General features: G+C 61.8%; 54 protein-coding genes (1 of these 54 running past the window's edge). 34 read left to right on the top strand and 20 right to left on the bottom strand.

Annotated features, from left to right (window positions below; genetic code table 11):
* The 5 genes from fadA to BLS60_RS10225 all read left to right on the top strand — a co-directional run.
* Positions 1-958 carry the 3' portion of an acetyl-CoA C-acyltransferase FadA gene (gene fadA, locus BLS60_RS10245; protein ID WP_092367570.1) on the top strand. Its footprint begins 218 nt before the window's first position, so only the last 958 of its 1,176 coding nucleotides appear in the window; the start codon falls outside the window, past its left edge; its stop codon occupies positions 956-958.
* A gap of 146 nt (positions 959-1,104) precedes the next feature.
* The gene (locus tag BLS60_RS10240) at positions 1,105-1,341 is read left to right on the top strand and encodes a DUF1653 domain-containing protein (protein WP_070882057.1); all 237 of its coding nucleotides are present in this window, start codon (positions 1,105-1,107) and stop codon (positions 1,339-1,341) included.
* A gap of 262 nt (positions 1,342-1,603) precedes the next feature.
* Complete coding sequence (topA, locus tag BLS60_RS10235; RefSeq protein ID WP_092367567.1) at positions 1,604-4,210, top strand: type I DNA topoisomerase; 2,607 nt, start codon at positions 1,604-1,606, stop codon at positions 4,208-4,210.
* 50 nt (positions 4,211-4,260) lie between these two features.
* Positions 4,261-4,782: a DUF6586 family protein gene (locus tag BLS60_RS10230; protein WP_092367564.1), complete on the top strand. Its 522-nt coding sequence runs from the start codon at positions 4,261-4,263 to the stop codon at positions 4,780-4,782.
* Positions 4,783-4,894: 112 nt separating this feature from the next.
* Positions 4,895-5,128 (top strand): hypothetical protein, encoded by a 234-nt coding sequence (locus BLS60_RS10225; RefSeq protein ID WP_070882007.1) that lies wholly within the window; start codon positions 4,895-4,897, stop codon positions 5,126-5,128.
* A 94-nt stretch (positions 5,129-5,222) separates the two neighbouring features.
* Here the strand turns inward: BLS60_RS10225 and sulA are convergent, their stop codons facing one another.
* Both sulA and lexA read right to left on the bottom strand, forming a co-directional pair.
* Positions 5,223-5,681 (bottom strand): SOS-induced cell division inhibitor SulA, encoded by a 459-nt coding sequence (gene sulA / locus BLS60_RS10220; protein ID WP_092367560.1) that lies wholly within the window; start codon positions 5,679-5,681, stop codon positions 5,223-5,225.
* A 10-nt stretch (positions 5,682-5,691) separates the two neighbouring features.
* Positions 5,692-6,303: a transcriptional repressor LexA gene (gene lexA / locus BLS60_RS10215; RefSeq protein ID WP_092367557.1), complete on the bottom strand. Its 612-nt coding sequence runs from the start codon at positions 6,301-6,303 to the stop codon at positions 5,692-5,694.
* 264 nt (positions 6,304-6,567) lie between these two features.
* Between lexA and BLS60_RS10210 the strand changes: the two genes are divergently transcribed.
* On the top strand, positions 6,568-7,272 hold the full coding sequence (locus BLS60_RS10210; RefSeq protein WP_092367554.1) for a TetR/AcrR family transcriptional regulator: 705 nt from the start codon (positions 6,568-6,570) through the stop codon (positions 7,270-7,272).
* Positions 7,273-7,564: 292 nt separating this feature from the next.
* Entirely contained in the window at positions 7,565-8,548 is a 984-nt protein-coding gene (gene nagZ, locus BLS60_RS10205) for a beta-N-acetylhexosaminidase (RefSeq protein WP_476742261.1), read from the top strand.
* 251 nt (positions 8,549-8,799) lie between these two features.
* Here the strand turns inward: nagZ and mfd are convergent, their stop codons facing one another.
* On the bottom strand, positions 8,800-12,243 hold the full coding sequence (gene mfd / locus BLS60_RS10200) for a transcription-repair coupling factor (RefSeq protein WP_092367548.1): 3,444 nt from the start codon (positions 12,241-12,243) through the stop codon (positions 8,800-8,802).
* A gap of 151 nt (positions 12,244-12,394) precedes the next feature.
* Here mfd and BLS60_RS10195 point away from each other — a divergent pair, with 151 nt between their 5' ends.
* From BLS60_RS10195 to sthA, 10 genes are all read left to right on the top strand, one after another.
* The gene (locus BLS60_RS10195; protein ID WP_070882013.1) at positions 12,395-13,843 is read left to right on the top strand and encodes a glyceraldehyde-3-phosphate dehydrogenase; all 1,449 of its coding nucleotides are present in this window, start codon (positions 12,395-12,397) and stop codon (positions 13,841-13,843) included.
* 337 nt (positions 13,844-14,180) lie between these two features.
* On the top strand, positions 14,181-15,518 hold the full coding sequence (locus BLS60_RS10190) for a Na(+)-translocating NADH-quinone reductase subunit A (protein WP_092367542.1): 1,338 nt from the start codon (positions 14,181-14,183) through the stop codon (positions 15,516-15,518).
* Between the two features lie 2 nt (positions 15,519-15,520).
* The gene (locus tag BLS60_RS10185; RefSeq protein WP_092367539.1) at positions 15,521-16,732 is read left to right on the top strand and encodes an NADH:ubiquinone reductase (Na(+)-transporting) subunit B; all 1,212 of its coding nucleotides are present in this window, start codon (positions 15,521-15,523) and stop codon (positions 16,730-16,732) included.
* Positions 16,725-17,513 (top strand): Na(+)-translocating NADH-quinone reductase subunit C, encoded by a 789-nt coding sequence (locus tag BLS60_RS10180; protein ID WP_070882016.1) that lies wholly within the window; start codon positions 16,725-16,727, stop codon positions 17,511-17,513. The genes BLS60_RS10185 and BLS60_RS10180 overlap by 8 nt, the downstream gene beginning before the upstream one ends.
* Before the next feature lies 1 nt (position 17,514).
* Complete coding sequence (locus BLS60_RS10175; RefSeq protein WP_070882017.1) at positions 17,515-18,183, top strand: NADH:ubiquinone reductase (Na(+)-transporting) subunit D; 669 nt, start codon at positions 17,515-17,517, stop codon at positions 18,181-18,183.
* Positions 18,183-18,791, top strand: a complete 609-nt coding sequence (gene nqrE / locus BLS60_RS10170; RefSeq protein ID WP_092367536.1) for an NADH:ubiquinone reductase (Na(+)-transporting) subunit E — start codon at positions 18,183-18,185, stop codon at positions 18,789-18,791. The genes BLS60_RS10175 and nqrE overlap by 1 nt, the downstream gene beginning before the upstream one ends.
* 15 nt (positions 18,792-18,806) lie before the next feature.
* Positions 18,807-20,030 carry an NADH:ubiquinone reductase (Na(+)-transporting) subunit F gene (gene nqrF, locus BLS60_RS10165; RefSeq protein WP_070882019.1) on the top strand — a complete coding sequence of 408 codons (1,224 nt, stop codon included), beginning with the start codon at positions 18,807-18,809 and terminating at the stop codon, positions 20,028-20,030.
* A complete protein-coding gene (locus BLS60_RS10160; protein WP_070882020.1) occupies positions 20,027-21,058 on the top strand; it encodes an FAD:protein FMN transferase in 1,032 nt (343 codons plus the stop codon). Before nqrF ends, BLS60_RS10160 begins: the two co-directional genes overlap by 4 nt.
* On the top strand, positions 21,055-21,285 hold the full coding sequence (gene nqrM, locus BLS60_RS10155; RefSeq protein ID WP_070882021.1) for a (Na+)-NQR maturation NqrM: 231 nt from the start codon (positions 21,055-21,057) through the stop codon (positions 21,283-21,285). The genes BLS60_RS10160 and nqrM overlap by 4 nt, the downstream gene beginning before the upstream one ends.
* Positions 21,286-21,393: 108 nt before the next feature.
* Positions 21,394-22,788 (top strand): Si-specific NAD(P)(+) transhydrogenase, encoded by a 1,395-nt coding sequence (gene sthA / locus BLS60_RS10150; protein ID WP_070882022.1) that lies wholly within the window; start codon positions 21,394-21,396, stop codon positions 22,786-22,788.
* 167 nt (positions 22,789-22,955) lie between these two features.
* On the opposite strand, the gene BLS60_RS10145 is transcribed toward sthA, so the two are convergent.
* From BLS60_RS10145 to BLS60_RS10130, 4 genes are read right to left on the bottom strand one after another with little or no spacing between them, the layout of a single operon-like run.
* Positions 22,956-23,489 (bottom strand): P-loop nucleotide/nucleoside kinase family protein, encoded by a 534-nt coding sequence (locus BLS60_RS10145; RefSeq protein WP_092367533.1) that lies wholly within the window; start codon positions 23,487-23,489, stop codon positions 22,956-22,958.
* Positions 23,490-23,547: 58 nt separating this feature from the next.
* Positions 23,548-24,267, bottom strand: coding sequence for a glycerophosphodiester phosphodiesterase (locus tag BLS60_RS10140; RefSeq protein WP_092367530.1), 720 nt, complete (start codon positions 24,265-24,267; stop codon positions 23,548-23,550).
* Positions 24,268-24,276: 9 nt separating this feature from the next.
* Entirely contained in the window at positions 24,277-24,573 is a 297-nt protein-coding gene (locus BLS60_RS10135) for a phosphodiesterase (protein WP_070882030.1), read from the bottom strand.
* On the bottom strand, positions 24,570-25,142 hold the full coding sequence (locus BLS60_RS10130) for a PilZ domain-containing protein (RefSeq protein ID WP_070882031.1): 573 nt from the start codon (positions 25,140-25,142) through the stop codon (positions 24,570-24,572). Before BLS60_RS10130 ends, BLS60_RS10135 begins: the two co-directional genes overlap by 4 nt.
* Before the next feature lie 95 nt (positions 25,143-25,237).
* Here BLS60_RS10130 and BLS60_RS10125 point away from each other — a divergent pair, with 95 nt between their 5' ends.
* The 11 genes from BLS60_RS10125 (at position 25,238) to murB (ending at position 35,399) form a co-directional block, all read left to right on the top strand.
* The gene (locus tag BLS60_RS10125) at positions 25,238-26,488 is read left to right on the top strand and encodes a lipoprotein-releasing ABC transporter permease subunit (RefSeq protein WP_070882032.1); all 1,251 of its coding nucleotides are present in this window, start codon (positions 25,238-25,240) and stop codon (positions 26,486-26,488) included.
* Positions 26,481-27,185 carry a lipoprotein-releasing ABC transporter ATP-binding protein LolD gene (lolD, locus tag BLS60_RS10120; protein WP_070882033.1) on the top strand — a complete coding sequence of 235 codons (705 nt, stop codon included), beginning with the start codon at positions 26,481-26,483 and terminating at the stop codon, positions 27,183-27,185. The genes BLS60_RS10125 and lolD overlap by 8 nt, the downstream gene beginning before the upstream one ends.
* A complete protein-coding gene (locus BLS60_RS10115; protein WP_092367527.1) occupies positions 27,185-28,429 on the top strand; it encodes a lipoprotein-releasing ABC transporter permease subunit in 1,245 nt (414 codons plus the stop codon). The genes lolD and BLS60_RS10115 overlap by 1 nt, the downstream gene beginning before the upstream one ends.
* A 92-nt stretch (positions 28,430-28,521) precedes the next feature.
* Complete coding sequence (locus tag BLS60_RS10110; protein ID WP_092367524.1) at positions 28,522-30,768, top strand: DNA internalization-related competence protein ComEC/Rec2; 2,247 nt, start codon at positions 28,522-28,524, stop codon at positions 30,766-30,768.
* A gap of 72 nt (positions 30,769-30,840) precedes the next feature.
* The gene (locus tag BLS60_RS10105) at positions 30,841-31,497 is read left to right on the top strand and encodes a MotA/TolQ/ExbB proton channel family protein (RefSeq protein WP_070882035.1); all 657 of its coding nucleotides are present in this window, start codon (positions 30,841-30,843) and stop codon (positions 31,495-31,497) included.
* Positions 31,494-31,922, top strand: coding sequence for an ExbD/TolR family protein (locus BLS60_RS10100; RefSeq protein ID WP_070882036.1), 429 nt, complete (start codon positions 31,494-31,496; stop codon positions 31,920-31,922). The genes BLS60_RS10105 and BLS60_RS10100 overlap by 4 nt, the downstream gene beginning before the upstream one ends.
* Positions 31,922-32,926 (top strand): tetraacyldisaccharide 4'-kinase, encoded by a 1,005-nt coding sequence (gene lpxK, locus BLS60_RS10095; RefSeq protein WP_092367521.1) that lies wholly within the window; start codon positions 31,922-31,924, stop codon positions 32,924-32,926. Before BLS60_RS10100 ends, lpxK begins: the two co-directional genes overlap by 1 nt.
* A gap of 41 nt (positions 32,927-32,967) precedes the next feature.
* Positions 32,968-33,153, top strand: coding sequence for a Trm112 family protein (locus tag BLS60_RS10090; protein WP_013791977.1), 186 nt, complete (start codon positions 32,968-32,970; stop codon positions 33,151-33,153).
* Position 33,154: 1 nt separating this feature from the next.
* Positions 33,155-33,919, top strand: coding sequence for a 3-deoxy-manno-octulosonate cytidylyltransferase (gene kdsB / locus BLS60_RS10085; protein ID WP_092367518.1), 765 nt, complete (start codon positions 33,155-33,157; stop codon positions 33,917-33,919).
* Positions 33,919-34,383, top strand: a complete 465-nt coding sequence (locus BLS60_RS10080; RefSeq protein WP_092367515.1) for a low molecular weight protein-tyrosine-phosphatase — start codon at positions 33,919-33,921, stop codon at positions 34,381-34,383. The genes kdsB and BLS60_RS10080 overlap by 1 nt, the downstream gene beginning before the upstream one ends.
* Positions 34,380-35,399, top strand: coding sequence for a UDP-N-acetylmuramate dehydrogenase (murB, locus tag BLS60_RS10075; protein WP_092367512.1), 1,020 nt, complete (start codon positions 34,380-34,382; stop codon positions 35,397-35,399). The genes BLS60_RS10080 and murB overlap by 4 nt, the downstream gene beginning before the upstream one ends.
* Before the next feature lie 177 nt (positions 35,400-35,576).
* Here murB and rne read toward each other — a convergent pair whose 3' ends face one another.
* Positions 35,577-38,771 (bottom strand): ribonuclease E, encoded by a 3,195-nt coding sequence (gene rne / locus BLS60_RS10070; RefSeq protein WP_092367509.1) that lies wholly within the window; start codon positions 38,769-38,771, stop codon positions 35,577-35,579.
* Positions 38,772-39,517: 746 nt separating this feature from the next.
* Here rne and rluC point away from each other — a divergent pair.
* Genes rluC through sppA form a run of 3 tightly spaced genes read left to right on the top strand, consistent with a single transcriptional unit; the run spans position 39,518 to position 42,126 of the window.
* Positions 39,518-40,471 carry a 23S rRNA pseudouridine(955/2504/2580) synthase RluC gene (gene rluC / locus BLS60_RS10065; protein WP_070883983.1) on the top strand — a complete coding sequence of 318 codons (954 nt, stop codon included), beginning with the start codon at positions 39,518-39,520 and terminating at the stop codon, positions 40,469-40,471.
* Complete coding sequence (locus BLS60_RS10060) at positions 40,464-41,159, top strand: HAD-IA family hydrolase (protein WP_070883982.1); 696 nt, start codon at positions 40,464-40,466, stop codon at positions 41,157-41,159. Before rluC ends, BLS60_RS10060 begins: the two co-directional genes overlap by 8 nt.
* Entirely contained in the window at positions 41,149-42,126 is a 978-nt protein-coding gene (sppA, locus tag BLS60_RS10055; RefSeq protein WP_092367506.1) for a signal peptide peptidase SppA, read from the top strand. Before BLS60_RS10060 ends, sppA begins: the two co-directional genes overlap by 11 nt.
* 112 nt (positions 42,127-42,238) lie before the next feature.
* Here sppA and BLS60_RS10050 read toward each other — a convergent pair whose 3' ends face one another.
* Positions 42,239-42,787 carry an adenine phosphoribosyltransferase gene (locus BLS60_RS10050; protein WP_092367503.1) on the bottom strand — a complete coding sequence of 183 codons (549 nt, stop codon included), beginning with the start codon at positions 42,785-42,787 and terminating at the stop codon, positions 42,239-42,241.
* 39 nt (positions 42,788-42,826) lie between these two features.
* On the bottom strand, positions 42,827-43,561 hold the full coding sequence (gene fnr, locus BLS60_RS10045; protein ID WP_070883979.1) for a fumarate/nitrate reduction transcriptional regulator Fnr: 735 nt from the start codon (positions 43,559-43,561) through the stop codon (positions 42,827-42,829).
* A 145-nt stretch (positions 43,562-43,706) separates the two neighbouring features.
* On the opposite strand from fnr, the gene BLS60_RS10040 reads away from it, so the two are divergent.
* Positions 43,707-44,189, top strand: a complete 483-nt coding sequence (locus BLS60_RS10040) for a hypothetical protein (RefSeq protein ID WP_092367500.1) — start codon at positions 43,707-43,709, stop codon at positions 44,187-44,189.
* 28 nt (positions 44,190-44,217) lie between these two features.
* Here the strand turns inward: BLS60_RS10040 and hemN are convergent, their stop codons facing one another.
* From hemN to ccoN, 10 genes are all read right to left on the bottom strand, one after another.
* Positions 44,218-45,600, bottom strand: coding sequence for an oxygen-independent coproporphyrinogen III oxidase (hemN, locus tag BLS60_RS10035; RefSeq protein ID WP_092368215.1), 1,383 nt, complete (start codon positions 45,598-45,600; stop codon positions 44,218-44,220).
* A 195-nt stretch (positions 45,601-45,795) separates the two neighbouring features.
* Positions 45,796-46,479 carry a sulfite exporter TauE/SafE family protein gene (locus BLS60_RS10030; RefSeq protein WP_092367498.1) on the bottom strand — a complete coding sequence of 228 codons (684 nt, stop codon included), beginning with the start codon at positions 46,477-46,479 and terminating at the stop codon, positions 45,796-45,798.
* Positions 46,472-46,672, bottom strand: a complete 201-nt coding sequence (gene ccoS / locus BLS60_RS10025; protein WP_092367495.1) for a cbb3-type cytochrome oxidase assembly protein CcoS — start codon at positions 46,670-46,672, stop codon at positions 46,472-46,474. Before ccoS ends, BLS60_RS10030 begins: the two co-directional genes overlap by 8 nt.
* Complete coding sequence (locus tag BLS60_RS10020; RefSeq protein WP_276325649.1) at positions 46,669-49,077, bottom strand: heavy metal translocating P-type ATPase; 2,409 nt, start codon at positions 49,075-49,077, stop codon at positions 46,669-46,671. Before BLS60_RS10020 ends, ccoS begins: the two co-directional genes overlap by 4 nt.
* A gap of 29 nt (positions 49,078-49,106) precedes the next feature.
* A complete protein-coding gene (locus BLS60_RS10015) occupies positions 49,107-49,613 on the bottom strand; it encodes a FixH family protein (protein WP_092367489.1) in 507 nt (168 codons plus the stop codon).
* A gap of 111 nt (positions 49,614-49,724) precedes the next feature.
* Positions 49,725-51,131: a cytochrome c oxidase accessory protein CcoG gene (gene ccoG, locus BLS60_RS10010; RefSeq protein ID WP_092367486.1), complete on the bottom strand. Its 1,407-nt coding sequence runs from the start codon at positions 51,129-51,131 to the stop codon at positions 49,725-49,727.
* A 356-nt stretch (positions 51,132-51,487) separates the two neighbouring features.
* Complete coding sequence (gene ccoP, locus BLS60_RS10005) at positions 51,488-52,426, bottom strand: cytochrome-c oxidase, cbb3-type subunit III (RefSeq protein ID WP_092367483.1); 939 nt, start codon at positions 52,424-52,426, stop codon at positions 51,488-51,490.
* Positions 52,423-52,608: a cbb3-type cytochrome oxidase subunit 3 gene (locus BLS60_RS10000; RefSeq protein ID WP_172139336.1), complete on the bottom strand. Its 186-nt coding sequence runs from the start codon at positions 52,606-52,608 to the stop codon at positions 52,423-52,425. The genes ccoP and BLS60_RS10000 overlap by 4 nt, the downstream gene beginning before the upstream one ends.
* Before the next feature lie 4 nt (positions 52,609-52,612).
* Positions 52,613-53,221 (bottom strand): cytochrome-c oxidase, cbb3-type subunit II, encoded by a 609-nt coding sequence (gene ccoO / locus BLS60_RS09995; protein ID WP_092367480.1) that lies wholly within the window; start codon positions 53,219-53,221, stop codon positions 52,613-52,615.
* On the bottom strand, positions 53,221-54,660 hold the full coding sequence (ccoN, locus tag BLS60_RS09990) for a cytochrome-c oxidase, cbb3-type subunit I (RefSeq protein WP_092367477.1): 1,440 nt from the start codon (positions 54,658-54,660) through the stop codon (positions 53,221-53,223). Before ccoN ends, ccoO begins: the two co-directional genes overlap by 1 nt.
* Before the next feature lie 99 nt (positions 54,661-54,759).
* On the opposite strand from ccoN, the gene BLS60_RS09985 reads away from it, so the two are divergent.
* A complete protein-coding gene (locus tag BLS60_RS09985) occupies positions 54,760-55,455 on the top strand; it encodes an alpha/beta family hydrolase (protein ID WP_092368209.1) in 696 nt (231 codons plus the stop codon).
* A 75-nt stretch (positions 55,456-55,530) separates the two neighbouring features.
* Complete coding sequence (locus BLS60_RS09980) at positions 55,531-55,902, top strand: hypothetical protein (RefSeq protein WP_092367474.1); 372 nt, start codon at positions 55,531-55,533, stop codon at positions 55,900-55,902.
* Positions 55,903-56,339: the final 437 nt, after the last annotated feature.

Raw genomic sequence — 56,339 nt, 5'->3', positions numbered from 1 at the left:
GCGCATGGCGTCGTTGATGACCCAGATCCCGCACACCAGTGCCGGGCAAACCGTCAGCCGCCTGTGTGGCTCGTCGATGAGCGCGCTGCACACCGCTGTGCAGGCGATCCAGACCGGCAACGGTGATGTGTTCGTGGTTGGTGGCGTCGAGCACATGGGCCACGTCGGCATGATGCACGGTGTCGACCCGAACCCGCACCTGTCGCTGTACGCTGCCAAAGCGTCCGGCATGATGGGCCTGACCGCCGAGATGCTGGGCAAGATGCACGGCATCACCCGCGAAGCCCAGGACAAGTTCGGTGTGCGTTCGCACCAGCTGGCCCACAAGGCCACCGTCGAAGGCAAGTTCAAGGACGAGATCATCCCGCTGCAGGGTTACGACGAGAACGGCTTCCTCAAGGTCTTCGACTACGACGAAACCATTCGCCCCGAGACCACCCTGGAAAGCCTGGCCAACCTCAAGCCGGCGTTCAACCCAAAGGGCGGCACCGTTACCGCGGGTACTTCGTCGCAGATCACCGATGGCGCGTCCTGCATGATCGTGATGTCCGCGCAGCGGGCTCAGGATCTCGGCATCCAGCCAATGGCCGTGGTTCGCGCCATGGCAGTGGCCGGTGTGGATCCGGCAATCATGGGCTATGGCCCGGTGCCGTCCACCCAGAAGGCGCTCAAACGCGCTGGCCTGACTATCGATGACATCGATTTTGTCGAGCTCAACGAAGCCTTTGCTGCCCAGGCCCTGCCCGTGCTGAAAGACCTCAAACTGCTCGACAAGATGGAAGAGAAGGTCAACCTGCACGGCGGCGCCATCGCCCTGGGTCACCCGTTCGGTTGTTCCGGAGCGCGTATCTCCGGTACCCTGCTGAACGTGATGAAGCAGAACAACGGCACCTTCGGCGTGGCGACCATGTGCGTCGGCCTGGGTCAAGGCATCACCACGGTGTTCGAGCGCATCTGACGTTTTGGTGATGACACAACCGGGGCTTCTGCCCCGGTTTTTGTTTTTTGCATCGCCCTCCGCAATACGCTGGATGGTGCAGTCGAGTTGCAAAAAATGCAGCCGACTATTTTTATCGATGAAAAATATTTTCAGGAAATTGAATGATGTCGCTGCAGCCCGGTCTCTACCGTCATTACAAAGGCCCCGAGTACCGAGTGCTGGGCGTCGCCAAACATTCCGAGACTGAGGAAGAAGTCGTCGTCTACCAGGCGTTGTACGGCGAGTTCGGTCTCTGGGTGCGGCCGCTGGAGATGTTTCAGAGTGAGGTCGAGGTGGACGGCGAGCGTGTTGCGCGCTTTGCTTTTGTCGAGGCCGAGGCAAGTGTTTTGCGGCGTCCCTGAGGCTGCTGGAAAACATACTCGCCCTTGACCTTGGCTTGACCGCCACTATATATAGCGGGGCCAAAGCAGGTCGCAGCACATTGCGGGTCGTTGTATGACCGCCCTAACGATGTGATACAAGCGGCAGCGCCACGTTCTTTGGCGCTCGCTCTATCGAGCGGGCGCTTTCATCGCCGATGCCGCATGCGTCGAGCCGATACACCAACAGTTTTTCAGGCATTCGCTGCCTTTCAATTACCGAATTTCAGGAATTTTCCAATCCATGGGTAAATCGCTGGTCATCGTGGAATCCCCGGCCAAGGCCAAGACCATCAACAAGTACCTGGGCAGCCAGTACGTGGTGAAGTCGAGCATCGGCCATATCCGCGACCTCCCCACCAGTGGCTCGACGGCCGCGAAGGAACCCGTGAAGCGCGGCAAGGCAGCTGCCGGCGAAGGGCCTGCACTGTCGCCCAAGGAAAAGGCCAAGCGCCAGTTGATCAACCGTATGGGGGTCGATCCCGAGCATGGCTGGAAGGCCAAGTACGAGATCCTGCCCGGCAAGGAAAAGGTGGTCGAGGAACTGCGCCGCCTGGCCAAGGAAGCCGACACCATCTATCTCGCGACCGACTTGGATAGAGAGGGGGAGGCGATTGCCTGGCACCTGCGCGAATCCATTGGTGGCGATGACAGCCGCTACAAGCGCGTGGTGTTCAACGAAATTACCAAGAAGGCCATCCAAGAGGCGTTTTCCGCCCCAGGCGAGCTGGATATCAATCGGGTCAATGCGCAGCAGGCGCGTCGCTTCCTTGACCGCGTGGTGGGTTACATGGTCTCGCCACTGCTGTGGTCGAAGATCGCCCGCGGTTTGTCGGCCGGCCGGGTGCAATCGGTTGCCGTGAAGCTGGTGGTCGAGCGCGAGAAGGAAATCCGCGCGTTCGTACCGGAAGAATACTGGGAAGTGCACGCCGATCTGGGCACCGCCAAAGGTGCCGACGTGCGTTTCGAAGTGGCGCGTGAGAACGGCGCTGCCTTCAAGCCGTTGAACGAAGCCCAGGCCATGGCGGCGCTGACGACCCTCAAGGCGTCCAGCTACAGCATCGCCAAGCGTGAGGACAAACCGACCAGCAGTAAGCCGTCGGCGCCGTTCATCACCTCCACGCTGCAGCAGGCCGCCAGCACGCGCCTGGGTTTCGGCGTGAAAAAGACCATGATGATGGCCCAGCGTTTGTACGAAGCGGGTTACATCACCTATATGCGTACCGACTCCACCAACCTGTCGGCCGATGCCGTTGAGATGGTGCGCAACTTTATCGATGGCGAATACGGCGCGAAGTACCTGCCGGAGAAGGCCAATGTCTACTCCAGCAAGGAGGGTGCTCAGGAAGCTCACGAAGCGATTCGTCCCTCCGACGTCAACCTCCGTCCGACCCAGCTCTCCAGCATGGAGCGTGACGCCGAGCGGCTGTACGAGCTGATCTGGCGTCAGTTCGTGGCCTGTCAGATGCCGCCTGCGCAATACCTGTCGACTACCGTGACAGTCACCGCTGCGCAATTCGAGCTGCGTGCCAAAGGCCGCATCCTCAAGTTCGACGGTTACACCCGTGCGCAACCTCAGCTGAGCAAGCCGGGCGATGACGCCGTGCTGCCGGAAATGAAAGAAGGTGAGGCGCTCAAGCTGATCAAGCTCGACCCGAGCCAGCACTTCACCAAGCCGCCAGCCCGTTACTCGGAAGCCAGCCTGGTCAAGGAAATGGAAAAGCGCGGAATTGGTCGTCCGTCCACCTACGCGGCGATCATTTCCACTATCCAGGACCGTGGCTATGTGGCGTTGCACAACCGCCGCTTCTATTCCGAAAAAATGGGCGACATCGTTACCGAGCGCCTCTCCGAGAGCTTCTCCGACTTGATGGACTACGGTTTTACCGCCGGTATGGAAGAGAATCTCGATGACGTGGCACAAGGCGAGCGCGAGTGGAAGCACCTGCTCGACGAGTTCTACGGCGACTTCAAGAAGAAGCTGGAAGTGGCCGCCGACGGCGACAATGGTATGCGTGCCAACACGCCGACCCTGACCGATATTCCGTGCCGTGATTGCGGCCGGCCGATGATGATCCGTACCGCCTCGACCGGCGTTTTCCTCGGTTGCTCGGGCTATGCCCTGCCGCCGAAAGAGCGCTGCAAGGCTACGGTCAACCTGGTGCCCGGTGACGAGATTGCTGCGGATGACGAGGGCGAGTCGGAGTCGCGCGTACTGCTCGGCAAGCACCGTTGTCCGATCTGCGCCACGGCGATGGATGCTTATCTGCTGGATGAAACGCGCAAGCTGCACATCTGCGGCAACAATCCGGATTGTGCGGGCTACGAGATCGAGCAAGGCCAATTCCGTATCAAGGGCTACGAAGGGCCGAGCCTGGAGTGCGACAAGTGCGGCAGCCAGATGCAGCTCAAGACTGGCCGCTTCGGCAAGTTCTTCGGTTGCACCAACAGCGAATGCAAGAACACCCGCAAATTGCTGCGCAGCGGCGAGCCCGCGCCACCCAAGATGGATGCGGTGAAGATGCCGGAGCTCAAGTGCGAAAAGGTCGATGACACCTATGTGCTGCGTGATGGCGCCTCGGGGTTGTTCCTGGCTGCCAGCCAATTCCCGAAGAACCGCGAAACCCGTGCACCGCTGGTGCTCGAACTGATTCCGCACAAGGACGAGATCGATCCGAAGTACCACTTCCTGATTGATGCACCGGCCAAGGACCCGGAAGGCCGCGCCGCTGTGATCCGTTACAGCCGCAAGACCAAGGAGCAGTACGTGCAGACCGAAGTGGACGGCAAGCCCACCGGTTGGAAAGCGTTCTTTGACGGTGGCAAGTGGAAGGTCGAAGACAAGCGTTGATCTGCGCCGGGCATGCTCCGTTGGGGCATGCCTGAGCATCAGGAGTGCCTATGGCTGGCGAACTGTATACCCGCACCAACCAGAAAATTTTCTACGCCGGGCTTGCTTTGGAGTCCTGGCAAAAGGCCGAAGAAAGCCGCGTGATGAACGCCCAGGCGCTGATCCAGGCTGAGCGTGAGGCGACACTCTTTCACCTGTATGGCGCGCTGCTCGGGCTGTGCCATGAAATTGCCGGTTATTACCGTCTGCCCAACAGCACCGCGTCGCGCGCAGAGGTATTGCTCGATCGCCAGAGTCTGGCGTCGGCGCCAAGCCCGGAGTTGGCCGAGCTGGTTGAGCTTTCCGAAAGCGCACACACCTGGCTTGGCCAGCTGCTAGCTGCACACGCAGGGCTGTATCAGCCGCCGCGTCAGGCAAAGGAAGCCAAGGCCACTGCCGAAACGGCATCCTTGATCCAAGCCGTGAGCCTGGACCGGGAGCAGCCTGCGCTAGCTCGGGAAACATTAGAAAGCTGGCGACAGGAATTGAAGGCGCTGGCGCAGCGCTTTCGCGTCGGTCTGAGCGAATGGTGAGCATGCACGCCACCGCCAATTGAACAGTCCGTTCGGCGCCTAGCGGCTTTTCGCCAGGCAGTTGACCGGAGCGGCTGCTACAATGCGCAGCCTTTCGTGGAGAATCCGAGTTATGTCTACTGCCTTCCTTGAGATCGTCGAATTGCCCGATGGGCGTATTGCCCTGCGTCGAGCCGACGACGAGGAATCGTTGGTAGTGCTGGATTTTTCCGAGGACGCCAAAGCCTTTCTTCAAGGCCAGCATGTGGAGGTCGCCAAGGCGATGCTCAACGTCGGTGTGCAAATGGCCGGCCGGATGGCGGAAGGTGATTTCGAGCAAGAAGACGAACCGCGCGTCCTGCACTGATTCGGTTCTTCTTTACCTGCCCGAAGCCGAGCTAGGCGGAAAGCGGGTCTCGACAAGTGCTCTTTGCGCTTCTGCTGTAAACCTGTCGGGCGTTTCAGCCCAGGCTGATATTCAGACTTTGCGCCTGGCCCAGTTGTGCCGCGGCTTCCAGCTGTTGGCGTGCGTATTGGGGCAAAGGGTGCAGCCAGCTGACGACCGTATGGCTGCGGCCTAGCTTCAGCGCTTCCTGAGCCAGCTGCAGCGCACTCTGGCTGTTGCGCGGGTGCAGCAGCAGGATGCGTTCGCGGTTCAGGCCGGCTTCGCGCAACCAGCTTTGCGTAAGACTAGCGGGTGGTGCGATCAGGGTGAGCCAGCGCTCATCTTCCTTCTCGCTCAGTTCTCGCAGCATCGGCGCCAGTAGCGTCAGGCAATGACTCGCGGCTCCCCTCAGCGACACTTCACTGAAGGTTGTCTGTTGGCCTACTGGTTCAGGTTCTGCCACTGCCACGGTAGAGCCCAGAAAGGCATCGAACAGTGGCAACTGGTTACGGCTCAGCGACTGCGGGAATTGCATAAAGCCTCCATTAGCGGCGTATGACGCCGACACTCAAGCCTTCGATAATCAAATCCTGCTCTTCGAGGTTCACTTCAATTGGGGCGAACTCGGGATTTTCCGCCAGCAACCAGACGGTATTGCCTTCACGCTTGAAGCGTTTGACCGTGACTTCGTCGTCGATCCGCGCGACCACTACCTGGCCGTTGCGCGCTTCGCTGGTGGTATGCACGGCGAGCAAGTCGCCGTCGACGATACCGATGTCCTTCATGCTCATGCCGCGTACGCGTAACAGGTAGTCGGCTCTAGGGCGGAAGAAGTCCGGATTGATCCGGCACGCTTCTTCAATGTGTTGCTGAGCCAGGATAGGTGCGCCTGCAGCGACCCGGCCAATGACTGGAAGGCCTTCTTCCTCGACCTGGTTAGGTTCGAAGCCTGGAATGCGAATGCCGCGAGAGGCGCCTGGCGTCATCTCGATGGCCCCTTTGCGGGCCAGGGCCTTGAGATGTTCTTCGGCGGCGTTGGGCGACTTGAAGCCGAGCGCCTGAGCGATCTCTGCCCGTGTCGGCGGGTAGCCGTTGTCTTCCAGGCACTGCTTGATGAAGGCGAGGATTTCGGCTTGGCGGGGCGTCAGTTTGATCATGTGGGCGGCTCTGTCTTTATATACAGTGCCTGGGATTATATACAGTAAGTGGCGCCTGGCAATCCATTGCTGTGCGTTGGCCACTTGGATTTGCCGACGGCCACTGATAAAGCTTACGCAACGGGCTATGCTCGGGTTGCTACGCAAAGCGGTGCTGACGCTCTCGCCAAATAATGACCAGGCATCCAGAATACGGCTCGCGCGACTTGACAGGTAAGTCCGCTGAAACGTATGTTTCAAACACTTGTTTGTCGGATGGATGTCATGGCGCAATCGGAAACCGTTGAACGCATTCTTGATGCCGCAGAACAGTTGTTCGCGGAGAAGGGGTTCGCCGAGACGTCGCTGCGCCTGATCACCAGCAAAGCGGGTGTCAACCTAGCGGCAGTTAACTACCATTTCGGCTCCAAAAAGGCCTTGATCCAAGCAGTTTTCTCGCGATTTCTAGGGCCGTTCTGCGTGAGCCTTGAGCGTGAGCTCGACAAGCGTCAGAGCAAACCCGGCATCACCTTCAGCCTTGAAGAATTGCTCGAGCTGTTGGTCGAGCAGGCGTTGGCAGTAAAGCCGCGCAGTGGTAACGATCTGTCCATTTTCATGCGCCTGCTCGGGCTGGCGTTCAGCCAAAGCCAGGGGCACCTGCGCAAGTACCTCGAAGAAGTTTACGGCAAGGTGTTCCGTCGTTACATGCTGCTGGTTCACGAGGCAGCGCCGGGCATTCCGCCGCTTGAGCTGTTTTGGCGTGTGCACTTTATGCTGGGCGCTGCCGCCTTCAGCATGTCGGGCATCAAGGCGCTGCGTGCCATGGCCGAGAGCGATTTTGGCGTGGATACCTCTATCGAGCAGGTCATGCGCTTAATGGTGCCGTTCCTGGCTGCCGGCATGCGTTCCGAAAGCGGCGTGACCGAGTCGCGTTTGGCCGCTGCGCAACTCATCCCGCGTAGCAAAACTGCGCCCATCACCAAGGCTTGAGCGTCTGCGTCCTGCTTGCGGCGCGATTGTCACAACCCATAAGCTTGCGTCTGCAACGGCGCTCTGATCTGGCAGCCCGCTGCCAGTCAGGCCGACTGACGCCAGTGCGGTGCGTTGGCCGCGTGTCTCGGTTGGGCGCAGCGGAACCTGTATGCATCTCGCTGTCCGATGTTGAGCCTGCCCAATTGCACACTATTTCCCGGCGCCCTTTATAGAGGCTGACTCGTTGTAGGCGGTGCCGCCATTGAATTAAGGAATACCCGTTGTGAGTACACCTCTGTATGGCTCTCTGATGGTGGATATCGCCGGTACCTGGTTGACTGCCGAGGACCGGCAGCTGCTGCGTCAGCCTGAAGTCGGCGGTTTGATCATCTTCGCCCGCAATATCGAGAATCCGCAGCAGGTGCGTGAGCTGTGCCAGGCCATTCGTACCGTGCGTCCAGATCTGTTGCTGGCGGTTGATCAGGAGGGTGGTCGGGTACAGCGGTTGCGTGAAGGCTTTGTGCGTTTGCCCGCGATGCGCGCCATTGCAGGCTGTGCGGATGCCGACAACCTGGCGAGGCAGTGTGGTTGGGTGATGGCAACCGAGGTGCTGGCCGCAGGGCTGGACCTGAGTTTCGCCCCGGTGCTGGACCTCGACCACGAGCGCAGTGCCGTGGTGGGTCATCGCGCCTTCGAGGGCGATCCGCTGCGCGCCACGCAATTGGCCGGCGCCTTTATCCGCGGCATGGCGGAGGCGGGTATGGCAGCGACCGGCAAGCATTTCCCTGGCCATGGTTGGGCCGAGGCCGATTCCCACGTGGCGATTCCAACCGACGAGCGCAGCCTGGATGAAATACGCCAGAACGACCTGCAACCCTTCGCGGCGCTGAGCCGTGACCTGGCGGCCGTGATGCCGGCCCATGTCATTTACCCGCAGGTCGATAGCCAGCCGGCCGGCTTCTCGCGCCGCTGGCTGCGGGACATCCTGCGTGGCGAGCTGGGCTTTGCCGGGGTGATTTTCAGCGATGACCTGTCGATGGCCGGTGCCCATGTGGTCGGCGATGCGGCCAGTCGCATCGAGGCGGCGCTGACCGCCGGCTGCGACATGGGTCTGGTGTGCAATGATCGGGCGGCGGCAGAGCTGGCGCTGTCGGCGGCGCAGCGCCTCAAGGTCGTGGCGCCAAAGGGGCTGGCGCGTATGCGCCGTCGCGCTTTCCCTGGTGTCGACTACCGCCAGGATCCGCGCTGGGCTCAGGCGCTGTCGGCGTTGCGGGCAGCGCAGTTGGTGCAGTAAGGCGAGAGGAGAGCGGTTGTCTGGTCTTACCGGGCTGACTGCAAAGTGGCGCAAGCAGACGTAGGGTGGATGACGCTCTTTTCATCCACCATGCGATCGCAGAGCGGTGGACGGATGAGGCGTCGTCCACCCTACGACAGGCCGCTTTTGCCTTGTAGCGGCCGATATAGGGCAGCAAGCAGGCTCGGCGTATCGGTCCGCCAGGGCCACGCTATAAACGATCAGGGCCGCATAAGCGGCCCTGATCGTTTTCAGCTCTTGACCGTCGCCAACAATCGCTCGAGTAGCGCTTCCAAGGTGTTGAAGCGCTCTTCGGGGCGTTCCATCGGCACCGAGAAGCGGAACAGCGTGGCGCCTTCGAACTTGTAGCGGCTCGGTGCGCTCTGGATCAGCTTGATCAGCGTCAGTGGATCGACCGGTGTTTCCGCCGCGAACTCGATGCGCCCGCCTTGTGGGCCGGCATCGATCTTCTTGATGCCCAGCCGCTCGGCCTGCAGCTTGAGCAAGGTGATGCGCACCAGGTGCTTGGCCGGCTCGGGCAGCAGGCCGAAGCGGTCGATCATTTCCACTTGCAGCTCTTTCAAGCCATCCTCGTCGACCGCGTTGGCGATGCGCTTGTAGAGGATCAGGCGCGCATGCACGTCGGGCAGATAGTCCTCGGGAATCAGTGCCGGGACGCGCAGGTTGATTTCCGGGCCGCCGCCCAGCGGCTGGTCGAGGTTCGGCTGCTCGCCCTTGCGGATCGATTTGACCGCGCGCTCGAGCATCTCCATATAGAGAGTGAAACCGACCGCTTGAATCTGCCCGCTCTGGCCGTCGCCGAGCAGCTCGCCAGCGCCGCGGATTTCCAGGTCGTGGGTGGCGAGTACGAAGCCGGCACCCAGATCCTGGGCGTTGGCGATGGCTTCGAGGCGTTTCTGCGCGTCGTCGGTCATTTGCTTGCGCGGTGGTGTCAGCAGGTAGGCGTAGGCCTGGTGGTGGCTGCGTCCGACACGGCCGCGCAGCTGGTGCAGCTGGGCGAGGCCGAATTTGTCGGCGCGCTCAATGATGATGGTATTGGCGCTCGGAACGTCGATACCGGTCTCGATGATGGTCGAGGCGATCAGCACGTTGAAGCGCTTGTGGTAGAAGTCGCCCATCACCTGTTCCAGCTCGCGCTCATGCATCTGCCCGTGGCCGATGCCGATACGTGCTTCGGGCACCAGTTCAGCGAGGTCCGCCGCGCACTTCTCGATGCTCTTCACGTCGTTGTGCAGGTAATAGACCTGGCCACCGCGCAGCAGCTCGCGCAGCAGCGCCTCCTTGATGGTCGGCTTGTTCTGCTCCATGACAAAGGTGCGCACCGACAGGCGGCGCGCGGGCGGTGTGGCGATGATCGACAGGTCGCGCATACCGGCGACAGCCATGTTCAGCGTGCGCGGAATCGGCGTGGCGGTGAGGGTGAGAATGTCCACCTCGCTGCGCAGTGCCTTGAGCGCTTCCTTCTGGCGTACGCCGAAGCGGTGTTCTTCGTCGATGATAACCAGGCCCAGGTTCTTGATCTTGACGTCATCCTGCAGCAGCTTGTGGGTGCCGATGATGATGTCGATCTTGCCTTCGGCCAGTTGCTCGATGGCGGCGCTGACTTCCTTGGCGCTCTTGAAGCGGCTCATCACTTCCACCGTTACCGGCCAGTCGGCGAAGCGGTCTCGGAAGCTGTTGTAGTGCTGCTGGGCGAGCAGCGTGGTGGGCACCAGGATCGCGACCTGGCGACCGCCATGTACGGCGATGAAGGCTGCGCGCATGGCCACCTCGGTCTTGCCGAAGCCGACGTCGCCGCACACCAGGCGATCCATCGGCTTGGGCGCGAGCATGTCGTCGCGCACTGCCTCGATGGCGCTCTGCTGATCGGGGGTTTCTTCGAACGGGAAGCCGGCGCTGAAGGTTTCGTAATCGGCTTTCGGGTCGTTGAAGGCATAGCCTTCGCGCGCGGCGCGGCGCGCATAGATGTCGAGCAGCTCGGCGGCAACATCGCGCACCTGTTCGGCCGCCTTGCGTTTGGCCTTCTGCCAGACTTCCGAGCCGAGGCGGTGCAGCGGGGCGAGAGCGTCGTCGCTGCCGGTGTAGCGGGCAATCAGGTGCAGGCTGGCGACAGGTACATACAGCTTGGCTTCCTCGGCATACATCAGCGCGAGGAACTCGGCAGCCTGGCCATCGAACTCCATCGTCACCAGGCCCAGGTAGCGTCCCACGCCATGATCTATATGCACCACCGGCGCGCCTTCGCGCAGCTCGGTGAGGTTCTTGATCACATTGTCACCGCCATCACGGGTTTTCTCGCGACGACGGCGCTGCATCACGCGCTGGCCGAACAGCGGGCTTTCCGCGATCAGCGCTATGTTTTCCAGCTGCAAGCCTTCATCGAGCGGCGCAATGGTAATGCCCAGGCGCTCCTTGCTGGCGCAGAACTGTGGCCAGCCGTCGACTTCCTTCGGCTTGAGCTTGAGGCGCGCAAGCAGCTCCAGGAGCACTTCACGACGCCCAGCGGATTCGGCGCAGAACAGCACACGGCCCGGGTATTCTTCGATGAAGCGGCGCAGCGCGGCCAGCGGCTCGCTGGTTTTCGCCTGGATGGCCAGGTCGGGCAGGGCGCTGGCCTCGAAACGGGTGCGGCCAACGCCTGGCTCGACATCGTCAGCGCTCACTACAACGCGCGGCCAATCTTTCAGGCGGGCGAAGCAGTCCTCGACCGGCAGGAAGATGTCGGTCGGTGGCAGCAGCGGGCGCTCGGGATCGACGCGGCGTTCTTCATAGCGATTTCGCGCATCCGTCCAGAACTGCTCGGCGGCCTTTTCGATCCCGGGCAGCGAGAACACCTGAGTGTCCTGGGGCAGGTAATCGAAAAGCGTGGCAGTTTCTTCGAAAAACAGCGGCAGGTAGTACTCGATGCCAGCCGGAGTGATGCCGGTGGAGAGGTCCTGATAGATCGGGCAGCGACGGAAATCGACATCGAAGCGCTCGCGAAAGCGGCCGCGGAAATCGGTGACGGCTTTCTTCTCCAGCGGGAACTCGCGTGCCGGCAGCAGCTTGATCGACTCGACCTTGTCGATCGAGCGTTGGGTCTCGGGGTCGAAGGTGCGCAGCGTTTCGATCTCGTCATCGAACAGGTCGATGCGAAACGGCTGCTTGCTACCCATCGGAAACAGGTCGATCAGCGCGCCACGAACGGTGAATTCGCCGTGCTCGTAGACCGTGTCGACATAGCGATAGCCGGAAGCTTCCAGGCGCGAACGCATGTCGTTGACGTCGATGCGCTGACCAATGTCCAGCACCAGGCTGCCACCCAGCAGAAAGCGCTTGGGTGCCAGGCGATGGAGCGCCGTGGTGATGGGCACTACCAATACGCCGTGCTTGAGCTCGGGCAGGCGATACAGTGCGGAAATGCGCTGGGAAATGATGTCCTGATGCGGCGAGAACAGGTCGTACGGCAGGGTTTCCCAGTCTGGGAAATGCAGCACTGGCAGATCCGGCGCGAAGAAGCTCAGCTCCTGCTCCAGGCGCTCGGCGCTCTGGCTGTCAGCGGTGAGCAGCAGGGTGAAACGTTTGGCGTTGCTGGCGGCCTCGGCTACAGCCAGGCTCAGCGCGGCACCGGGCAGATTGCCCCAGTGTTGTTTGCCGGCGGTGGCCGGCAAGGACGGCAGACGCAGTACAGGCACAGGTGGCTCGCGATTGGTAACGTTTGGCCCTTGATTGTAACTATCCGCAAGGATGGCTGTCAGTGTTTCGACCGCTGCAGATTGCCGACTAATCCCTGTGTCGTCATAATGTAGCCCCTTTTTTCAGCCCCTACATGTGGAAGGTATTGCCGTGACTCAGAAGCCCGACCAGTGTCTTGGTGAATGGATTGACCGTGAAGCCCTCGCCGAGGCGATGATTCCGCTGATTGGTCAGCTGTACCGCAACAACAATGTGGTGCTGTCGATCCACGGCCGCAGCCTGATCAACCGCTCGGTCATCGAGATCCTCAAGGCGCACCGCTTCGCCCGTCACCGTCAGGCTGACGAGAATGGCCTGGCCGTTCACGATTCTTACGCCGTGCTCAAGGCCATGAGCGAGCTCAAGCTGGGTGCAGCGTCCGTCGACCTCGGCAAGATGGTCGGCAAGTTCAAGGCCGAAGGGCAGGGCCGCAGCATCGAGCAGTTCGTCAAGGACGAGCTGGCCGATGTTGCTGGTCAGCAGAACGCCTCGCCGCGCAAAGGCACCGATGTCGTCCTTTATGGCTTCGGTCGCATTGGCCGTCTGCTGGCGCGTATCCTGATCGAGCACACCGGTGGTGGCGACGGCCTGCGCCTGCGTGCCATTGTGGTGCGCAAAGGCGCCGAGAATGATCTGGTCAAGCGTGCCAGCCTGCTGCGCCGTGACTCGGTGCATGGCAAGTTTGATGGCACCATCACCATCGACGAAGAAAACAGCACCCTGACCGCCAACGGCAACCTGATCCAGGTGATCTATGCCAAGGACCCGTCGGCTATCGACTACACCCAGTACGGCATCAAGGATGCGCTGCTGGTCGACAACACCGGCGTATGGCGCGACGCCGAAGGCCTCGGTCAGCACCTCAAGTGCCCGGGCATCGACCGCGTTGTGCTGACTGCGCCGGGCAAGGGCGCCTTGAAGAACATCGTGCATGGCATCAACCACGGCGAAATCACTGCCGAGGACAAGATCGTTTCAGCCGCGTCGTGCACCACCAACGCCATCGTGCCGGTGCTCAAGGCGGTCAACGACAAGTACGGCATCGTCAATGGTCACGTCGAAACGGTTCACTCGTACACCAACGACCAGAATCTGATCGATAACTTCCATAAAGGCAGCCGTCGTGGCCGTAGCGCCGCGCTGAACATGGTCATCACTGAAACTGGTGCGGCCACTGCAGCTGCCAAGGCGCTGCCGGTTCTCAAGGGCAAGCTGACCGGCAATGCGATCCGTGTTCCGACGCCGAACGTGTCCATGGCCATTCTCAACCTGAACCTGGAGAAGGCCTGCAGCCGCGAAGAAATCAACGAGTACCTGCGCCAGATGGCCATGCATTCGGATCTGCAGAAGCAGATCGATTTCGTCAGTTCCCAGGAAGTGGTTTCCACAGACTTCGTCGGCTCGCGCCATGCCGGTGTGGTCGATGCTGAAGCCACCATCGCCAACGACAACCGCGTCGTACTGTATGTCTGGTACGACAACGAGTTCGGCTACAGCTGCCAGGTGGTTCGCGTGATGGAAGACATGGCTGGGGTCAACCCGCCGGCGTTTCCACGTTGATCGTAGCGCTGCATAAAAATGGGAGCCTCAGGGCTCCCATTTTTTTTGCGTGGTGTCCGTGCTGCGGAGAGCGCGCGACGCTTAGCGCTACAGGCCTGCCATTAGCGCGGCTTTACGGCACTCGGCATCAGGCATTTGTTGCGGTCTGTAACCTAAAGGCCAAAAAAACAAGCGCTTGGGTGGCGCCATGTTGTCGCACGTCTTTATAATCACGGCGATTTCTTACCCGCGTTCGGTATCAGCCACGCCATAAAACTTATCGGTGTGCGCTGGCTATTTGGCCGCAAGGTCACGAGCGCATTCTAATAAAGTTTATAAATCAGTGGTTAGGCAACCTATGATCAAGATAAAACGTGGGCTCGACCTGCCCATAGACGGGGCGCCGACGCAGCATGTCGAGCCTGCCCGGTCCGTGAGAAGCGTTGCTGTCATAGGCTTCGATTATCACGGCATGAAGCCGACCATGTCTGTTCAGGTCGGTGACCGTGTCAAACTGGGACAAATCCTCTTCTCTGACAAACGGCTCGAGGGCGTCAATTACACCGCGCCCGGTGCCGGCATCGTCAGTGCCATTCATCGAGGCGAGAAGCGTGTCCTGCAGTCCGTGGTCATCGACCTGGATGGCGACGAGCAGGAGACCTTCGAGCAGTATGCCGTCGAGCAGCTGGAAAGCCTGAGCGACGCTCAGGTGCGTGGCAATCTTCAGCAGTCCGGGTTGTGGACGGCGTTGCGCACACGCCCATTCAGCCAGGTTCCGGCTGTCGATGCCGTGCCTGCCTCGATCTTCGTGACCGCGATCGACACTCATCCGCTGGCGGCGGACCCGGCAGTGATCATCGCCGAGCAGGCAAACGACTTCGAAAATGGCCTCAAGGTGCTGTCCAACCTGGCCAATCTGTTCCTGTGCAAGGCCGCCGGTGTCAGCCTGCCGGGCGAGACACTGGCCAAGGTCCGCACCGAATCCTTCGCAGGCCCGCATCCGGCAGGCCTGGCCGGTACGCATATCCATTTCCTCGATCCGGTCAGTGCGACCAAGAGCGTGTGGACCATCGGTTACCAGGATGTCATTGCCGTCGGCAAGCTATTCACTACTGGCCAACTCTGGGTCGAGCGTATTGTCTCCCTGGCCGGTCCGGTGGTGGAGAAGCCTCGTCTGCTGCGTACCCGCCTTGGCGCCAACCTTCAGGAATTGACGGCGGGTGAGCTGCAGCCGGGTGATAACCGCGTGGTCTCGGGTTCGCTGCTGGGCGGCCGTACTGCCCATGGCGCAGTGGCCTATCTGGGTCGCTATCACCAACAGGTGTCGTGCCTGGCCGAAGGCCGCGAGCGGGAAATCATGCATTACCTGCGCGCCGGCGTTAACAAGCATTCGATAATGAATATCTTCGTGTCGAAGCTCAACGCAGCGAAGCGCCTGGCGCTCTCGACCTCCACCAATGGCAGCCCTCGCGCCATGGTGCCGGTTGGCAACTATGAGGAAGTCATGCCACTCGACATCCTCGCCACGCACCTGCTCCGTTACCTGATCGTCGGCGATACCGAGATGGCCCAGAAACTGGGCTGCCTGGAACTCGATGAAGAGGATCTGGCGCTGTGCACCTACGTGTGCGCGGGCAAATATGAGTACGGCCCCATATTGCGGGACAACCTGGCTCGTATCGAGAAGGAAGGTTAATCATGGGTATCCGAGCGTTTCTCGACAAGATCGAGCATAACTTCGAGAAGGGCGGCAAACACGAAAAGTGGTACGCCCTGTACGAAGCCGTCGACACGTTTTTCTATCGTCCTGCCAGCGTGACCAAAACCACCGCTCACGTGCGCGACGGTCTCGACCTCAAGCGCATGATGATCACGGTGTGGATGTGCACCTTCCCGGCGATGTTCTTCGGTATGTGGAACACCGGCTATCAGGCCAACCTGATTTTCGCGCAAAGCCCCGACCTGCTGGCTAGCCAGGAAGGCTGGCGGTTTTCCCTGATCGGCGCGATGGCGGGTTTCGATCCGAACAGCCTGTGGGACAACTTTATTCAGGGTGCTTCGTACTTCCTGCCGATTTACCTGACGGCTTTCATCGTTGGCGGCTTCTGGGAAGTGCTGTTCGCTTCCATCCGTCGCCATGAAGTGAACGAAGGCTTCTTCGTCACCTCTGTGCTGTTCGCCCTGATTTTGCCGCCCAGCATTCCGCTGTGGCAGGTTGCCCTGGGCATCAGCTTCGGCGTGGTGATCGGCAAGGAAGTGTTCGGCGGCACCGGCAAGAACTTCCTCAATCCGGCACTGACCGGACGGGCATTCCTGTTTTTCGCCTATCCCGCCCAGCTCTCCGGTGACGGCGTGTGGACGGCAGTGGACGGCTATGCTGGCGCTACTTCGCTGAGCCTTGCCGCGTCGGGTGGTATAGAAAGCGTCGTCGGTCAGGGCATCACCTGGATGGATGCGTTCGTCGGTACCATTCATGGTTCCATCGGTGAAACCAGTACCCTGGCCATTCTGATCGGCGGCCTGATTCTGGTCGGCAGCAAGATCGCCTCCTGGCGAATCGTGGCTGGCACCATGGCGGGCATGATCGCTCTGTCGCTGCTGTTCAACATGATCGGCTCCGAAACCAACGCCATGTTTGCCGTGCCCTGGTACTGGCACCTGGTGATGGGCGGTTTCGCATTTGGCTTGATCTTCATGGTCACCGATCCTGTTTCGGCATCGATGACCAATACCGGCAAATGGCTGTACGGCATTCTCATCGGTGTGATGGTCGTGCTGATTCGTGTCGTCAACCCGGCTTTCCCGGAAGGCATGATGCTGGCGATTCTGTTTGCCAACCTGTTTGCACCGCTGATTGACCACTTCGTCATTCAGGCCAACATCAAGCGGAGGCTGGCGCGCAATGTCTAGTCAAAAAGAATCCACCGCTCGCACGCTGCTCGTCGCGTTGCTGGTGTGCCTGGTCTGTTCGGTTTTCGTCGCGGGGGCTGCGGTCGCGCTTAAACCCACGCAGCTGGATAACCGCCTGCTCGACAAGCAGCGCAGCATTCTCGCGATTGCCGGGCTCGGCAATCCGGGTATGCCGAGCGCCGAGGTCAAGGCGATGTTCGATGACACCATCAAGGCTCGCCTGGTCGATCTGGAAACGGGCAAGTTCTCCGATGAGTACGACCCGGTGACCTTCGATCCGCTGGCTGCCGCCAAGGATCCGCAACTGTCCAAGCGACTGCCTGCCGCTCAGGACATCGCGTCGATCCGCCGCCTGGAGCGTTACACCACCGTTTATGTGGTGGAAAAGGACGGTCAGGTCGATACCGTGATATTGCCAGTGCGTGGCTACGGCCTGTGGTCGACCCTGTATGGGTTCATTGCACTGCAAGGCGATCTCAATACCGTGGTCGGCATGGGCTTCTATCAGCATGCCGAGACGCCGGGGCTGGGTGGCGAAGTCGACAATCCCAAGTGGACGGGGCAATGGCCTGGCAAGCAGATATACGACGAAGACGGTGACCTCGCAGTACAGGTCGTCAAAGGTGGGGTAAACCCGCAAAGCCCGGATGCCGTGCATCAGGTTGACGGCTTGGCAGGCGCTACCCTTACCGGCAACGGCGTCGATCATTTGCTCAAGTTCTGGCTCGGCCAGAATGGTCTCGGTCCGTTTATCGCTAACCTGCGTGCAGGGGAGGCTTGATATGGCACAGCCATCTGTTAAAGACGTATTGCTCAACCCTATCTTCAACAACAACCCGATTGGTTTGCAGATCCTCGGGATCTGTTCGGCCTTGGCGGTAACGTCCAACCTCAAGACTGCGCTGGTGATGTCCGCGGCGCTGACGTTGGTGACGGGGTTTTCCAACTTCTTCATCTCCATGATCCGCAGCCAGATCCCAGGCTCCATCCGCATGATCGTGCAGATGGTGATCATCGCCTCGCTGGTGATCGTGGTCGATCAGTTGCTCAAGGCTTACGCGTTCAGCCTGTCCAAGCAGCTGTCGGTGTTTGTCGGTCTGATCATCACCAACTGTATCGTGATGGGTCGTGCCGAAGCCTTTGCCATGCAGAACCCGCCAGTGCTGTCGTTCTTCGACGGTATTGGTAACGGCCTCGGCTACAGCGCCATGCTGGTTGCGCTGGGCATCATTCGTGAGCTGTTCGGTGCTGGCAAGTTGATGGGTTACACGATCATTCCGGTGGTCAACGACGGTGGTTGGTACCAGCCTAACGGCATGCTGCTGCTGCCGCCTTCGGCGTTCTTCCTGATCGGCCTGTTCATCTGGGCGATCCGTGTCTGGAAAACCGAACAGATCGAGAAGCCTAGCTTCAAGATGGCGCCTCAGGTTTCCAGCAAGGAGGCCTACTGATGGAACACTACATCAGCCTGTTCGTCCGTGCGGTGTTCGTCGAGAACATGGCGCTGGCGTTCTTTCTGGGCATGTGTACCTTTATCGCCATCTCGAAAAAGGTGGAAACCGCCATCGGCCTGGGTGTCGCGGTGGTGGTGGTGCTCGGCATCACCATGCCGGTCAATAATCTGATTTACGCCAACCTGCTGAAAGAAGGCGCGCTGGCGTGGGCGGGCTTGCCGGAGGTGGACCTCAGCTTCCTTGGCCTGCTGACGTTCATCGGCGTGATCGCGGCCATCGTGCAGATTCTCGAGATGACGCTGGATAAATACGTACCCGCGCTCTACAACGCGCTGGGCGTCTTTCTCCCGCTGATCACCGTGAACTGCGCGATCATGGGCGGCTCCCTGTTCATGGTCGAACGCGACTACAACCTGGCCGAAAGTACCGTTTACGGTGTTGGCGCCGGTGTGTCGTGGGCGCTTGCCATTGCAGCGTTGGCCGGTATCCGCGAGAAGCTCAAATACAGTGACGTACCAGCCGGCTTGCAGGGCCTGGGTATCACTTTTATCACCATCGGTCTCATGTCGCTGGGCTTCATGTCCTTCTCCGGCGTGCAGCTTTAAGGGTGGGATGAACGGATGAATTACGAAGTTTTCATTGCGATTGGCATGTTCACCGGCATCGTGCTGGCGTTGGTGCTGATCATCATGGCTGCGCGTGCCAAGCTGGTGTCCAGCGGTGACGTGAACATAGAAATCAACGGCGAAAAGACCATCACCGTTCCGGCCGGCGGCAAGCTTCTGCAAACCCTGGCTGCCAACAACATCTTCCTGTCTTCGGCTTGCGGTGGCGGCGGTACCTGCGCCCAGTGCAAGTGCATCATCGAAGAGGGCGGTGGCGAGATGCTCTCCACCGAAGAGTCGCACTTCACCAAGCGCGAGGCCCGCGAGGGCTGGCGTTTGTCCTGCCAGGCTTCGGTCAAGCAGGACATGAAGATCGAAGTGCCGGAAGAGGTTTTCGGCGTCAAGAAGTGGGAGTGCACGGTCGAGTCCAACCCGAACGTTGCCACTTTCATCAAGGAGCTGACGCTCAAGCTGCCAGAAGGCGAGAACGTCGACTTCCGTGCCGGTGGTTACGTACAGTTGGAATGCCCGCCGCACGAAGTGCATTACAAGGACTTCGATATTCAAGAGGAATATCGCGGCGACTGGGACAAGTTCAACCAGTGGAAGTACGTGTCTAAAGTCGACGAGACGGTGATTCGTGCCTACTCGATGGCCAACTATCCCGAAGAAGTCGGCCTGGTGAAGTTCAACATCCGTATCGCCTCGCCGCCACCGGGCAAGGATCATCTGCCGCCGGGTCAGATGTCGTCCTGGGTGTTCAGTCTCAAGCCAGGCGACAAGGTCACGGTCTACGGTCCCTTCGGTGAATTCTTCGCCAAGGATACCGACGCCGAGATGATCTTCATCGGCGGTGGTGCCGGCATGGCGCCGATGCGCTCGCACATCTTCGATCAGCTCAAGCGTCTCAAATCAACCCGCAAGATCAGCTTCTGGTATGGCGCGCGCTCCATGCGTGAGGCGTTCTACGTGGAAGAGTACGATCAGCTGCAGGCGGAGAACCCCAACTTCCAGTGGCACCTGGCGTTGTCCGATCCTCAGCCGGAAGACAACTGGACAGGCCTGAAGGGTTTCATTCACAACGTGTTGTATGAAAACTACCTGAAGGACCACCCGGCGCCGGAAGATTGCGAGTTCTACATGTGCGGTCCGCCCATGATGAACGCAGCCGTCATCAAGATGCTGACCGACCTGGGTGTTGAGCAGGAGAACATCCTCCTCGATGACTTCGGCGGATGAGTAAAGTTGTCACCCTGTCGCGCCTCGCATGCATCGGTTTCATCGCCGTGCTCGCGGGGTGTGACGCTTCAGAAAGTATCGAAGGGTTTGGTGGCCCTGCCCAGGGCAGTACCTACTCCGTGAAATACGTGCACAAGCAGGGCGGCCCGGATATGGGGACGCTGAAGCTGGAAGCCGAGGCGATTTTCGCCGAGGTGGACAGGCAAGTGTCCACTTATCGCAGTGACTCGCTCGTCGAGCAATTCAACGACTCGCCAGCCGGCACCTGCATGACCATGCCTGAGGGTGTATTCACGCTGTTAAACGCTGGCCAGCAGTTGAACCGCGACAGCGGCGGTGCGTTCGACCTGACCCTTGAACCGTTGCTCGATCTGTGGGGCTTTGGCCCCAAAGGTCATGGGCAGCGTCAGGTGCCGGATGCCGGCGCAGTGCAGCAAACGCTGCAGCGTGTTGGCATGCAGTACCTGCGTGTAGAAGGCGATCAGCTTTGCAAGGACCGCGACGTTCAGTTGGACTTCAACAGCATCGCGGCCGGCTACACGGTTGATCGTGTCATCGATCGCTTCATCGAATTGGGGGTCGACAGTTATCTGGTTGAGGTAACCGGAGAGCTGAAGGCGGCGGGTATCAAGCCTGATGGCCAGCCATGGCGCATCGCATTGGAAATACCTCGCTCCGGTCCGCGCGCTATTCAACGGATTCTGCAGCTCGACGGTTACGGTATTTCCACGTCCGGCGATTACCGCAACTATTTCGAAGAGCAGGGCGTTCGCTATTCCCATACACTGGACCCACTGACTGCTGCACCTATCCAGCACAAGCTGGCGGCAGTAACGGTCGCATCTACATCGACCTTGATGGCAGATGGGTTGTCTACATTGCTGATGGTGCTCGGCCCCGAAAAGGGCTTCGAATACGCGACCCGCGCTAATATCGCGGCGTTTTTCGTGACCCGAGAGGGCGACGGCTTCGTCACGCGTAACACCGAAATGTTCGATCGGCTATTCGCCGAAGGAGACAAACCATGATGTGGCTGATCATTTTTCTGACCATGCTGACTGTCGTAGGCCTTATGGCCGTCGGCGTCATCATGGGCCGCAAGCCCATTGCCGGCTCGTGCGGTGGCATCGCTGCGCTGGGCATCGAAAAGGAATGCTCGATCTGTGGTGGCAGCCGCGAGAAGTGCGAGGAGGTCAACCGTGACGCGGCTGACACGGGCACAAGCGTGCAGACCTACGATCCCGGCAAGGCTTGATCCTTATCCGCGGCTCATTGCCCGGTTACTAGAATGTTGCATGCCAGGCCGCTGGCCTGGCCCTGCCGGTGTGACGACGCGCGCTCCGGTACGATCTGAGGAGAGAACATGGCGGTCTACAGCTACGATGTCGTGGTATTGGGTTCCGGCCCGGCGGGTGAAGGGGCGGCGATGAATGCGGCCAAGGCGGGTCGCAAGGTGGCGGTGGTCGATGACCGTCGTGAGGTCGGCGGCAACTGTACTCACCTGGGCACCATACCGTCGAAAGCGCTGCGCCACTCGGTGCGGCAGATCATGCAGTTCAACACCAACCCCATGTTCCGCCAGATCGGTGAGCCGCGCTGGTTCTCCTTCCCTGACGTGCTGAAAAGCGCCGAGCGGGTGATCGCCAAACAGGTCACCTCGCGCACCGGCTACTACGCGCGCAACCGTATCGACGTGTTCTTCGGCACCGGCAGCTTCGCCGACGAGCAGACCATCGAAGTGGTCTGCCCCAACGGCGTGGTAGAAACCCTGTCGGCCAAGCAGGTGATCATCGCCACTGGTTCGCGCCCCTATCGCCCGGTGGATGTCGATTTCAGTCATCCGCGCGTGTACGACAGCGATACCATCCTGACCCTCAGCCACACACCGCGCCGCCTGATTATCTACGGTGCCGGGGTTATCGGTAGCGAGTATGCGTCGATCTTCAGCGGCCTGGGCGTATTGGTCGACCTGATCGACAACCGCGACCAGCTGCTCAGCTTCCTCGATTCGGAAATCTCCGATGCGTTGAGTTACCACCTGCGGACCAACAACGTACTCATTCGCCATAACGAAGAATACGAGCGCATCGAGGGGCTGGATAACGGTGTGATCCTGCACCTCAAGTCCGGCAAGAAGATCAAGGCGGATGCGCTGCTGTGGTGTAACGGGCGTACGGGTAACACCGACAAGCTGGGCCTGGAAAACATCGGCATCAACGTCAACAGCCGTGGTCAGGTGCATGTCGATGAGCATTATCGTACCGAAGTGGCCAACGTCTACGCCGCCGGTGATGTTATCGGCTGGCCAAGTCTGGCCAGTGCGGCAGCCGACCAGGGTCGCTCTGCAGCGGGTAGCATCGTCGACAACGGCAGTTGGCGGATCGTCGATGATATCCCGACGGGTATCTACACCATTCCGGAGATTAGCTCGATCGGCAAGAACGAGCATGAACTGACCAAGGCGCAAATCCCCTACGAAGTGGGCAAGGCATTCTTCAAGAGCATGGCGCGCGCGCAGATTTCCCACGAGCCGGTGGGCATGCTGAAGATTCTTTTCCATCGTGAAACGCTGGAAGTGCTGGGTGTGCACTGCTTCGGCTATCAGGCCTCGGAGATCGTGCACATTGGTCAGGCGATCATGAACCAGAAGGGTGAGGCGAATACCCTGAAGTATTTCGTCAACACCACCTTCAACTACCCGACCATGGCCGAAGCCTACCGGGTGGCAGCGTTCGACGGGCTCAACCGGCTTTTTTGAGCGGCTCCGGCCGGCGGCCTGAGCCGGTCGGGGATCCGTTTGCCGACTCCCGCGACTGGTGCTGGCCAAATCGCGAGAGCGTCTGAACAGGCCCGAAAACCGATCCCTTGTGGATCGGTTTTTTTATGGGCGCGAGCGCTCAATGCTTCCTCTCTCCACCGCGTTCTTTAACGCTCAACACGTTCCCAATGCGTGGCTGCATAAGCCGAAACGCGCTCAAGTATCAATTTCTGCGCGGTTTCCGGCGACGTGAAGGCAGTATCAATTGTGAACGTTGGCTCGCCCCAGGCTTCGTATTCATGGGCCTGTACCGACTGCCAGCTGGGGGCGACGAGGCCGGGCACATCGACAACCCTCGACTCCACTCGCTGTTGGTGCTGGCGTTTGTCAGAACAGAGGATTTCAATATTCAGCAGCGGGCAACCGGCAGTCCGTGCGGTGTCAGCCCAGGCCGTGCGGCTTTCGAGTACCGGATTCACGCAGTCGGCTACCACCGTCCGCGCTATCTTGAGGTTATCCAGGGCGACGATGTTGGCCACCTCATAACCGCTGCTTCCTACATCCCCGCGCAGGGCTCCGCTAGTGCGCAGTGCCTGTTCAATACTGTCGATACGCAGATACACGGCGTTCAAGCTGTCCGCCAGCGTTTTCGCCAGCGTGGTTTTCCCAGTGCCCGGAAGGCCGCTGAAGACGATGAGCATCGCCCAGTCCTTGTCTGTTCACGCGGCGGCTGCCATTGCGCCGCCGCTTCGCTGCTGTTCAACCGCGCAGCGTACTGACCGCGATACCCGGGAAGTCGGTGATGATGCTGTCTGCGCCGAAGTCGGCGAGGCGGCGCATCAGCGCGGGTTCGTTGACTGTCCACACCGATACGTGCAGACCGGCTTTCTGCGCCTTCAGCAGGCGCTCCGGGGTGCACAGCGTCCAGTTCAGGGCCAGCAGGTCGCAGCCGTAGTTACGCGCCACCTTGATCGGGTCCAGCCAGGCGTATTCGGCGACCAGGCCACGGGCCAGGTGCGGCGTCAGGCGTTGGGCGGCGCTGAGCACTTCGCGGGAGCTGGAGGTGATGGTGATCTTGTCGTCCAGGCCAAAACGCCGGCTGAGCAGGGCGATGGCTTCGACGGTGCGGGCGGCGCGTACCTTGGAGGCGCTCTTGACCTCGAGTTGCCAGTGGTCGAAATCGCACTGTTCGAACAACTCGCTCAGGCGTGGAATCGGGCAGGGGTGACGCCAGCCGGGACCGCCGCGGCGCGCGTCGTAATGCACCAGGTCGGCAGCATCGTGTTCGACCACTTTGCCGCGCTGGCCGGTGGTGCGCTTGAGCGTCGGGTCGTGGATGACCATCAGCTCACTGTCGCGGGACAGGTGCAGGTCCAGCTCGCAGCGACGTACGCCGTGTTCGAGGCACTGCTGGAAGCTGGTCAGGGTATTTTCCGGGGCTTCGCCCTTGGCGCCGCGATGGCCGTAGATCAGGGTCACGGTTGCTCCTTACTCGGTTCGTATCGTGCGTGGCTGTTGGTGCCGCACGCTATTGATCACGTGGTCGTATTCGAAATAGACGCTGAATTCGCGGTAATCCCAGCGGGTGATCGGCGGCTTGCCAATGGGCGCATGCTCCTCATCCGCCAAGCCGAAGCGCTCCAGCACCGAGCGCTTGGATTGGCCGAGTTGTGGCAGGTCGGTGAGGTCGGCGCCTTGCTGGCCGATGGGAATCGTCAGCGTATCGGCCTGGGCGGCCATTGGCAGCAGCAACGCCAGTGCCAGTAACAAGGGAGAAGGGATCATGCAGAATCCTCGCGAGCCTGACGGCGCTCCTGCGCCTGGCGCTGCAGGATATGCCGGGCGAGCAACTGGCGCTGTGCGTCAGTCATCGCTTCGAATTCGGTGCCGATCTCGAATTGCCCTTCGTGTTCTCGGCAGTGCATGACTCTGGCGCGCAGCAGCAGCCCCAGCGCTTGCGGCATCAACACCATCTTTAGCGCCATGTGGCTGTCGACCGCCACTGGCTGGGCGTTGAGGAAGCTGATGCCACCTTCGGACAGGGTGACGCGTTTCGGTGGGCCGATGTCGCGCAGCAGGCTCTGGGCCATCGCCTGGCCGAGTAGGTCGATGCGCTTGTTGACCACCTTCAGGTAACTGGCCAGGGTGCGATCGCGCTCGCTTATATTGCGCAGCAGATGCTGGGATTCGAAGTCCATGACGTGTAGCTCGCTGAGCACATTGAACAGCGGCGAGGCATCGTGAAGCTCGTCACTGGCCAGGGCTTCGGCGCCCGCCAGTAGGGTGAAATCCAGTGCGATCGTGTCCTCGATACGGTAGTATTCTCGGCGATCATTTTCGTCTTGAGTCGACATGGCGAACCCATGGCAGCGGTGGTGGTCAGAGTGTAAGGCCGCTTGCCAGGCCCCGCCACAAGGACGTTTCTCTTTCCCTCGAACAAGCGCCCCACATGTTCAGACCCCTGTCCGTTTTTCTCGGCACGCGCTACACGCGGGCCAAGCGTCGCAATCACTTCGTTTCGTTTATTTCCCTGACCTCGATGATCGGGCTGGCACTCGGTGTGCTGGTGATGATTCTGGTGCTGTCAGTAATGAACGGCTTCGACCATGAAATGCGCACCCGCGTGCTTGGCATGGTGCCGCACGCTACGGTCGAGAGCTCCACGCCGATCAGCGATTGGCGGCAGCTCGCCGACCGTGCCATGCAGAACCCGCAGGTCCTTGCTGTCGCGCCGTTCAGCCAGATGCAAGGGCTGCTGACCAATGACGGCAAGGTGCAGAAGGTGCTGATCAACGCTGTCGATCCGGTCGAAGAGCCCAAGGTGTCGATCATTGGCGACTTCTTCCGCGAGGGGCGTCTGCAGGACCTGCAGCCCGGCACCTTCGGCATCGTCATTGGCGACAAGGCTGCAGAAAAGCTCGGCGTTGGCGTGGGTGACAAAGTGACCTTCGTGGCGCCGGAAGTCACCGTTACACCTGGTGGTATGTTTCCGCGCCTCAAGCGTTTCACGGTGGTTGGCATCTTTCACGTTGGCGCGGGTGAAATCGACGGTTTCGTGGCCATGACCCACATCCAGGATCTGGCCCGTCTGCAGCGTCACAAGCCGGATCAGGTGCAGGGTATCCGCCTCAAGTTCGCCGACCTGTTCCAGGCGCCGCGCACTGCCTGGCAGCTGGCGCAGAGCTTCGGCGAGCAGGACTACCTGGCGCGTGACTGGACCCGCACTCACGGCAACCTGTATCAGGCCATCCGCATGGAAAAAGCCATGATCGGTCTGTTGCTGCTGCTGATCGTCGCGGTGGCGGCGTTCAACATCATTTCCACGCTGGTAATGGTCGTCACCGACAAGAAAGGTGACATCGCGATCCTGCGCACCCTCGGCGCGACGCCGATGCAGATCATGGCCACTTTCATGGTGCAAGGCACGGTGATCGGCGTGATCGGTACGCTGATCGGCGCGCTGCTGGGCATTCTCGCTGCGCTCAATATCAGTTCGATCATCGCTGGCGTCGAGCGTTTGCTCGGCTTCAAGTTTCTCAATGCCGATGTGTACTTCATCGACTACCTGCCGTCGCAGCTGATGCTTGCCGACGTGTTGCAGGTGTGCGGTGCGGCATTGGTCCTGAGTTTCCTCGCTACTCTTTATCCGGCCTGGCGCGCGGCGCGCACCCAGCCCGCGGAGGCATTACGTTATGAGTGATCCGGTCGTGCAGGCGCAGGCGAGCGCCGTGCTCAGCTGCCGCAACCTGAGCAAGCGCTACGAAGAAGGCCCGCAGTCGGTGGTGGTCCTCGACGATTTGCAACTGGAACTGCTGCCCGGTGAGCGCGTGGCCATCGTGGGCAGCTCCGGCTCAGGGAAAAGCACCTTGCTGAACATGCTCGGCGGCCTCGACACACCCAGCAGTGGCAGCGTCTGGCTGGCTGGCGAAGAACTGTCGGCCCTCAACGAGAAACAGCGCGGGCTGCTACGTAACCGCGCGCTGGGTTTCGTCTATCAGTTCCACCACCTGCTCGCCGAGTTCACCGCGTTGGAGAACGTGTGCATGCCGCTGCTGATCGGCAAGACTTCGATCAGCGAGTCGCGTCAGCGCGCCACCGAGCTGCTCGAGCGCGTCGGTCTCGGCCATCGCCTGAGCCACAAGCCTGCCGAGCTCTCTGGCGGCGAACGCCAGCGTGTGGCGATTGCCCGAGCGCTGGTCAATCGTCCGGGGCTGGTGCTGCTCGATGAGCCCACCGGTAACCTCGACAATCATACCGCTCAGGGTATTCAGGACATGATTCGCGAGCTGAGCACACAGTCGCAGACTGCCTTTCTGGTGGTGACCCATGACCTGCAACTGGCGCGGCAGATGGACCGGGTGTTGAGCCTGGAAGACGGCAAGCTGGTGCACGCCTGATGTTTCGCCCGCTGAGTGTGTTCATCGGCCTGCGTTACACCCGTGCCAAGCGCCGCAACCATTTCATCTCGTTCATTTCCCTGACCTCGATGATCGGCCTGGCCCTCGGCGTGCTGGCGATGATCGTGGTGTTGTCGGTAATGAACGGCTTTCACCGGGAAATGAGCTCGCGAATTCTCGGCATGGTGCCCCACGCGACCATCGCTGGCTCACCGGCCCTGGCCGACTGGCAAGCGCCCGCCAAGGTCGCGCTGCAGAACCCGCAAGTGGAGGCCGCAGTGCCGTTCGCCGAGTTGGAGGGCATGCTCTCCTATCGCGGTGTGATGCAGCCGATCCAGCTGCACGGCATTGACCCAGCGCTCGAGCCCAAGGTCTCGATCATTGGCGATCACATGGTGCAAGGGCGCTTGAGCGACTTGCGCGAGGGTGAGTATGGCGTGGTGATTGGCGAAATCACCGCGCGCCGCTTCCAGCTGCAGGTCGGTGACCGGCTGGCATTGATCGTCCCGGAAATCAGCTCGGTGCCCGGCGGCATCTCGCCGCGCATGCAGCGTCTGAACGTGGTCGGAGTCTTCAAGGTCGGCGCTGATCTGGACAGCTCGCTGGCACTGATCAACGTCGCCGATGCGGCGCAGATTCAGCGCCTGGACCCCGGTTCGGTGCAGAGTATCCGTCTCAAGCTCAAGGACCTCTACCAATCGCCACAAGTGGCCGGCGCGATTGCCACGCAGTTAGGCGAGGGCTACCACGCCAGTGATTGGACGCAGACCCAGGGCAGCCTGTTCAGCGCCATGAAAATGGAGAAGACCATGATCGGGCTGCTGCTGCTGCTGATCGTTGCGGTGGCAGCCTTCAATATCATTGCCACGCTGATCATGGTGGTCGCTGACAAGGGCGCGGACATCGCCATCCTGCGCACGTTGGGCGCCACGCCGCGGCAAATCATGGGCATTTTCATGGTTCAGGGAACGGTGATTGGCGTGATCGGCACACTGATCGGCGGTGTGCTCGGCGTGCTCGCTGCGCTCAACGTCAGCGAACTGGTGGGCTGGCTGGAGCGCGTTACGGGGCAGCACGTGTTCAGCTCGGATGTGTACTTTATCAGCACGCTACCGTCTGAGCTGCAGACCGGTGACGTTGTGCTGATCTGCAGCGCGGCATTGATCCTCAGCTTCCTCGCTACGCTGTACCCGTCCTGGCGTGCGTCGCGTACGCAACCGGCCGAGGCGTTGCGTTACGAATGAGGGTACGCGGGTAGTTTGTCGACAGCCTGCTAATCTCGAAAGGCCGCTATGTGAATAGCGGCCTTTTTTGTTTCTGAGCCAGAAGGGCGCCCATGGATGGGATTCGATCAGGCAACCTGCGTAACGGGTTGCTGGGTTTGGCAGCCGGGGTATTACTGCTGCGCTTTTTGCCGCAGCTGCCGCCTGCTTCGGCACTGATGGCGCTGGGCGTTGTCGGGCTCGTGCTTGTACCGTTTCGCAGCTATCCCGTCGGCCTGTTTCTGCTGGGGTTTAGCTGGGCGTGTGTGTCGGCACAGTGGGCGTTGGATGATCGCCTCGACGCGGCACTCGACGGCCGCACACTGTGGATGCAAGGGCAGGTAGTCGGGTTGCCGGAAATGCGTGACGGCGTGGTGAGGTTCGAGCTGGCGCATGCGCAGTCGCGACGGGCTGCGCTGCCGAAGCTGCTGCGGGTTTCCTGGTATGGCGGCCCGCACGTTCGCGCTGGCGAAACCTGGCGTCTGGCCGTCAATCTGAAGCGTCCTCACGGCTTGGTCAACCCGCAGGCCTTCGACTATGAGGCCTGGCTTTTGGCCCAGCGCGTGGGCGCGGTTGGCACGGTGAAGTCGGGCCAGCGCCTGGGCGAGGCGAGCGGGTTTTCCTTCTGGCGCGATGGCCTGCGTGAGCGTCTGGTTGCTTACGATCCGCACGGCCGCGCCGGCGTTGTCGCAGCGCTGGTGCTGGGCGACGGCTCCGGTCTGTCGGCGGCGGACTGGCGTGTTTTGCAGAACACCGGCACGGTTCATCTGCTGGTGATTTCCGGAACGCACGTATCGCTGGTGGCCGGCATGCTGTACGGGTTGATCTTCTGGTTGGCGCGTCTGGGCTGGTGGCCCCAGCGTGTACCCTGGCTGCCCACGGCCTGCCTTGCGGCTTTCACTGGCGCCCTTACTTACAGCGTCATGGCCGGTTTCGACGTTCCGGTGCAGCGCGCCAGTGCCATGATCGGTCTGGTGCTGCTGTGGCGTTGGCGCTTCCGCCATCTTGGCGTGACGCTGCCGCTGTTGATGGCGCTGTCCGCCGTGCTGCTGTACGAGCCGCTGGTCGTCTTGCAGCCCGGGTTCTGGTTGTCCTTCGGGGCGGTCGGCTTGCTGATCTTGAGCTTTGCCGGCCGGCTGGGGGCCTGGCCCTGGTGGCGCACGTTGGGGCGCGCGCAGTGGACGATGGCGGTTGGTCTGGCGCCGATGCTGTTGGCGTTAGGGCTGCCGATCAGCATCAGCAGCCCGCTGGCCAATCTGCTTGCGGTTCCGTGGGTGGGGCTGGTGGCTGTGCCGTTGTCACTGGCGAGCGCCGTGCTGCTGCCAGTGCCGTGGCTCGGCGAGACGACGCAATGGCTGGCAGGTGGTGCGTTGGCCGTACTGTTTCAATTACTGGAGTGGACGGCGGCGCTGGCTCCGGCCTGGCTACCGAGTCGCTTGCCGTTCTGGGCGTGGTTGCTCGTCGCCTTGGGCGCCGTATTGATCCTGCTGCCAGGTGGCGTGCCGCTACGCGCCCTTGGGCTGTTGTTGCTGCTCCCGTTATGGTTTACCCCGACGCAGCGCCCGGCCGAGAACCGAGCAGAACTGTGGATGTTCGACGTCGGGCAGGGCCTGTCCATGCTCATACTGACGCAGCGTCATGCGTTGCTGTACGACGCTGGCGCCAAGTTCGGTGACTTCGATATCGGCGAGCGTGTGGTCATGCCATCGCTGCGCGCGCTGGATGTACGCACGCTGGACATGTTGCTGCTCAGTCACGCCGATAACGACCATTCCGGGGGCGCCGAAGCCGTATTCCGCGACCTTCCGGTCGCAGAGGTGGTGAGTGGTGATGTGCCCGGCTTGCCAGGCGTACTGCAGGCGCAGCCTTGTGACGAGCGCCAGTGGCAGTGGGACGGCGTGCAGTTCTCTACTTGGCGATGGGCTGATGCGACCGACAGCAACCAGGCCTCCTGCGTGCTGATGATCGAAGCGTCAGGTGAGCGCATGTTGCTCACCGGTGATATCGACGCACATGCCGAGCGAGCCCTCATCGACAGCGGTCGTGATCTGCGCGCGCAGTGGTTACTGGCGCCGCACCATGGCAGTCGCAGCTCCTCATCATGGGCCCTGCTAAAGGCCGTCGAGCCAAAAGCGGTGTTGTATTCGCGTGGCCGCCACAACGCTTACGGGCATCCTCATCCCGCGGTCGTCTCGCGGTACCAGGCATTCGATACCCGTGCCTACGACAGCGTCAAGACCGGCGCACTGCGTATTGACCTCGGTTCGTTCGATGAGCCTCAGGCATTGCGTGAAATACCGCGTTTCTGGCGGGAAAAATGAGAACCGCAGCCGTCGGCGGCATCACGACCCTATGCTAGAGTGGCGCCACTTTTGCGAAGGGGATCTGCCACCGTGTGGGAACTGGTTATAGCTGGCGGCTGGGTGATGCTGCCGATCATTCTGTGTTCAATCGCCGCTCTGGGCATTATCGCTGAGCGGCTTTGGACGTTGCGTGTCAGCCGGGTCACGCCCCCCAACCTGCTCGGGCAGGTGTGGCGCTGGATCAAGGACAAGCAGCTCAACAACCAGAAGCTCAAGGAACTGCGTGCCGATTCGCCGTTGGGAGAAATCCTCGCCGCAGGCCTGGCCAATTCCAAGCACGGCCGTGAGGTGATGAAGGAGTGCATCGAGGAGGCGGCCGCCCGTGTGGTGCACGAGATGGAGCGTTATCTGAATGCGCTGGGCACCATCGCCGGGATCACGCCGCTGCTCGGTTTGCTCGGCACGGTGATCGCCATGATCGATATCTTCGGCTCGTTCATGGGGGGCAGCACGGCCAATCCGGCTTTGCTGGCTGGTGGTATTTCCAAGGCGCTGGTCACTACAGCCTCAGGCCTGATCGTGGCCATTCCGGCGCTGTTCTTCCATCGCTTTCTGCAGCGCCGTGTCGACGAGCTGGTGGTCGGCATGGAGCAGGAAGCGATCAAGCTGGTGGAGATGGTGCAGGGCGAGCGTGACGTCGACCTGGCCGAGGAGCCCAAGCCGGCCAAGGGGAGCAAGAAGGCGTGAAGTTCAAACGTAGACGGCGCGAGCAGGTCGAGATCAATCTCGCCTCGCTGATCGACGTGGTATTCATCCTCCTGCTGTTCTTCGTGGTGACCACCACCTTCACCCGTGAAACGCGCATGCAGGTCGACCTGCCTGAGGCTGCCAGCGGTACGCCGCCAGAGCAGAGTGAGCTGACGCAGCTGGAGGTGGTGATCGCTGCCGACGGCGGTTTCTCGCTGAATGGCCAGGCACTGATCAAGAATGATCTGGATAACCTGATGGCCGCGTTGCAGAAGGAATCCGGCGGCGACAACAGCTTGCCGCTGACCATCAGCGCCGATGCCAAGACGGCTCACCAGTCGGTGGTTACCGCCATGGATGCGGCCGGTAAACTTGGCTTCTCGCACCTGCGCATCACCACCGTCGAGACCCAGGCCGCGCCCTGATGGCGAGCTTTTCCGATCGCCTAGTGAGGGCGTGGTACCAAGGCCATCCGGCGCTGGCGCTATTGCGTCCGCTGGAGGCCTTGTACCGGGGCGTTGTGCAGCGCAAGCGCGCGCGCTTTCTCGCTGGCGAAGGGGATATCTATCGCGCGGCTGTTCCGCTGATCGTGGTCGGCAACGTCACTGTTGGCGGTACCGGTAAAACCCCGCTGATTCTTTGGCTGGTCGAGCAGTGCCAGGCCCGCGGCCTGCGCGTTGGCGTGATCAGCCGCGGTTACGGTGCCAAGCCGCCGAGTCTGCCTTGGCGAGTTCGTGCCGAGCAGAGTGCAGAGCATGCCGGCGATGAGCCGTTGCTCATCGTTCAGCGCAGTGGCGTGCCACTGATGATCGATCCAGATCGCAGCCGGGCCGCTCGCGCGTTACTGGCCGAGGAACCGCTGGATCTATTGCTCAGCGATGACGGCTTGCAGCATTACCGCCTGGCGCGTGATGTGGAGCTGGTGCTTATCGATGGCGCACGTGGTCTGGGCAACGGCCGTTGTCTGCCCGCCGGGCCGCTGCGCGAACCGGCCGAGCGGCTGCAGAGTGTGGATGCCTGCCTTTACAACGGCGCATCGCACGATCCGCAGGGCGGTTATGCTTTTACTCTGGTGCCCAGCGCCCTGATCAACCTGCGCAGTGGTGAGCGTCGTCCGCTCGATCACTTTGCCCCCGGTCAGGCCGTGCACGCGGTGGCCGGCATCGGCAACCCGCAGCGTTTCTTCACAACCCTTGAGGCGCTACACTGGCGGCCTGTTGCGCATGCCTTCGCCGACCATGCTGCCTACAGCGCCGAGCTGCTGAGTTTCTTGCCGGCGCTGCCGTTGGTGATGACGGAGAAGGATGCGGTGAAATGCCGGGCTTTCGCAGGCGACGACTGGTGGTATCTGGCCGTCGACGCGCAGCCCTCGGCGGCGTTCCGCGCGTGGTTCGACGCGCGGCTGGATCGCCTGCTCGGCGAGCAGTAACGGCGTCGCGCGCTCACTCCTCTAGCTCTCAAGGATTACCCATGGACCCGAAACTGCTCGATATCCTGGCCTGCCCGATCACCAAGGGCCCGCTCAAGCTCAGCCAGGACAAGACCGAACTGATCAGTAAAGGTGCTGGCGTGGCCTATCCGATCCGCGATGGCATTCCGGTCATGCTGGAAAGCGAAGCCCGCACCCTCAACGATGACGAACGCCTGGACAAGTAAGATGAGCAACGCCTTTACCGTGGTGATTCCGGCGCGTTATGCGTCCACCCGCCTGCCGGGCAAGCCGTTGCAGGATATCGCCGGCAAGCCGATGATCCAGCATGTCTGGGAGCAGGCCTGCAAGAGCAGTGCAGGGCAGGTGGTGGTCGCCACCGACGACGCGCGCATCGTCGAAGCCTGTCAGGGCTTCGGCGCGCAGGTGATACTGACTCGCGCCGATCATAATTCCGGCACCGACCGTTTGGCTGAAGTGGCGGCTGCATTGGGGTTGGCGGCTGATGCCATTGTGGTCAACGTGCAAGGTGACGAGCCGCTGGTGCCGCCCGCGATCATTGATCAGGTCGCCGCCAACCTCGCGGCCAATCCGCAGGCCGCCATCGCCACCCTGGCCGAGCCGATCAGCGATGTTGCCGCCTTGTTCAATCCCAATGTGGTCAAGGTCGCTACCGACCGCAACGGCCTGGCGCTGACCTTCAGCCGCGCGCCGCTGCCCTGGGCGCGTGATGCCTTTGCCGCTGATCGCGATAGCTTGCCTGCTGATGTTCCTTATCGCCGACACATCGGCATCTATGCCTACCGCGCCGGCTTCCTTCAGGACTTCGTCGCCTGGGGCCCATGCTGGCTGGAAAATACCGAGTGCCTGGAACAACTGCGAGCACTCTGGCACGGCGTGCGCATTCACGTCGCCGATGCCTTGGAAGCGCCACCCGCCGGTGTCGATACCCAGGAAGACCTCGATCGCGTCCGCCGATTGCTGGGCGCCTGATGCGCGTCCTGTTCGTTTGTCTGGGTAATATCTGCCGATCCCCCACCGCCGAAGCGGTGTTCCGCCAGCGCCTGCAACAGGCAGGCCTGGCGGAACGCATCGACGTGGATTCTGCCGGTACAGGCGACTGGCACGTCGGCAAAGCGCCGGATTCGCGTACGCAAGAAGTGGCCAGTCGGCGCGGCTATGACTTGTCGAACCTGCGCGGTCGCCAGGTATCCCCGGATGACTTCGCTCGTTTTGACTTGGTGCTGGCCATGGATGTCGCCAATCTGCGCGACCTGCAGCGCATGCGTCCGGCTCAGGCGCGCGGCGAACTGGATCTGTATCTGCGCCGTTACCAACTGGCGGTGGATGAGGTGCCCGACCCGTACTACGGCGGCAATGAAGGCTTCGAGCACGTGCTGGATCTGCTCGAAGCGGCCAGCGATGCGCTGCTTATCGAACTCAAGGGGCGTCTATGACCTTGGTGGTGCAGTCTGCCGTGTCGCTCAGGGCCTACAATACCTTTGGCGTCGACGTGGCCGCCCGCTATTGGGCCGAGGCCTCTGACGATGCCCAGGTACGCCAGGCGCTGGACGCCGCGCGGGACCGGCAGGTGCCGCTGCTGGTGCTCGGGGGCGGCAGCAACCTGCTGCTGACCGCCAACGTCGAGGCACTGGTGCTGCGCATGGCCAGCCGTGGCATTCGCGTCGTCGCCGATGACGGCCAGCGCGTAGAGATCGAAGCCGAGGCGGGCGAGCCCTGGCACGGTTTCGTACTGTGGACGCTGCAGCAGGGTTTCGCAGGTCTGGAAAACCTCAGCCTGATTCCGGGCACGGTCGGCGCTTCGCCGGTGCAGAACATCGGTGCCTACGGCGTCGAACTGAAGGACTGTTTCCTTGGCCTGACGGCGCTTGACCGGCGAAGCGGCGAGATCCGCGAGTTCGATCTTCAGGATTGCGCCTTTGCCTACCGCGACAGCCGCTTCAAGCGGGAGAGCGGCCGCTGGATCATTCTGCGTGTGCGCTTTGCTCTGGAGCGCAATGCGAGCCTGCATCTTGATTATGGCCCGGTGCACCAGCGCCTGGCCGAGCAGGGTATCGAGGCGCCGAGCGCCAGCGATGTCAGCCGGGCCATCTGCGCCATTCGCAGCGAGAAGCTGCCCGACCCCGCCGTACTTGGCAATGCTGGCAGCTTTTTCAAGAATCCGCTGGTGCCGGCTGAGCTGGCGCAGCGGTTGCAGCAACAGCATGTGGATCTGGTTGCCTATCCTCAGGCCGATGGTCAGGTGAAGCTGGCGGCCGGCTGGCTGATCGAGAAGGCCGGCTGGAAAGGCTTCCGTGACGGCGATGCAGGCGTTCATCGCCTGCAGGCGCTGGTGCTGGTCAACTATGGGCATGCCACCGGGCAGCAACTGCTCGGGCTGGCGCAGCGCATTCAGGCGGATATCGCAGAGCGCTTTGGCGTGAGCCTGGAGATCGAGCCGAACGTGCTCTGATCGACGTCCAGGTGCACTTCGCCGAGTGGCGAGGTGCACCGGTTCCTTTTCTCCTTTGATCCATTCCTGGGCTGCCGATGTCGCGTGCGCCGGCCAACGGCGGTCATGCTCAAACCTAAATGCCAGCCACAAAAAAGGGGATGCCGAAGCATCCCCTTTTCTTTGCCGCGTTACCTATCAGGCTTGCGGCTTGCGCTCGTCCTGATCCTGCTGGGCGCTTTCGTCTAGCGGAGTGACGATCACGTCAGCGGGCTGGACCGGCTCGACCGGCGCGTTGGCCTGTTGAGTGTCGACCACGGTATCGCTTTCCACTGCTGGAGCAGCTTCCACAGCCGGAGCAGCTTCGACGACAGCAACAGCTGGAGCAGTCTTGGCAGCCTCAGCAGCTTCACGGGCCAGACGCTCTTCTTCACGCTTGCGGCGACGCACTTCACGCGGGTCGTTCGGTGCGCGGCCATTGCTGGTCACTGCTGCCGCAGGTGCTGCCGGCTCTTCGGCTACCGGTGCTTCCACTACCGCTTCCGGGGCTGCCGGAGCAGTCTCGAAGGTGGTTTCAGCAACTGGCGCTTCGATGATCGGCGTTTCAGCAACCGCTGCTTCAACGGCCGCTTCACGCACCGGCTCGGCATCCGCAGGGGCGACCTGTGGCTCGGCTTCGAACGAGGTGGCCGAAGCACGTGGTTGCTCGATTTCCGGCAGAGGCTCAATCACTGCATCAGCACGTTCGGCCACTGTTTCAGCTGGCACTTCGGCTGGCGCAGGAGCTGCGTCGGCGAATTCGATGGCTGCTTGCGCTGGCTGCTCGACCTCGGCCGTTGCCTGTGCTTCCTGAGTCGCAGCAGGGGCTGCGATTTCAGTAGGGGCAGGAGTGCTAGCTTCCTGAGCGACAAGCTGCTGTTCGGCAGGCTGCTCGGTTTCCGCGATTACAGCGGCTACGGTGGCGGCGGCTGCGATACGGGCGCCGTCTACCGGCTCCTCGTTGCTGTCGTCACTGCTTTCGCTGCCTTCGATCAGGTTGCCATCGGCATCACGCTGACGCTCGCGACGGTTGCTGCGGCGACGCTGACCACGGGAGCGGCGACGTGGGCGTTCGCTGCCCTCGGTGCCGTCCTGATCGTCGTCCTGCTGCTCGTCGTTGTTCAGCACTTCCTCTTCAGCGCTATCGGCCTGAGCCTGCTCAGCGCGCGGTTGACGCTCTTCACGCGGCTGGCGTGGCTGACGCGGTTCACGCTGTGGGCGTTCTGCACGTGCTTCTTCACCAGCGGTTTCGTTCTGCGGCTCGGCATCAAGCGGGGCACGCAGTTCACGCGGCTGACGCTCTTCACGCGGGCGACGCTCACGACGGTTTTCCTGGCCTTCGCGCGGCGGACGGGACTGACGCACTTCCTGCGGTTCACGCACTTCCACGTTCTCACGCGGCTGGCGCTCTTCACGCGGGGCACGCGGCTGACGTTCTTCGCGCGGTGCGCGCTCTTCACGCGGCGCACGTTCCTCGCGCGGGGCGCGGTCTTCACGTGGGGCTCGTTCTTCGCGCGGCTTGCGCTCTTCGTCACGGCGGCTGCCGCGGTTGCGGTTCTGCTGGCGGCCGTTGCGACGCTCGTCACCACGCGGCTGACGCTCGCCTGGCTTCTTCTCGACGACGGTTGGTTTCTGCGGCTCTTCGGCGCTGGCGAACAAGCCCACCAAGGACTTCACCAGACCTTTGAACAGACCGGTTTGCGGTGCGGCAGCAACCGGAGTCGCCGGGGCGGCAACGGCCACTTCCGGAGCTGGTGCGCTGCGCGGCGGGGCGGCCTTGATCGCGGCTTCCTGGCGAACCAAGGTGCGAGTGGCGGCAGCCGGTTTCTCTTCCTCGACCTCGACCGTGGCCATCTCGTAGCTGGTCTGGGTGCTCTGGGCTTCCGGGCTGTCATCACGGATACGCTGCACTTCGAAGTGCGGTGTTTCCAGGTGATCGTTCGGCAGGATGACAATGCGTGCACGGGTGCGCAGTTCGATCTTGGTGATCGAGTTGCGCTTCTCGTTGAGCAGGAAAGCAGCGACCGGGATTGGCACCTGGGCGCGAACCTCGGCGGTGCGGTCCTTCAGGGCTTCTTCTTCGATCAGGCGCAGAATGGCCAGGGACAGCGATTCGACGTCACGGATGATGCCTTGGCCGTTGCAGCGCGGGCAGACGATGCCGCTGCTTTCGCCCAGAGAGGGGCGCAGGCGCTGACGGGACATTTCCAGCAGGCCGAAGCGCGAGATGCGACCAACCTGTACACGGGCGCGGTCGGCTTCCAGTGCTTCACGTACTTTCTCTTCGACGGCGCGCTGGTTTTTGGCCGGCGTCATGTCGATGAAGTCGATGACGATCAGGCCGCCGATGTCGCGCAGGCGCAGCTGGCGGGCGATTTCTTCGGCGGCTTCCAGGTTGGTCTGCAGCGCGGTTTCTTCGATGTCGCTGCCTTTGGTGGCGCGCGCCGAGTTGATGTCGATGGACACCAGTGCTTCGGTCGGATCGATATAGATCGAACCACCGGACGGCAACTTCACTTCACGCTGGAAGGCGGTTTCGATCTGGCTTTCGATCTGGAAGCGATTGAACAGCGGCACGCTGTCTTCGTACAGCTTGATCTTGCTGGCGTACTGCGGCATCACCTGGCGGATGAAGGTCAGGGCTTCTTCCTGGGCTTCGACGCTATCGACAAGTACTTCGCCGATGTCCTGGCGCAGGTAGTCGCGGATGGCGCGGATGATGACGTTGCTTTCCTGATAGATCAGGAATGGGGCAGGGCGATCCAGCGAGGCTTCCTTGATGGCGCTCCACAGTTGCAGCAGGTAGTCGAGATCCCACTGCATTTCTTCGCTGCTGCGGCCCAAACCGGCGGTGCGTACGATCAAGCCCATATCGTTGGGAATGTCGAGGCCGTTGAGGGCTTCGCGCAGTTCGTTGCGCTCTTCACCTTCGATGCGGCGGCTGATGCCACCAGCACGCGGGTTGTTAGGCATCAGAACCAGATAGCGGCCGGCGAGGCTGATGAAGGTGGTCAGGGCTGCGCCCTTGTTGCCACGCTCTTCTTTCTCGACCTGAACGATGACTTCCTGGCCTTCCTTGAGCACGTCCTTGATGTTGACGCGGCCTTCGGGGGCCTTGCTGAAGTATTCGCGGGAGATTTCTTTGAGGGGGAGGAAGCCGTGACGCTCGGAGCCGAAGTCGACGAATGCGGCTTCAAGGCTTGGTTCTACGCGGGTAATACGCCCTTTGTAGATGTTGGATTTCTTCTGTACACGGGCACCTGACTCGATGTCCAGGTCGTACAGGCGCTGGCCATCTACCAGCGCAACACGCAACTCTTCAGGTTGAGTCGCGTTAATCAGCATTCTTTTCATGTGGTACCAATGGTTTCCGGTGCTGCCGGAAGCCGCGTTAGGCACACACGACGCTCAGGGTCGGTGTCAGGCGCGTCAGAAACGGGCGTAAATCGTTTCATTGTCGAGCGGCAGCAGCCAGTTGTGCTGGGCCGCGACGGACGTCTCCTGCTCGCTGTATATGACAGAAAGCACTCAGAACAGGCTTGTAGTCCGCTGCACATTGGCCGCACTGCGTCATTAAAACGGGCTGGGAGCTGGCTTACCGCGGTAAGCGTTGCTTCCTGCTCGTAGTGTCCAGCCGGAGGCTGTAACTGACGTAGCGCCTTGCATGGCTCTAGCTCGCGAGACCGTAAGTACGTTCTCAGTCAGGAGGAGGAATCAAGGGTCGGTAGCGGACGAGATAAAGCGTCTTGGTTAAAGCTGTTTGCTACGCAGGCCGACCGTTGTGCATCTCCACCCTACACGTATCGCTGAAAATCGGGTGCCGCTCACGAAATCCGCAGCGGGTTGGCATTTACCGCAACCGTCCATGTGGGCAGGTTACGCATCTGTGTCTCAGGCCTTATTTCCGAGTTTCTCGAGCAGCCTTGGTGGCCTATCGCTCTATGAGGAACCCGTCGGACGGCCTTACGTCCTGAAAGGGTTGCTTGATTCACGATGGCGGTTTGGCAACATCCGTGAATCAGGCCGCTTTTGGCGGCATTCGCGACTATAGCAGCAATGATTAAGTGCTTCAAATCCATAAAAATTGTATCATCTCGACCATGACGACACCCACTACTCCAACCTCCGGCGTCCAGCTGCTTGAGGTCGCGCCTGAACTCGCGGGTCAGCGCATCGACAACTTCCTTCGCACCCAGCTCAAGGGTGTGCCCAAGACTTTGATCTACCGCATCCTGCGCAAGGGTGAGGTGCGGGTCAATAAAGGCAGGATCAAGCCCGAGTACAAGCTGCAGCCCGGTGACATCGTGCGTGTACCGCCGCTGCGCCTGGCCGAGCGTGACGAGCCTGAGCCCCTGGCTCAAGGCCTGTTACAACGCCTGGAAGCAGCCATCGTGTATGAAGACAAGGCGCTGATCGTGCTTAACAAGCCGGCTGGCATCGCCGTGCACGGTGGCAGCGGCCTGAACTACGGCGTGATCGAAGCCTTTCGCCAGCTGCGCCCGGATGCCAAGGATCTGGAGTTGGTGCACCGCCTCGACCGCGACACGTCCGGCCTGCTGATGATCGCCAAGAAGCGCAGCATGCTGCGTCATCTGCATGAGCAGTTACGAGGCGATGGCGTCGATAAGCGCTACATGGCGCTGGTGCGCGGCCATTGGGCGACTGCCAAGAAGCAGATCAATGCGCCGCTGCTCAAGAGCAACCTGCGCTCGGGCGAGCGCATGGTCGAGGTGAATTCCGAAGGCAAGGAGGCGCTGACCCTCTTCCGCGTGCTGCGCCGTTTCGGTGAGTTCGCGACCCTCGTCGAGGCTAAGCCGGTTACTGGGCGAACGCACCAGATTCGTGTGCATGCCCAGTACGGCGGTCACTGCATCGCGGGTGACAGCAAGTACGGCGATGACGACTTCAGTCGCGAGATTCGCGAGTTGGGTGGCAAGCGCCTGTTCCTGCATGCCTATGAGCTGAATATCCCGCTGCCCGAAGGCGGCGTGCTGAAGTTGGAGGCGCCCGTCGACGAGATGTGGGCGCGCACCGTGGAGCGCCTGAGTGCCTGATTACAAACTTCTGATCTTCGATTGGGACGGCACGCTGGTCGACTCGATCGGCCGCATCGTCGCCGCCATGCACCAGGCAGCGGAACAGTGCGGTATGCCGCGCCTGGACGATGAAACGGTCAAGGGCATCATCGGCCTGGCGATGCCGGAAGCGATCGCCACGCTGTACCCGGAACTCGTCGAGGCCGGGCACGTCGAACGCTTCCATGCCTGCTACAGCGACTGCTACGTAGCCATTGATCGCATCCCGTCGGCGTTTTTCCCTGGCGTGGAGCAGAGCCTGGCAGCGTTGCGTGAGCAGGGCTATCAGTTGGCTGTGGCTACCGGCAAGAGTCGTCGTGGCTTGCAGCGGATTCTCGATGCGCTCGGCTGGCAGGACTATTTCGATATCACACGCTGCGCCGATGAAACGGCGAGCAAGCCGGACCCCAGGATGCTCCATGAGATTCTTGAGCATTGCGGCGTACCTGCCAGCCAGGCGCTGATGATCGGTGATGCGTCATTTGATCTACTGATGGCGCAACGTGCGGGTATGGATGCGGTCGCAGTAGGCTACGGTGCGCAGACGCTGGCGGCGTTGAGCGCCTACGAGCCGAAGCTGTCGATCAACCATTTTATGGAACTGAGTGCCTGGCTGAACCAGACGGTCGCCGAGTCCCGAACCGAGGAGATTGAGCATGTGGGGTGACAGAAAGACGCCGACGGTCTCCGAGAGCGATCCGAAGAGCTGGAAGCTGCTTGAAAAGACCTTGCTGGCCAGTGTGCATGAACAGCGTCGTTCGCGCCGCTGGGGGATTTTCTTCAAATTGCTGACCTTCATTTACCTGTTTGGCGCGCTGGCGTTGTTCTCGCCGTTGCTCAACCTGCAGAAGGGCGCCACCAGCACGGCGCACACCGCAGTGATTGAGGTGCGCGGCATGATCGCCGACAAGGAAGCGGCCAGCGCCGACAACATCGTTGGCAGCCTGCGTGCGGCGTTCAAGGACTCCAACACCAAGGGCATCATCCTGCGCATCAACAGCCCAGGCGGCAGCCCGGTGCAGTCTGGCTATATCTATGACGAAATTGGACGCCTGCGTGGCGAGCACCCGGACATCAAGGTCTACGCAGTGATTTCCGACCTGGGCGCTTCGGGTGCCTATTACATCGCCAGTGCTGCCGACCAGATCTACGCCGACAAGGCCAGCTTGGTTGGCTCCATCGGCGTGACGGCGGCCAGTTTCGGTTTTACCGGGCTGATGGACAAGCTGGGTGTCGACCGCCGCGTGTACACCTCGGGCGAACACAAGGCGTTCCTCGATCCGTTCCAGCCACAGAAGCCTGAAGAAGCGGCGTTCTGGAAGACCGTGCTGGAAACCACTCACAAACAGTTCATCGACAGCGTGAAGAAAGGCCGCGGCGACCGCCTCAAGGATGCCGAGCATCCCGAGTTGTTCTCCGGTCTGATCTGGTCCGGCGAGCAGGCGCTGCAACTGGGCCTGATCGATGCGCTGGGCAACACCAGCTCGGTGGCCCGTGACGTGATTGGCCAGGAAGAACTGGTCGACTTCACCGTGCAGGAAAGCCCGCTGGACCGCTTCACTAAGAAGCTCGGCACCAGCGTGGCGGAGCACCTGGCACTGTGGATGGGCTTCCAGGGCCCGGCGCTGCGTTAATCACACGGCGCGCAATAAAAAGCCCCGGCCATGTGCCGGGGCTTTTTATTGTGCGATGACTGCTAATCAGGTGGACGGATGAAGCGTCAACTACACGCCTCGGTCCATGCTCTTAGCGTTCGTCGAGTGCGAAAGCGGTCAGGCTATAGGTGGGGATACCCATGTCCTGCAGTCGGCGTGAGCCGCCCAGCTCCGGCAGGTCGATGATCGCCGCTGCTTCGTGAATGCCAGCGCCCATGCGCTTGACCAGTTGCACGGCGGCGAGCAGGGTGCCGCCAGTGGCGATCAGGTCATCGACGATCAATACGCTGTCGCCTTCGCAAAGGCTGTCGGCATGCACTTCCAGGAAGGCTTCGCCGTATTCGGTCTGGTAAGCCTGGCTGATTACGTCGGCCGGCAGCTTGCCTTGTTTGCGGAACAGCACCAGCGGTTTGTTCAGCTCATAGGCGATGATCGAGCCGATCAGGAAGCCTCGTGCGTCCATGGCGCCGACGTGGCTGAAATCGGCCTCGACGTAGCGTTGGATCAGGCTGTCGATGACCATGCGCAGTGCACGCGGCGACTGGAACAATGGCGTGATATCGCGGAACACCACGCCCGGTTTTGGAAAGTCGTTAACCGGGCGGATGAGGGTCTTGATGCTGAATTCGTCGAAAATCATCGGTAATCCTTGAAACGGTCTCTTGAGCTTAAAGCTCCATCAGCCGTTAAGGTTACCACCGGCCAGGGCACAGAGCTCGATTGGGTCGAGAATATGCACTTCCTTGCCTTCGGCTTCGAGCAGCTTGCTCTGCTGGAAGCGTGTGAACACCCGCGACACGGTTTCCACTGCCAGGCCAAGGTGATTGCCGATTTCGTTGCGTGACATCGCCAGGCGGAATTGGTTGGCCGAAAAGCCCCTGGCACTGAAGCGCGCGGACAGGTTGACCAGGAAGGTGGCGATGCGCTCGTCGGCAGTTTTCTTCGACAGCAGCAGCATCATTTGCTGATCATCGCGAATCTCGCGGCTCATCACGCGCATCAACTGGCGGCGCAGCTGCGGCAGGCTTACCGACAGCTCATCGAGGCGCTCGAAGGGAATTTCACACACCGAGGTGGTTTCCAGCGCTTGGGCCGACACCGGATACAGTTCGGTGTCCATGCCGGACAGGCCGACCAGTTCGCTGGGCAGATGAAAGCCGGTGATTTGTTCTTCACCCGCATCGCTCAGCCCGAAGGTCTTCAGCGCACCGGAGCGCACCGCGAATACCGAGCTGAAGGCATCACCTTGGCGGAACAGAAATTCGCCCTTTTTCAGCGGGCGGCCACGCTTGACGATGTCGTCGAGCGCGTCCATGTCCTTAAGGTCTAGCGAGAGAGGCAGGCAGAGACTGGCGAGGCTGCAATCCTTGCAGTGGGCCTGATGAGGGGTGCGCAGCTTGATGCTTTCGGACATCGGCAGTGTTCCTAACGGGTAAACACACAGAAGTCGTAAGGGTACCGCGCCAGAGGGGCGCGCGGCCAGCGCATGCGGTGCGCTCAAGTGTCGCTGCACGAGGCCGATAACCGGTAATGATCGGCTTTAGGCAAGGAGTGGCGTGATGCGAGTGGATGTACCTGCGGTGGTCGAGCGTAGCGCCGTGACGACTAATTCTACGTTGGCGACGGCTGCCGTCACGCCTGTCGATGTATCCGAAAGCGGGGCAGCGCCGGCTGCAGGCGCACCGGCAGAGCCTGGCCTCAAAGTGACGCTGTCTGCCGAGGGCCTGATGCGCTCGAAGACCGAAAGCAAGAACAGCGACATTGATGAAAGCGGCCTGCCCGACGCCGTCAAGCAATTGCTCAAGATGATCCGTGAGCTCAAGGCGCAACTCGCCGAGAAGATGGCCGAGCTACAAGCGCTCATGGCGCAGAGCGACATGGATGACGAAACACGTCAGGCCCGCGCCCAGGCCCTGCAGACCGAAGTCGGTTCGATCAGCGGCGCGCTGACCACAGCCACTGCCGAGCTGGCCAGGGTGATGCGGGACCAGAAACTCAGCACCGAACAAAGCGCCGCGGTCGGCTCATTGCTGAACGGTTGAGCCAGGCATCTGCGCCGCGCGGCGTGGTTCAGATCACCCGCGAAAAGCGCTGCAGGTTCTGCTCGCTCAGGTAGCGATCGAACAGCATGCACAGCGAGCGTACCAGCAGCCGCCCGGCTGGCAGAACTTCGATGCGGTCGTCATTCAATTCGATCAGGCCGTCATGATCCATCTGCTGCAGGGCCGGCCAGAGATCGGCGAAGTAGCTATGGAAGTCGATGGCGAAGCGCTGCTCGATCGCCGAGAAATTCAGTTGGAAGTGACAGATCAGCTGTTGGATAACCGCACGGCGCACGCGATCGTCGTCGTTGCAGATCAAGCCGCGCTGGGTCGCCAGTTGCTGGTTGCCGAGGCTGGCCTGGTAGGCCGCCAGGTCTGCGCTGTTCTGGCAGCACAAATCGCCGACCTGGCTGATCGCCGACACCCCAAGGCCGATCAGGTCGCAGTGGCCATGCGTGGTGTAGCCCTGAAAATTGCGTTGCAGGCTGCCGTCCTCCTGGGCGCTGGCCAGCTCGTCGTCGGGCAGGGCGAAGTGGTCCATGCCGATGTAGCGGTATCCGGCACTGGCCAATTGCTCGATGCTGCCTTGCAGCATGGCCAGTTTGTTTGCAGCGCTGGGTAACTGGCGGCTGTCGATGCGCCGCTGCGGCATGAAGCGCTCCGGCAGGTGAGCGTAATTGAACAGCGACAGGCGATCCGGCTGCAGGGCGATCACTTGCTGCACGGTGTGGGCGAAGTTTTCCGGGGTTTGTTGTGGCAGTCCGTAAATCAGGTCGATGTTCACCGAACGAAACTGCAGGGTACGCGCGGCCTCGATGATGGCGCGGGTTTCTTCCAGGCTCTGCAGGCGATTGATGGCGCGCTGCACGTTGGGATCGAGATCCTGCACGCCGAGGCTGACGCGATTGAAGCCCAGTTCGCGCAGCAGGCCCATGGTCGACCAGTCCGCCTCGCGCGGGTCGATCTCGATGCTGTAGTCGCCGGAGTCGTCGTCAAGCAGGCTGAAGTGCTCGCGCAGCTGGCTCATCAGCCGCCGCAGCTCGTCATGGCTCAGGAACGTTGGAGTACCGCCGCCCAGGTGCAGTTGTTCGATGCGCTGGCGCTTGTCGATATGGTGGCCGATCAGCGTCATTTCCCGCTCCAGCGCTTGCAGATAGGGCTGGGTGCGGCCGCGATCCTTGGTGATGACCTTGTTGCAAGCGCAGTAGTAACAGATGTTGGCGCAGAACGGCAGGTGCAAGTACAGCGACAGCGGGCGCTGGGCGCGGCGGCTCTCTCGCAAGGCATGCAGCAGATCGAAGGAGCCAACGCCCTCGTGCAGTTGCACGGCGGTCGGGTAAGAGGTGTAGCGTGGTCCGGCTTGATCATAGCGGCGGATCAGGTCGGTATCCCAGTGGATGGCGTTGAGCATGGCGAGGTCCGCGTCAGCATTGAATGCCTGGCAGTCTAGGGCGCGGCCGGTTTGGCCTTTTTGATCTGAGTCATGGGGGCGCAGGGGCATAACTACCGTTAAGCGCGCGCCTCGTAGCCTGGGTTGAGCGCAGCGATACCCGGGAGAAGATGCCCGGGATCTCGCGCTGCTCAACCCACGCCGCTGTCGGCTGCCTTAGTGCCCCATCAACCAATGCTGGTGCGGGCCAGGCAGTGTCCACAGGCCGAACAGCATCACCAGCAGCCCACCGGCCATTCGCACGCCGCGGCGGCTCAGCAGATGTTTCAGACGCTCGGCCGCCAGCCCGGTGGCCAGCAGCACCGGCAGCGTGCCGATGCCGAACGCCAGCATCAGCGCGGCGCTGTGCCAGGCATTGCCCTGGCTCGCTGCCCACAGCAGGGTGCTGTACACCAGCCCGCAGGGCAGCCAGCCCCACAACCCGCCGAGCAGCAACGCACGGGACGCGGTGGTGACCGGCATGACGCGCCGTGTAATCGGTTGGATGTTTCGCCACAGCCCGCGGCCCAGCGCTTCGATGCGCGTCAGCCCGCCCCACCAGCCCGCCAGATACAGGCCCATCACGATCAACAGCGCGCCAGCGATACCGCGCAGCGCCGTAGCTAGCGGGCCGCTGGCCACGGCCCAGCCAGCGAGGCCGAGCAGCAGGCCGGCCAGGGTGTAACTGAGGATGCGCCCGGCGTTGTAGGCCAGCAGCAGGCGCAAGCGCTGCTGCCGTGGTTCGGGCGCAATGGCCAGGGTCAGCGCGCCCATCAGCCCGCCGCACATGCCCAGGCAGTGGCCACCGCCGAGCAGGCCGAGAATCAACGCCGACAGCAATTGCGGTAACAGGTCAGTCATGGTTCTTAGCGTCTGCCTCGCTGGCCTGCTTCACGGCGGCGGTATGGCGTGGGTCGTCATCGTCGAAGAGGATGCGATGCGCGGGGCTGTCGAGGTCGTCGTACTGGCCGCTGTCGACTGCCCAGAAAAACAGCCACACGGCGAAGGCCACCAGCAGCAACGCAACGGGAATCAGGATGTACAGCGCGGTCATGACGATTTCCCCAGTCGCAGTGCGTTGAGTACCACCAGCAATGAGCTGAACGACATGCCCAGCGCGGCCCAGATCGGCGTGATCAGACCCAGCGCGGCGAAGGGCAGCACCAGGCCGTTATAGAGCCCGGCCCATGCCAGGTTCTCGATGATAATGGTGCGGGTGCGGCGGGCCAGGCGCAGTGCCTCGACCAGGCTGCTCAGACGATTGGATAACAGCACGGCGTCGGCGCTGGTCTTCGCCAGGTCGGAGGCCGAGCCCATGGCCACGCTGATATCGGCTCCCGCGAGTACCGGCACGTCATTGACCCCATCGCCGAGCATCAGCACGCGTCGCCCTTGTTGCTGCAATTCACGCAGGATGGCCAGCTTGGCGTCTGGCGTCAGCCCGCCGCGGGCCTGTTCGATACCCAGCTGCGCGGCCACTTCGCCGACCATCGGCGAGCTGTCGCCACTGAGCAGCATGATCTGCCAGCCGCGTTCCCGCGCAGCTGCGATCAACTCGCCCGCGTCGTCTCGCAGCCGGTCATCGAGGACCAACCAGGCCAGCGGGCCGCTTTCATCGCCAAGCAGCAACCACTGGCCCTGATCGCCCGGAATGGCTGGAGCGGGGCTGGCGCTCAGCGCAGTGACGAACGCCGCCTGGCCAATGCGCAGCCGGCGGCCGTCCACCACGCCTTGCAAACCGAGGCCGGGAAAACTCTCCAGCGCCTCGGCGCACGCCGATGTGTGGCCGAACGCACGGGCGATGGGGTGTTCGGAGTGACTCTCCAGGGCCGCAGCGAGGGCCAGGCAAGCGTCGTTGTCCAGCGAGCCGAGCGCATGCACCGAGCGCAGCGTGAGGCGGCCTTCGGTAAGGGTGCCGGTCTTGTCCACGATCAACGTGTCGATCTGCTGCAACCCTTCGAGCACATGGCCGCGGGTCAGCAGCATGCCGAGTCGGTGCAGCGCTCCGGTGGCGGTGGTCAGCGCGGTGGGCGTGGCCAGGGCGAGGGCGCACGGGCAGGTGGCGACCAGCAGGGCAAGCACTACCCAGAAAGCCCGCGATGGGTCGAGCTGCCACCAGACCAGGCCGACGATGGCCGCGATGATCAGAACGATCAGCAGGAACCACTGCGCGACCCGGTCGGCGACTTCTGCCAGGCGTGGTTTTTCGCTCTGGGCGCGCTCCAGCAGGCGCACGATGGCCGATAGCCGGGTGGCATCGCCTAGCGCCTGCACCTCGACGGTCAACGGGCCTTCGACATTCAGCGTGCCCGCAGTCACGCCGTCGCCCGCGGTGCGCGGTTGCGGCAGGTACTCGCCGGTCAGCAGTGATTCGTCGACGCTGGAATGGCCCTGCAGCACCATGCCATCAGCTGGCACCAGGGCGCCGGGCGAGACCAATACGTGATCCCCCAGGCGCAGTTCGCTGAGCAGGATGCGCTGGCTCTGGCCCTGTTCATCCAGGCGCAGGCAGGAGGCCGGCAATAGCTTGACCAATTGCGCGGTAGCCGCCGCGGTGCGTTCACGGGCGCGGCGCTCCAGATACCGGCCGCTGAGCAGAAACAGCGCGAACATGCCCACCGCGTCGAAATACAGCTCGCCATGGCCGGTGACGGTCGACCAGATGCCCGCCGCATAAGCACCGCCGATGGCCAGCGACACCGATACGTCCATGCTCAGCTGGCGGGTATGCAGGTCACGCAGCGCGCCACGGAAGAACTGGCCGCAGCAATAAAAGACGACGGGCGTGGTAAGGATCAGGCTGACCCAGCGCAGGATGCTGTCCAGCTCTGGGCTCAGGTCGACGTTGAACTCCGGCCAGGTGGCCATGCTCGCCATCATCACCTGCATCCACAGTAATCCGGCCACCCCCAGCTGGCGCATGGCGCGGCGATTCTCGCGGGTCAGCTGTTCGGCAGCGACGTCAGCCTGCCACGGATGGGCCGCGTAGCCGATCCGGCGGATTTCACCAAGCAGCTCGCTGAGCGGCACGGCGCTCGGGTTCCAGCGCACCAGCAGCCGATGGCTGGACAGGTTGAGGTGGGCATCGGCCACGCCGGGCAGGGAGCGCAGATGTTTTTCGATCAGCCAGCCACAAGCCGCGCAGGTGATGCCTTCGATCAACAGGCTGGTTTCGCTCAGGTCGCCGTGCTGTTCCACGAATGGCTGCTGCACATCGTTGCGGTCGTACAGGGCCAGCTCGTCCGGCAGCGCCTGGGGCAACTGCTGCGGGTTGTTGGCGGTTTCGCTGCGGTGGCGGTAATAGTGCTCCAGGCCGTTCTGCACGATGGTTTCGGCCACCGCCTGGCAGCCTGGGCAGCACATGGGCCGGGAATGCCCGAGCACCATCGTCTCGAAGCACGCGCCCATAGGAATCGGCAGGCTGCAGTGATAGCAGAACGACGGGCCGCTACGTTCCAACGGCGCCGCGCGGGGAATTGAAGCGTCGATCAGTGTTCATCCCCAAGCTGGATGGTCTCGCCGGGCTGCAGGGTTTCTTCCTCGAACAGGCGCCAGTTACCATCGCCTTCCTGGCCGATTAGCTCGACAAAGCGGCGGCCCTGCACGCTGTCCTGCAGGTTACCGAGATACAGGCCTGCGCCCTGATGTTGCAGCACCACCCGGCGGTCGCGCTCGGGCTGCGTGGGCGACACCAGATTGAGGATCAGCTGCGCTGGGGCGCTGTTGCCCTGCAGCTGCAGTTCAGCGACGCCGCGTTCGTCATCGAGATCAAGGCTGGCACGCAGTTGCAGGCGCGCGGCCAGGTTCTCGCGCTCCAGTGACTGGTTGATGCCCTTGCCGACGTTGTAGTAATCATCGGAGATCAACCCTGGCGGATTGCGTGTGGCCACGGTCAGCAGGGTCAGCCCCTGGATCACCGAGTAGCCGAGCAGGGCGATCAGGAACCAGGGCCAGAACTGCTTGTACCAGGGGGCGGGTTGGAGCTCTTCGTTCATGGTGCTCTGGTTCCTTGTATTCGTGAGCCACAAGCCTCAGCCGGCGATGGCCTTGCAATCGAGATGGTGGACAAAAGAGCGCTGTCCACCCTACGCGAACCTGCCGTTCCTCTACCTCACACTGGGGCCGATAAAGCGGCTGCTGGCGTCGTTATGGATGCTGTCGTCATCGGTGGCGCGGATGCGAAAGGTGATTTCGTTGGTGCTCGACGGCAGTTTCTCGGCGTCGATGGACAGCTCCACCGGAATCGCCAGCACTTCGCCGGCCAGTGCGCGGCCTTCGCGGCGGCCTTCATAGACCAGCCCGTCCAGCCCTTCGGCGTCGATGCGGTACACCACGTCGTGTTGCGCCTTGTTCATGATTTTCAGGGTGTAGACGTTTTCGATCCGGCCCAGCTCGTTTTCCCGATACAGGACGCGGTCCTTGAGTACGTCCAGCTCGACCAGTGAGCGGTCGTTCACTGCCCACGCGAACACCGCGAGCATGGCCAGCAAGGCGATGGCGTAACCGAGCAGGCGCGGACGCAACAGGCGGGTTTTCTGACCCGACAGGTTGTGTTCGGTGGTGTAGCTGATCAGCCCGCGGGGGTAACTCATCTTGTCCATGATGCTGTCGCAGGCATCGATGCACGCCGCGCAGCCGATGCATTCGATCTGCAAGCCGTCACGGATGTCGATGCCGGTCGGGCAGACCTGTACGCACAGCGTGCAGTCGATACAGTCGCCCAGGCCCTGGGCCTTGTAGTCGGCGGTTTTCTTGCGTGGGCCGCGGGCTTCGCCACGGCGCGGATCGTACGACACGATCAGCGTGTCCTGGTCGAACATCACGCTCTGGAAGCGCGCATAGGGGCACATGTGAATGCACACCTGCTCGCGCAGCCAGCCAGCGTTGCCGTAGGTGGCAAGCGTGAAGAAGCCGATCCAGAACAGCGCCCAGCCGCCGGCCTCGAAGGTGAACAGATCGACAAGCAGTTCGCGGATCGGCGAGAAATAACCCACGAAGGTCAGCGCGGTGATCAGCGACACGCCCAGCCAGATGCTGTGCTTGGCTACGCGACGAGTGAACTTGTTGGCGCTCATCGGCGCTTTTTCCAGCTTCATGCGCTGGTTGCGATCGCCCTCGGTGACTTTCTCCGCCCACATGAATATCCACGTGAAGACGCTCTGCGGGCAGGTGTAGCCGCACCACACGCGCCCGGCGAACACGGTGATGAAGAACAGCCCGAAGGCGGCGATGATCAGCAGCGCCGAGAGCAGCACGAAATCCTGAGGCCAGTAGGTGGCGCCGAAGATGTGGAATTTGCGCGCCGGCAGGTCCCACCATACCGCCTGGTGGCCGTTCCAGTTCAGCCACACGGTGCCGAAGTACAGGGTGAACAGTAGGGCACCGCCTACCCGGCGCAGGTTGCGATAGAAGCCGCTGAACGCACGGGTGTGGATTTTCTCGCGTGCAGCATAAAGGTCGACGGTGTCGCTTTCGGCAGGCGATACGTTCTTGATGGGAATCTGTTGGCTCATCGATGGCTACCACAACGGTTGGTCGGGCATGTCGCGACCGATACGTGCCGGTCGGGATCGTTCGCTGCGCTAGCTGGTGTGGCCGCCCGCTGCAGCGATCAGGCCAGGGGATGGTAAAGGCGGTACCCGAAGCGCGCCCTGACCTGGATCAGTGCAGGCCATGTTTTCCTAGTGTGGGCCGCAGAGCGATGCGCAAGACATACCCACGCGCAGCGAAGGAGCGATCCGGGGGCATTGGGTAGGGTTCCTGGGTTTCGCTTCGCTCAACGCCAGGCTACGGGTGCGCTGTTTGCATTTGTAGCCTGGGTAGAGCGAAGCGAAACCCGGGAGGGGGCATCCCAGGCATCACTTCACGCTTACTTGCTAACGTCGCCCGCCGCCTTACTGCGGCTCAGGCTCATTACATAAGCAGCCAGCAGGTGCACCTTGTCGTTGCCCAGGTACTGCTCCTGCGCCGGCATCTGGCCATTGCGGCCATAGCGAATGGTCTGCTGCAATTGCGCCAGGCTCGAGCCGTAGATCCAGCCGCCCGGTTGGGTCAGGTCGGGCGCCCCTAGCAACGCCATGCCGGTTCCGTTCGGGCCGTGGCAAGCCGCACAGGTGCTGCCGAACAGCTGCTTGCCTTGTTCCAGGTCAGCGTTGTTGCCCTCGGGCAGCGGCAATCCGGCCAGGCCGTTGCGCACGAAAGCGGCGACGTTGCGTACGCCGTCGTCACCCAGAGCATTGCCCCACGCTGGCATGGCGCCGATGCGACCATTCAAGATGGTGGTCTTGATGGTCTCGGCCTCGCCGCCCCAGCGCCAATGCTGGTCGGTCAGGTTGGGGAAGCCCACCGCGCCCTTGGCGTCCGAGCCGTGGCAGATCGAGCAGTAGGTGGCGAACAGCCGGCCGCCCATCTTCAGCGCCTGTTCGTCCTGCGCCACTTGTTCCAGCGGCATGGCCGAATATTTGGCGAAGATGGGGCCATATTCCGCCTCGGCCTTGGCCACTTCGCGCTCCCACTGCGTCACTTGCGTCCAGCCGTCTTCGTAACCCGGCAGCAGGCCTTTGAAATTGCCCAGGCCTGGATAAAGCGCCAGGTAGCCAGCGGCGAAGATCAGCGTGCCGAGAAACAGCATGAACCACCAGCGTGGTAGCGGGTTGTCGTACTCCTCGATGCCGTCGAAAGAGTGTCCCATGGTCTGGTCGGTGGTGTTCTTGCGTTCCCCTTTGCGCGTGGCGAACAGCAGCCAGAACAACGCGACCAGGCTGCCAACCGTCAACAGCGTGATGTACCAGCTCCAGAAGGTGCTCATGGGGTGTCTTTCCTTACTGCTGCTTTGTTGGGTTCATCGGCGAAGGGCAGGTTGGCCGCCTCGTCGAAGGCCTTGGCGCGCCGGCCGCTGTATGCCCACAGCGTCACGCAGGTGAAGGCGATCAGCACCAGTGCGGTCCCGAAGCCGCGCACCATGCCGATGTCGATAAAGTCGAAAAGCATGGGATCACCTCTTGTTTTTCAAGGCAGTGCCGAGCACTTGCAGGTAGGCGACCAGGGCGTCCATCTCGGTCTTGCCCTTCACCGCGGCGCTGGCGCCGGCGATGTCGTCGTCGGTGTAGGGCACGCCCATGAAACGCATGGCCTTGAGCTTGGTAACGGTGTCCTTGCCATCCAGCACGTTCTCGACCAACCACGGATAGGACGGCATCTTCGATTCCGGTACCACGTTGCGCGGGTTGTAGAGGTGCGCGCGATGCCACTCATCCGAGTAGCGCCCGCCCACCCGGGCCAGGTCCGGCCCGGTGCGCTTGGAACCCCACAGGAACGGGTGGTCCCAGACACTTTCGCCAGCAACCGAATAATGGCCGTAGCGCTCGGTCTCGGCGCGGAATGGGCGGATCATCTGCGAGTGGCAGCCGACGCAGCCTTCCTTGATGTACACATCACGCCCTTCGAGCTGCAGCGCGGTGTAGGGCTGCATGCCGGCGACCGGCTCGTTGACCACGTCCTGAAAGAACAGCGGGACGATCTGCGTCAGGCCGCCGATGCTGACGGCGAACACCATCAGTAGCGCCATCAGGCCGACGTTCTTTTCGATGATTTCGTGTTTCATCAGTGGGCCCCCTGTACCGAGAACTGAGCTGCAGCCTCGAGCTCGGCCGGCTTGCTGGCGCGCACGGTCTGCCAGGTGTTCCAGGCCATCACCAGCATGCCGGCGAAGAAAATGCCGCCGCCGATCACCCGCACCACGTAGCCGGGATGGCTGGCTTCCAGCGCTTCGACGAAGGAATAGGTGAGCGTGCCGTCGCTGTTCACCGCACGCCACATCAGGCCCTGGGCGATGCCGTTGACCCACATCGAGGCGATGTACAGCACGGTGCCGATGGTGGCGAGCCAGAAGTGCGCGTTGATCAAGCCGATGCTGTGCATCTGCTCGCGGCCGAACACCTTGGGAATCATGTGGTACAGCGAACCGATGGAGACCATCGCCACCCAGCCCAGCGCCCCGGCATGCACGTGGCCGATGGTCCAGTCGGTGTAGTGGGAGAGGGCGTTGACGGTCTTGATGGCCATCATCGGCCCCTCGAAGGTCGACATGCCGTAGAACGCCAGGGAGACGACGAGAAAACGCAGGATCGGGTCGGTGCGCAACTTATGCCAGGCGCCCGAGAGGGTCATCATGCCGTTGATCATGCCGCCCCAGCTCGGCGCCAACAGCACCAGCGACATCACCATGCCCAGGCTCTGTGCCCAGTCCGGCAGCGCGGTGTAGTGCAGGTGATGCGGGCCGGCCCAGATGTACAGGGTGATCAGCGCCCAGAAGTGCACGATCGACAGGCGATACGAATACACCGGGCGCCCGGCCTGCTTGGGCACGAAGTAATACATCATCCCCAGGAAGCCCGCGGTGAGGAAGAAACCCACCGCGTTGTGCCCGTACCACCACTGGATCATCGCATCCGTGGCGCCCGCGTACAGCGAGTAGGACTTGGTCAGCGAGATCGGCACTTCGAGGTTGTTGACCACGTGCAGCAGCGCCACGGTGAGGATGAACCCGCCGAAGAACCAGTTACCCACATAGATATGGCTGACATTGCGCTTGATGATGGTGCCAAAGAACACGATCGCGTAACTGACCCAGACGATGGTGATCAGAATGTCGATCGGCCATTCCAGCTCGGCGTATTCCTTGCTACTGGTGTAGCCCAGCGGCAGGGTGATGGCCGCCAGCACAATCACCAGCTGCCAGCCCCAAAAGGTGAAGGCCGCCAGCTTGGGCGCGAACAGCGTGGCCTGTGAGGTGCGCTGTACGGCATAGTAACTGGTGGCGAACAGGGCGCAGCCGCCAAAGGCGAAGATCACCGCATTGGTGTGCAGTGGCCGCAGGCGACCGAAGCTCGTCCAGGGCAGATCGAAGTTGAGCCACGGCCAGGCGAGCTGTGCGGCGATAAGCACGCCGACTCCCATCCCGACGATGCCCCACACCACCGTCATGATGGCGAATTGGCGAACCACCTTGTAGTTGTAGGCGGAACTGGTTGTTGTGTTCATGTCTGGGTTTCCATCCACGGTTATGGCAGAGCATCTGCAGCCCCCAAGCAGCGGATAAGTCCGCACACGGAAAAGGGCTTTTTTATGAGCGAGGCAAGCATGCGAGAAGGGCAGCGAAGCGGTATTGACGCCGATCAACAGGCGCAGGGAAGTGCAGCCGCAGGGCTGCTGTGGGATCGGCCAACGGGCGACAGCCTGGTGACCTTGATCCTCGCCCACGGCGCGGGCGCGCCGATGGACAGCGACTTCATGAACCTGATGGCAGGCAAGCTCGCCGCCCGTGGCGTAACGGTGGTGCGCTTCGAATTCGCCTACATGGCCGCGCGCCGCGAAGACGGCAAGAAACGCCCACCCAACCCCCAGGCCAAACTGCTCGAGCGCTGGCGCGAGGTGCATGCCGCCGTGCGGCAACAGGTCACCGGGCCGCTGGCCATCGGCGGCAAGTCCATGGGCGGGCGCATGGCCAGTTTGCTCGCCGACGAGCTGGAAGCGGATGCGCTGGTCTGCCTGGGCTACCCGTTCCACGCCATCGGCAAGGCCGACAAACCGCGCACTGTGCATTTGGCCGATCTGAAAACGCCGACCCTGATCGTGCAGGGCGAGCGCGACGCCATGGGCGACCGCCACACTGTGGCGAGCTACCAACTATCAAGCGCCATCGAACTGTTCTGGCTGCCCGCAGGCGACCATGATCTGAAACCGCTCAAGGTGTCCGGTTACAGCCATGAACAGCATCTGCAGTCGGCAGCGGATGCCGTGGCGGCATTTCTGGCGCAGCGCGTTGCAGGCCGCTGAAGCGTGGCGTGTTCGGCAGCCTGGCGACGAGCGATTGGATAGGGTCGGTCTGGTGAAGATGAACAGGGCAAGGGAATGCACTATCGGGATGTATTGGCGATTCACCGCAATGCGCAACGTTTCAAGCGTTGGGCGATGTGGTCGGCGGTTTTGCTGTGCTGCATTCTGCTGTTCAGCAAGAACACGTGGTACCTGACCGGCGTGCCCGCCAACCCGGCGTCCATCGAAATGATGAAAGACTACGTGCGAGGTGCCGGCGCCGATCCCGAATCGCTGATTCTCAGCGACCACCATGGCACCTGCGGGACGTTCAGCTACATCGGCCGCGACGGCAAACGCAGCACACCTCTAGGCTTCGTCGCCATTCCCGGCAAGGGCGTGTCGCTGAGCCTATTCAGTGCCGAATGGGACAGAAGCCCCTGCGCTGGGGCTCGGTCATTCCGCTAGCCGCTGGACCAATACCCCGTCCGTGGGAGCCGCGCCCTCGCGGCGAATGGCCCAGGCGATGCCAAGATGGCAGGTCTGCCTACATTCCTCGCGCCGAGGTCGACGCTTGTATGTTCTAGGCTAGGTACCTGTCGAGGGGTGGAGGGACGTGCGAGGCTTCTGCAAGCGACAAGCCAGACAGTAGGAGAATTCCCCCACCCCTTACTCACCACAAGCGCCGATAAAGAATCCTTCGGTCGGAGCGACAACCCGAGCCGACAATACCGGCAAGCCTGCGCAACGTGAGTTTTCGACAGGTCGCTCAATCTTCACCGTCGGAGCACGCCATGACAAGCCCCACGCCCGTTATCGGTATCGATGTTGCTAAAGATTCCCTAAGCCTGTTTTGTGCAGCCTCTGGCCAGGCAATTGAGATCGGCAATGACACCCGCTCGATT

This window comes from Phytopseudomonas seleniipraecipitans (assembly GCF_900102335.1).
Taxonomy (GTDB): Bacteria; Pseudomonadota; Gammaproteobacteria; order Pseudomonadales; family Pseudomonadaceae; genus Aquipseudomonas; species Aquipseudomonas seleniipraecipitans.
The sequence above is the reverse complement of the archived record's forward strand: the minus strand, read 5'-3'. Positions and strand labels throughout refer to the sequence as shown.

Excerpts from the sequence above, each read along its gene's own strand:
- BLS60_RS10090 (WP_013791977.1), top strand. The coding sequence starts at position 32,968 with ATGGACCCGAAACTGCTCGATATCCTGGCCTGCCCGATCACCAAGGGC.
- ccoN (WP_092367477.1), bottom strand. The coding sequence starts at position 54,660 with ATGAACACAACAACCAGTTCCGCCTACAACTACAAGGTGGTTCGCCAA.
- BLS60_RS10175 (WP_070882017.1), top strand. The coding sequence starts at position 17,515 with ATGGCACAGCCATCTGTTAAAGACGTATTGCTCAACCCTATCTTCAAC.
- BLS60_RS10225 (WP_070882007.1), top strand. The coding sequence starts at position 4,895 with ATGTCTACTGCCTTCCTTGAGATCGTCGAATTGCCCGATGGGCGTATT.
- BLS60_RS10240 (WP_070882057.1), top strand. The coding sequence starts at position 1,105 with ATGTCGCTGCAGCCCGGTCTCTACCGTCATTACAAAGGCCCCGAGTAC.
- BLS60_RS10040 (WP_092367500.1), top strand. The coding sequence starts at position 43,707 with ATGCGAGTGGATGTACCTGCGGTGGTCGAGCGTAGCGCCGTGACGACT.
- ccoG (WP_092367486.1), bottom strand. The coding sequence starts at position 51,131 with ATGAGCCAACAGATTCCCATCAAGAACGTATCGCCTGCCGAAAGCGAC.
- nagZ (WP_476742261.1), top strand. The coding sequence starts at position 7,565 with ATGGTGGATATCGCCGGTACCTGGTTGACTGCCGAGGACCGGCAGCTG.
- BLS60_RS09980 (WP_092367474.1), top strand. The coding sequence starts at position 55,531 with ATGCACTATCGGGATGTATTGGCGATTCACCGCAATGCGCAACGTTTC.
- nqrM (WP_070882021.1), top strand. The coding sequence starts at position 21,055 with ATGATGTGGCTGATCATTTTTCTGACCATGCTGACTGTCGTAGGCCTT.
- BLS60_RS10180 (WP_070882016.1), top strand. The coding sequence starts at position 16,725 with ATGTCTAGTCAAAAAGAATCCACCGCTCGCACGCTGCTCGTCGCGTTG.
- murB (WP_092367512.1), top strand. The coding sequence starts at position 34,380 with ATGACCTTGGTGGTGCAGTCTGCCGTGTCGCTCAGGGCCTACAATACC.
- BLS60_RS10110 (WP_092367524.1), top strand. The coding sequence starts at position 28,522 with ATGGATGGGATTCGATCAGGCAACCTGCGTAACGGGTTGCTGGGTTTG.
- BLS60_RS10160 (WP_070882020.1), top strand. The coding sequence starts at position 20,027 with ATGAGTAAAGTTGTCACCCTGTCGCGCCTCGCATGCATCGGTTTCATC.
- lpxK (WP_092367521.1), top strand. The coding sequence starts at position 31,922 with ATGGCGAGCTTTTCCGATCGCCTAGTGAGGGCGTGGTACCAAGGCCAT.
- ccoS (WP_092367495.1), bottom strand. The coding sequence starts at position 46,672 with ATGACCGCGCTGTACATCCTGATTCCCGTTGCGTTGCTGCTGGTGGCC.
- BLS60_RS10185 (WP_092367539.1), top strand. The coding sequence starts at position 15,521 with ATGGGTATCCGAGCGTTTCTCGACAAGATCGAGCATAACTTCGAGAAG.
- ccoP (WP_092367483.1), bottom strand. The coding sequence starts at position 52,426 with ATGAGCACCTTCTGGAGCTGGTACATCACGCTGTTGACGGTTGGCAGC.
- BLS60_RS10115 (WP_092367527.1), top strand. The coding sequence starts at position 27,185 with ATGTTTCGCCCGCTGAGTGTGTTCATCGGCCTGCGTTACACCCGTGCC.
- sppA (WP_092367506.1), top strand. The coding sequence starts at position 41,149 with ATGTGGGGTGACAGAAAGACGCCGACGGTCTCCGAGAGCGATCCGAAG.
- nqrE (WP_092367536.1), top strand. The coding sequence starts at position 18,183 with ATGGAACACTACATCAGCCTGTTCGTCCGTGCGGTGTTCGTCGAGAAC.
- BLS60_RS10230 (WP_092367564.1), top strand. The coding sequence starts at position 4,261 with ATGGCTGGCGAACTGTATACCCGCACCAACCAGAAAATTTTCTACGCC.
- rne (WP_092367509.1), bottom strand. The coding sequence starts at position 38,771 with ATGAAAAGAATGCTGATTAACGCGACTCAACCTGAAGAGTTGCGTGTT.
- lolD (WP_070882033.1), top strand. The coding sequence starts at position 26,481 with ATGAGTGATCCGGTCGTGCAGGCGCAGGCGAGCGCCGTGCTCAGCTGC.
- rluC (WP_070883983.1), top strand. The coding sequence starts at position 39,518 with ATGACGACACCCACTACTCCAACCTCCGGCGTCCAGCTGCTTGAGGTC.
- BLS60_RS09985 (WP_092368209.1), top strand. The coding sequence starts at position 54,760 with ATGCGAGAAGGGCAGCGAAGCGGTATTGACGCCGATCAACAGGCGCAG.
- BLS60_RS10000 (WP_172139336.1), bottom strand. The coding sequence starts at position 52,608 with ATGCTTTTCGACTTTATCGACATCGGCATGGTGCGCGGCTTCGGGACC.
- lexA (WP_092367557.1), bottom strand. The coding sequence starts at position 6,303 with ATGATCAAACTGACGCCCCGCCAAGCCGAAATCCTCGCCTTCATCAAG.
- BLS60_RS10135 (WP_070882030.1), bottom strand. The coding sequence starts at position 24,573 with ATGATCCCTTCTCCCTTGTTACTGGCACTGGCGTTGCTGCTGCCAATG.
- ccoO (WP_092367480.1), bottom strand. The coding sequence starts at position 53,221 with ATGAAACACGAAATCATCGAAAAGAACGTCGGCCTGATGGCGCTACTG.
- topA (WP_092367567.1), top strand. The coding sequence starts at position 1,604 with ATGGGTAAATCGCTGGTCATCGTGGAATCCCCGGCCAAGGCCAAGACC.
- BLS60_RS10050 (WP_092367503.1), bottom strand. The coding sequence starts at position 42,787 with ATGATTTTCGACGAATTCAGCATCAAGACCCTCATCCGCCCGGTTAAC.
- BLS60_RS10130 (WP_070882031.1), bottom strand. The coding sequence starts at position 25,142 with ATGTCGACTCAAGACGAAAATGATCGCCGAGAATACTACCGTATCGAG.
- sulA (WP_092367560.1), bottom strand. The coding sequence starts at position 5,681 with ATGCAATTCCCGCAGTCGCTGAGCCGTAACCAGTTGCCACTGTTCGAT.
- nqrF (WP_070882019.1), top strand. The coding sequence starts at position 18,807 with ATGAATTACGAAGTTTTCATTGCGATTGGCATGTTCACCGGCATCGTG.
- sthA (WP_070882022.1), top strand. The coding sequence starts at position 21,394 with ATGGCGGTCTACAGCTACGATGTCGTGGTATTGGGTTCCGGCCCGGCG.
- BLS60_RS10080 (WP_092367515.1), top strand. The coding sequence starts at position 33,919 with ATGCGCGTCCTGTTCGTTTGTCTGGGTAATATCTGCCGATCCCCCACC.
- fnr (WP_070883979.1), bottom strand. The coding sequence starts at position 43,561 with ATGTCCGAAAGCATCAAGCTGCGCACCCCTCATCAGGCCCACTGCAAG.
- BLS60_RS10145 (WP_092367533.1), bottom strand. The coding sequence starts at position 23,489 with ATGCTCATCGTCTTCAGCGGCCTTCCGGGCACTGGGAAAACCACGCTG.
- kdsB (WP_092367518.1), top strand. The coding sequence starts at position 33,155 with ATGAGCAACGCCTTTACCGTGGTGATTCCGGCGCGTTATGCGTCCACC.
- BLS60_RS10030 (WP_092367498.1), bottom strand. The coding sequence starts at position 46,479 with ATGACTGACCTGTTACCGCAATTGCTGTCGGCGTTGATTCTCGGCCTG.
- hemN (WP_092368215.1), bottom strand. The coding sequence starts at position 45,600 with ATGCTCAACGCCATCCACTGGGATACCGACCTGATCCGCCGCTATGAT.
- BLS60_RS10015 (WP_092367489.1), bottom strand. The coding sequence starts at position 49,613 with ATGAACGAAGAGCTCCAACCCGCCCCCTGGTACAAGCAGTTCTGGCCC.
- BLS60_RS10210 (WP_092367554.1), top strand. The coding sequence starts at position 6,568 with ATGGCGCAATCGGAAACCGTTGAACGCATTCTTGATGCCGCAGAACAG.
- BLS60_RS10125 (WP_070882032.1), top strand. The coding sequence starts at position 25,238 with ATGTTCAGACCCCTGTCCGTTTTTCTCGGCACGCGCTACACGCGGGCC.
- BLS60_RS10190 (WP_092367542.1), top strand. The coding sequence starts at position 14,181 with ATGATCAAGATAAAACGTGGGCTCGACCTGCCCATAGACGGGGCGCCG.